The sequence below is a fragment of the Bradyrhizobium sp. USDA3516 genome (assembly GCF_057651995.1).
The window spans coordinates 338,694-393,692 of the sequence record NZ_JBYGYN010000006.1; the positions used below are offsets into that span (position 1 = coordinate 338,694).

56 protein-coding genes (2 of these 56 running past the window's edge) are annotated in these 54,999 nt (G+C 65.1%); 37 read left to right on the forward strand and 19 right to left on the reverse strand.

What is annotated here, in order from left to right; all coding sequences use genetic code 11:
• The 5 genes from AC24YW_RS21005 to AC24YW_RS21025 all read left to right on the forward strand — a co-directional run.
• Positions 1-555 carry the end of an adenylate/guanylate cyclase domain-containing protein gene (locus AC24YW_RS21005; protein ID WP_487484497.1) on the forward strand. The gene continues 1,182 nt to the left of window position 1, outside the view, so the window shows 555 of its 1,737 coding nt (coding positions 1,183-1,737); its start codon lies beyond the left edge, outside the window; it ends in the stop codon at positions 553-555.
• Between the two features lie 124 nt (positions 556-679).
• Positions 680-856 (forward strand): hypothetical protein, encoded by a 177-nt coding sequence (locus AC24YW_RS21010; protein ID WP_487484498.1) that lies wholly within the window; start codon positions 680-682, stop codon positions 854-856.
• Positions 857-1,006: 150 nt separating this feature from the next.
• A complete protein-coding gene (locus AC24YW_RS21015) occupies positions 1,007-1,219 on the forward strand; it encodes a hypothetical protein (protein WP_487484499.1) in 213 nt (70 codons plus the stop codon).
• A gap of 1,140 nt (positions 1,220-2,359) precedes the next feature.
• Positions 2,360-4,081: a dihydroxy-acid dehydratase gene (ilvD, locus tag AC24YW_RS21020; protein ID WP_487484500.1), complete on the forward strand. Its 1,722-nt coding sequence runs from the start codon at positions 2,360-2,362 to the stop codon at positions 4,079-4,081.
• Complete coding sequence (locus tag AC24YW_RS21025) at positions 4,068-4,895, forward strand: tetratricopeptide repeat protein (protein WP_487484501.1); 828 nt, start codon at positions 4,068-4,070, stop codon at positions 4,893-4,895. The genes ilvD and AC24YW_RS21025 overlap by 14 nt, the downstream gene beginning before the upstream one ends.
• A 123-nt stretch (positions 4,896-5,018) precedes the next feature.
• Here AC24YW_RS21025 and xth read toward each other — a convergent pair whose 3' ends face one another.
• Complete coding sequence (gene xth, locus AC24YW_RS21030; protein ID WP_487484502.1) at positions 5,019-5,816, reverse strand: exodeoxyribonuclease III; 798 nt, start codon at positions 5,814-5,816, stop codon at positions 5,019-5,021.
• A gap of 154 nt (positions 5,817-5,970) precedes the next feature.
• On the opposite strand from xth, the gene AC24YW_RS21035 reads away from it, so the two are divergent.
• Together AC24YW_RS21035 and AC24YW_RS21040 are read left to right on the forward strand one after the other, a co-directional pair.
• On the forward strand, positions 5,971-8,280 hold the full coding sequence (locus tag AC24YW_RS21035; protein ID WP_487484503.1) for a hybrid sensor histidine kinase/response regulator: 2,310 nt from the start codon (positions 5,971-5,973) through the stop codon (positions 8,278-8,280).
• Positions 8,281-8,325: 45 nt separating this feature from the next.
• The gene (locus AC24YW_RS21040; RefSeq protein ID WP_487484504.1) at positions 8,326-8,721 is read left to right on the forward strand and encodes a hypothetical protein; all 396 of its coding nucleotides are present in this window, start codon (positions 8,326-8,328) and stop codon (positions 8,719-8,721) included.
• 413 nt (positions 8,722-9,134) lie between these two features.
• On the opposite strand, the gene erpA is transcribed toward AC24YW_RS21040, so the two are convergent.
• Positions 9,135-9,464 carry an iron-sulfur cluster insertion protein ErpA gene (gene erpA, locus AC24YW_RS21045; RefSeq protein ID WP_025036472.1) on the reverse strand — a complete coding sequence of 110 codons (330 nt, stop codon included), beginning with the start codon at positions 9,462-9,464 and terminating at the stop codon, positions 9,135-9,137.
• A gap of 117 nt (positions 9,465-9,581) precedes the next feature.
• Here erpA and AC24YW_RS21050 point away from each other — a divergent pair, with 117 nt between their 5' ends.
• The 12 genes from AC24YW_RS21050 (at position 9,582) to surE (ending at position 21,592) form a co-directional block, all read left to right on the forward strand.
• Positions 9,582-10,790 (forward strand): deoxyguanosinetriphosphate triphosphohydrolase, encoded by a 1,209-nt coding sequence (locus tag AC24YW_RS21050; protein ID WP_487484505.1) that lies wholly within the window; start codon positions 9,582-9,584, stop codon positions 10,788-10,790.
• A 9-nt stretch (positions 10,791-10,799) separates the two neighbouring features.
• Entirely contained in the window at positions 10,800-12,590 is a 1,791-nt protein-coding gene (gene argS / locus AC24YW_RS21055; protein ID WP_487484506.1) for an arginine--tRNA ligase, read from the forward strand.
• Between the two features lie 140 nt (positions 12,591-12,730).
• Positions 12,731-14,281 (forward strand): SPOR domain-containing protein, encoded by a 1,551-nt coding sequence (locus AC24YW_RS21060; RefSeq protein WP_487484507.1) that lies wholly within the window; start codon positions 12,731-12,733, stop codon positions 14,279-14,281.
• A 46-nt stretch (positions 14,282-14,327) separates the two neighbouring features.
• Positions 14,328-15,356 carry a beta-N-acetylhexosaminidase gene (gene nagZ / locus AC24YW_RS21065; RefSeq protein ID WP_487484508.1) on the forward strand — a complete coding sequence of 343 codons (1,029 nt, stop codon included), beginning with the start codon at positions 14,328-14,330 and terminating at the stop codon, positions 15,354-15,356.
• A complete protein-coding gene (locus AC24YW_RS21070) occupies positions 15,353-16,192 on the forward strand; it encodes a segregation and condensation protein A (protein ID WP_036012765.1) in 840 nt (279 codons plus the stop codon). The genes nagZ and AC24YW_RS21070 overlap by 4 nt, the downstream gene beginning before the upstream one ends.
• 21 nt (positions 16,193-16,213) lie before the next feature.
• Positions 16,214-16,969 carry an SMC-Scp complex subunit ScpB gene (gene scpB, locus AC24YW_RS21075; protein ID WP_487484509.1) on the forward strand — a complete coding sequence of 252 codons (756 nt, stop codon included), beginning with the start codon at positions 16,214-16,216 and terminating at the stop codon, positions 16,967-16,969.
• 167 nt (positions 16,970-17,136) lie between these two features.
• Complete coding sequence (locus AC24YW_RS21080; RefSeq protein WP_212084662.1) at positions 17,137-17,373, forward strand: twin-arginine translocase TatA/TatE family subunit; 237 nt, start codon at positions 17,137-17,139, stop codon at positions 17,371-17,373.
• Between the two features lie 88 nt (positions 17,374-17,461).
• Positions 17,462-17,956 (forward strand): Sec-independent protein translocase protein TatB, encoded by a 495-nt coding sequence (gene tatB, locus AC24YW_RS21085; RefSeq protein ID WP_487484510.1) that lies wholly within the window; start codon positions 17,462-17,464, stop codon positions 17,954-17,956.
• Complete coding sequence (gene tatC, locus AC24YW_RS21090; protein ID WP_487484511.1) at positions 17,953-18,765, forward strand: twin-arginine translocase subunit TatC; 813 nt, start codon at positions 17,953-17,955, stop codon at positions 18,763-18,765. The genes tatB and tatC overlap by 4 nt, the downstream gene beginning before the upstream one ends.
• Positions 18,766-18,902: 137 nt before the next feature.
• Positions 18,903-20,234, forward strand: a complete 1,332-nt coding sequence (serS, locus tag AC24YW_RS21095; protein WP_487484512.1) for a serine--tRNA ligase — start codon at positions 18,903-18,905, stop codon at positions 20,232-20,234.
• Between the two features lie 119 nt (positions 20,235-20,353).
• On the forward strand, positions 20,354-20,716 hold the full coding sequence (locus AC24YW_RS21100; RefSeq protein ID WP_487484513.1) for a hypothetical protein: 363 nt from the start codon (positions 20,354-20,356) through the stop codon (positions 20,714-20,716).
• Between the two features lie 108 nt (positions 20,717-20,824).
• The gene (gene surE / locus AC24YW_RS21105; protein WP_487484514.1) at positions 20,825-21,592 is read left to right on the forward strand and encodes a 5'/3'-nucleotidase SurE; all 768 of its coding nucleotides are present in this window, start codon (positions 20,825-20,827) and stop codon (positions 21,590-21,592) included.
• Between the two features lie 2 nt (positions 21,593-21,594).
• On the opposite strand, the gene AC24YW_RS21110 is transcribed toward surE, so the two are convergent.
• Positions 21,595-21,966: a response regulator gene (locus tag AC24YW_RS21110; protein WP_487484515.1), complete on the reverse strand. Its 372-nt coding sequence runs from the start codon at positions 21,964-21,966 to the stop codon at positions 21,595-21,597.
• A gap of 228 nt (positions 21,967-22,194) precedes the next feature.
• On the opposite strand from AC24YW_RS21110, the gene AC24YW_RS21115 reads away from it, so the two are divergent.
• Both AC24YW_RS21115 and AC24YW_RS21120 read left to right on the forward strand, forming a co-directional pair.
• Entirely contained in the window at positions 22,195-22,845 is a 651-nt protein-coding gene (locus AC24YW_RS21115) for a protein-L-isoaspartate(D-aspartate) O-methyltransferase (protein ID WP_487484516.1), read from the forward strand.
• A 109-nt stretch (positions 22,846-22,954) separates the two neighbouring features.
• Positions 22,955-24,340, forward strand: coding sequence for a peptidoglycan DD-metalloendopeptidase family protein (locus AC24YW_RS21120; RefSeq protein ID WP_487484517.1), 1,386 nt, complete (start codon positions 22,955-22,957; stop codon positions 24,338-24,340).
• A 190-nt stretch (positions 24,341-24,530) separates the two neighbouring features.
• On the opposite strand, the gene AC24YW_RS21125 is transcribed toward AC24YW_RS21120, so the two are convergent.
• Positions 24,531-25,511 carry an ATP-binding protein gene (locus AC24YW_RS21125; RefSeq protein ID WP_487484518.1) on the reverse strand — a complete coding sequence of 327 codons (981 nt, stop codon included), beginning with the start codon at positions 25,509-25,511 and terminating at the stop codon, positions 24,531-24,533.
• A gap of 182 nt (positions 25,512-25,693) precedes the next feature.
• Here AC24YW_RS21125 and yajC point away from each other — a divergent pair, with 182 nt between their 5' ends.
• From yajC to AC24YW_RS21155, 6 genes are read left to right on the forward strand one after another with little or no spacing between them, the layout of a single operon-like run.
• Complete coding sequence (gene yajC / locus AC24YW_RS21130; RefSeq protein ID WP_025036456.1) at positions 25,694-26,062, forward strand: preprotein translocase subunit YajC; 369 nt, start codon at positions 25,694-25,696, stop codon at positions 26,060-26,062.
• 50 nt (positions 26,063-26,112) lie between these two features.
• Complete coding sequence (gene secD, locus AC24YW_RS21135; protein ID WP_487484519.1) at positions 26,113-27,717, forward strand: protein translocase subunit SecD; 1,605 nt, start codon at positions 26,113-26,115, stop codon at positions 27,715-27,717.
• 10 nt (positions 27,718-27,727) lie between these two features.
• Positions 27,728-28,747 (forward strand): protein translocase subunit SecF, encoded by a 1,020-nt coding sequence (gene secF / locus AC24YW_RS21140; protein WP_487484520.1) that lies wholly within the window; start codon positions 27,728-27,730, stop codon positions 28,745-28,747.
• 60 nt (positions 28,748-28,807) lie between these two features.
• The gene (locus tag AC24YW_RS21145) at positions 28,808-29,191 is read left to right on the forward strand and encodes an Mth938-like domain-containing protein (RefSeq protein ID WP_487484521.1); all 384 of its coding nucleotides are present in this window, start codon (positions 28,808-28,810) and stop codon (positions 29,189-29,191) included.
• Entirely contained in the window at positions 29,188-30,051 is an 864-nt protein-coding gene (locus AC24YW_RS21150; RefSeq protein ID WP_487484522.1) for a phytoene/squalene synthase family protein, read from the forward strand. Before AC24YW_RS21145 ends, AC24YW_RS21150 begins: the two co-directional genes overlap by 4 nt.
• Before the next feature lie 45 nt (positions 30,052-30,096).
• A complete protein-coding gene (locus AC24YW_RS21155) occupies positions 30,097-31,338 on the forward strand; it encodes a threonine ammonia-lyase (protein ID WP_487484523.1) in 1,242 nt (413 codons plus the stop codon).
• 5 nt (positions 31,339-31,343) lie between these two features.
• Here AC24YW_RS21155 and AC24YW_RS21160 read toward each other — a convergent pair whose 3' ends face one another.
• Positions 31,344-32,522, reverse strand: a complete 1,179-nt coding sequence (locus AC24YW_RS21160; protein WP_487484524.1) for an aminotransferase class V-fold PLP-dependent enzyme — start codon at positions 32,520-32,522, stop codon at positions 31,344-31,346.
• A gap of 148 nt (positions 32,523-32,670) precedes the next feature.
• Here AC24YW_RS21160 and AC24YW_RS21165 point away from each other — a divergent pair, with 148 nt between their 5' ends.
• Positions 32,671-33,144: a VOC family protein gene (locus AC24YW_RS21165; protein WP_008547150.1), complete on the forward strand. Its 474-nt coding sequence runs from the start codon at positions 32,671-32,673 to the stop codon at positions 33,142-33,144.
• A 12-nt stretch (positions 33,145-33,156) separates the two neighbouring features.
• Here the strand turns inward: AC24YW_RS21165 and AC24YW_RS21170 are convergent, their stop codons facing one another.
• The 6 genes from AC24YW_RS21170 to AC24YW_RS21195 form a co-directional block, all read right to left on the reverse strand.
• Positions 33,157-33,708, reverse strand: coding sequence for a CAP domain-containing protein (locus AC24YW_RS21170; RefSeq protein WP_487484525.1), 552 nt, complete (start codon positions 33,706-33,708; stop codon positions 33,157-33,159).
• Positions 33,709-33,802: 94 nt separating this feature from the next.
• On the reverse strand, positions 33,803-34,897 hold the full coding sequence (locus AC24YW_RS21175) for an AMP-binding enzyme (protein ID WP_487484526.1): 1,095 nt from the start codon (positions 34,895-34,897) through the stop codon (positions 33,803-33,805).
• Positions 34,898-34,904: 7 nt separating this feature from the next.
• Complete coding sequence (gene trmFO, locus AC24YW_RS21180) at positions 34,905-36,332, reverse strand: methylenetetrahydrofolate--tRNA-(uracil(54)-C(5))-methyltransferase (FADH(2)-oxidizing) TrmFO (RefSeq protein ID WP_487484527.1); 1,428 nt, start codon at positions 36,330-36,332, stop codon at positions 34,905-34,907.
• A 127-nt stretch (positions 36,333-36,459) separates the two neighbouring features.
• Positions 36,460-36,612: a DUF1127 domain-containing protein gene (locus AC24YW_RS21185; RefSeq protein WP_007590701.1), complete on the reverse strand. Its 153-nt coding sequence runs from the start codon at positions 36,610-36,612 to the stop codon at positions 36,460-36,462.
• Positions 36,613-37,079: 467 nt separating this feature from the next.
• Positions 37,080-37,904 (reverse strand): lytic murein transglycosylase, encoded by an 825-nt coding sequence (locus tag AC24YW_RS21190; RefSeq protein ID WP_487484528.1) that lies wholly within the window; start codon positions 37,902-37,904, stop codon positions 37,080-37,082.
• A 119-nt stretch (positions 37,905-38,023) separates the two neighbouring features.
• Complete coding sequence (locus AC24YW_RS21195) at positions 38,024-38,932, reverse strand: DUF2189 domain-containing protein (protein WP_487484529.1); 909 nt, start codon at positions 38,930-38,932, stop codon at positions 38,024-38,026.
• A gap of 337 nt (positions 38,933-39,269) precedes the next feature.
• On the opposite strand from AC24YW_RS21195, the gene AC24YW_RS21200 reads away from it, so the two are divergent.
• A complete protein-coding gene (locus AC24YW_RS21200; RefSeq protein ID WP_487484530.1) occupies positions 39,270-39,668 on the forward strand; it encodes a DUF3597 domain-containing protein in 399 nt (132 codons plus the stop codon).
• A 66-nt stretch (positions 39,669-39,734) separates the two neighbouring features.
• Here AC24YW_RS21200 and AC24YW_RS21205 read toward each other — a convergent pair whose 3' ends face one another.
• On the reverse strand, positions 39,735-40,010 hold the full coding sequence (locus AC24YW_RS21205) for a GNAT family N-acetyltransferase (protein ID WP_487484531.1): 276 nt from the start codon (positions 40,008-40,010) through the stop codon (positions 39,735-39,737).
• Between the two features lie 319 nt (positions 40,011-40,329).
• Between AC24YW_RS21205 and AC24YW_RS21210 the strand changes: the two genes are divergently transcribed.
• Positions 40,330-40,725, forward strand: coding sequence for an SPW repeat protein (locus tag AC24YW_RS21210; RefSeq protein WP_487484532.1), 396 nt, complete (start codon positions 40,330-40,332; stop codon positions 40,723-40,725).
• Positions 40,726-40,774: 49 nt separating this feature from the next.
• Here AC24YW_RS21210 and AC24YW_RS21215 read toward each other — a convergent pair whose 3' ends face one another.
• Both AC24YW_RS21215 and AC24YW_RS21220 read right to left on the reverse strand, forming a co-directional pair.
• Positions 40,775-41,050: a GNAT family N-acetyltransferase gene (locus tag AC24YW_RS21215; RefSeq protein ID WP_487484533.1), complete on the reverse strand. Its 276-nt coding sequence runs from the start codon at positions 41,048-41,050 to the stop codon at positions 40,775-40,777.
• An 82-nt stretch (positions 41,051-41,132) separates the two neighbouring features.
• The gene (locus AC24YW_RS21220; protein ID WP_487484534.1) at positions 41,133-41,588 is read right to left on the reverse strand and encodes a hypothetical protein; all 456 of its coding nucleotides are present in this window, start codon (positions 41,586-41,588) and stop codon (positions 41,133-41,135) included.
• Between AC24YW_RS21220 and AC24YW_RS21225 the strand changes: the two genes are divergently transcribed.
• The 6 genes from AC24YW_RS21225 to AC24YW_RS21250 all read left to right on the forward strand — a co-directional run bounded on the left by AC24YW_RS21225 (position 41,587) and on the right by AC24YW_RS21250 (position 47,967).
• Positions 41,587-42,084 (forward strand): hypothetical protein, encoded by a 498-nt coding sequence (locus tag AC24YW_RS21225; protein WP_487484535.1) that lies wholly within the window; start codon positions 41,587-41,589, stop codon positions 42,082-42,084. The two genes, AC24YW_RS21220 and AC24YW_RS21225, sit on opposite strands and share 2 nt — an antisense overlap.
• A 105-nt stretch (positions 42,085-42,189) precedes the next feature.
• The gene (locus AC24YW_RS21230; RefSeq protein ID WP_487484536.1) at positions 42,190-43,797 is read left to right on the forward strand and encodes an acyl-CoA synthetase; all 1,608 of its coding nucleotides are present in this window, start codon (positions 42,190-42,192) and stop codon (positions 43,795-43,797) included.
• 9 nt (positions 43,798-43,806) lie between these two features.
• Positions 43,807-44,667 (forward strand): PCC domain-containing protein, encoded by an 861-nt coding sequence (locus AC24YW_RS21235; RefSeq protein ID WP_487484537.1) that lies wholly within the window; start codon positions 43,807-43,809, stop codon positions 44,665-44,667.
• A 96-nt stretch (positions 44,668-44,763) separates the two neighbouring features.
• Complete coding sequence (locus tag AC24YW_RS21240) at positions 44,764-45,531, forward strand: AAA family ATPase (protein WP_487484538.1); 768 nt, start codon at positions 44,764-44,766, stop codon at positions 45,529-45,531.
• Positions 45,532-46,453: 922 nt separating this feature from the next.
• Positions 46,454-47,011, forward strand: a complete 558-nt coding sequence (locus AC24YW_RS21245) for an SRPBCC family protein (protein ID WP_487484539.1) — start codon at positions 46,454-46,456, stop codon at positions 47,009-47,011.
• A gap of 2 nt (positions 47,012-47,013) precedes the next feature.
• Entirely contained in the window at positions 47,014-47,967 is a 954-nt protein-coding gene (locus tag AC24YW_RS21250) for a YVTN family beta-propeller repeat protein (protein WP_487484540.1), read from the forward strand.
• A gap of 56 nt (positions 47,968-48,023) precedes the next feature.
• Here the strand turns inward: AC24YW_RS21250 and AC24YW_RS21255 are convergent, their stop codons facing one another.
• Both AC24YW_RS21255 and AC24YW_RS21260 read right to left on the reverse strand, forming a co-directional pair.
• Entirely contained in the window at positions 48,024-48,872 is an 849-nt protein-coding gene (locus AC24YW_RS21255) for a DUF3313 domain-containing protein (RefSeq protein ID WP_487484541.1), read from the reverse strand.
• Positions 48,869-49,900 carry an alpha/beta hydrolase family protein gene (locus tag AC24YW_RS21260; protein ID WP_487484542.1) on the reverse strand — a complete coding sequence of 344 codons (1,032 nt, stop codon included), beginning with the start codon at positions 49,898-49,900 and terminating at the stop codon, positions 48,869-48,871. Before AC24YW_RS21260 ends, AC24YW_RS21255 begins: the two co-directional genes overlap by 4 nt.
• A gap of 168 nt (positions 49,901-50,068) precedes the next feature.
• On the opposite strand from AC24YW_RS21260, the gene AC24YW_RS21265 reads away from it, so the two are divergent.
• Positions 50,069-50,713 (forward strand): TetR/AcrR family transcriptional regulator, encoded by a 645-nt coding sequence (locus tag AC24YW_RS21265; RefSeq protein ID WP_487484543.1) that lies wholly within the window; start codon positions 50,069-50,071, stop codon positions 50,711-50,713.
• Positions 50,714-50,765: 52 nt separating this feature from the next.
• On the opposite strand, the gene AC24YW_RS21270 is transcribed toward AC24YW_RS21265, so the two are convergent.
• The 3 genes from AC24YW_RS21270 to uvrA form a co-directional block, all read right to left on the reverse strand.
• Entirely contained in the window at positions 50,766-51,410 is a 645-nt protein-coding gene (locus AC24YW_RS21270; RefSeq protein WP_487484544.1) for an HAD hydrolase-like protein, read from the reverse strand.
• Between the two features lie 142 nt (positions 51,411-51,552).
• Entirely contained in the window at positions 51,553-52,356 is an 804-nt protein-coding gene (locus AC24YW_RS21275) for an HNH endonuclease (protein WP_487484545.1), read from the reverse strand.
• A gap of 21 nt (positions 52,357-52,377) precedes the next feature.
• Positions 52,378-54,999, reverse strand: partial view of an excinuclease ABC subunit UvrA gene (gene uvrA, locus AC24YW_RS21280; RefSeq protein ID WP_487484546.1) — the 3' portion only. The gene runs 360 nt beyond the window's last position; only the last 2,622 of its 2,982 coding nucleotides appear in the window; its start codon lies off the right edge, out of view — the gene reads right to left on this strand; its stop codon occupies positions 52,378-52,380.

Below are 54,999 nucleotides of genomic sequence, written 5' to 3' on the forward strand. Positions count from 1 at the left end.
CAGGTGCCCGCGCTGCAGAAGCAGCTGCCGGACCTGCTCGGCATCCGCGCCATGCCGGCGCCGTGCGATCTGCGCGTCGGCATCGCCACGGGCGAGGTCCTGACCGGCAGTATCGGTTCCGAGCTGATGATGAGCTTCACCGTGATGGGCGATGCCGTGAACCTCGCCTCGCGGCTGGAGGCCGTCAACAAGGTCTACGGCACCCGCATCCTGATCTCGCAGGCGACCGCGGACGGCATCGGGTCGCGCCTGGAATTGCGCGAGATCGATCGTCTGGCGGTCGCGGGCCAAAGCGCGCCGCAGGCGATCTTCGAGGTGATGGCGAGAGCGGGCGCGCTCAGCGATGCGCAAGTGAGCTTGCGCACGCATTATGCCGATGGTCTCGCCGCCTATCGTGCGCGGCGCTTCGACGAGGCCCGCGCCGCTTTCAACGCGGCGCTCGAGGCGGTCCCCGGCGACGGCCCCTCGCGCACGATGCTCGGCCGCATCGCTCAATTTGCGGCCAATCCGCCGGATCCCGATTGGGACGGCGTCTGGCGGCTGGAGCAGAAATAGGCGCGCCTTTGCGGTTGGGCACGCCGCGCCGGAAAAAAAGATGCTACTCCATAACGATGTTCGCCGTGACCTATTTCCCGGGCTTAGGTTGGATGTCCCTGAGGCGTCTGATGGGGACACGCCGATGACACATCTCGAAGACAGGCTGGAGCGGTTCGAGACGCTCACCGCCGAATGCGAGCTGATCGCCAAGCTCGCCACCGACAACAGCAAGCGCGAGTTCTATTTGAAGCTGGGGGAAGAGTACCGTCAGCTGGCCGTCGATATCCGGCAGGCGATCGCGATGACGGCTGCGGCCTGAGCCCGCTGAAATCCGTTCTTAACGTTTGGCGCGCATCCTTGGAGCAAGCGAGCGCCGCTGATCGGCGACGCCCGTGGTGGGAAGGCCGGGGTTCGCTGCAACGCAGCGCACCTCGTGATCGTGATTTGCCATGTCCGACAGGGCAATCCCATGCGCCTCGTTGCAGTGATCATATTCGCGCTCATGACGGCGGCCTGCAATCAGGAGCAGGACATCACCGGCTCGACGACGCCGGCCTGTGCGTTGCGCAACTCCAGCTACAATCCACGCGACATGAACCAGTGCGTCAGCGCCTGCAAAGCGTGCGACCGTGGCACGACGGTCACCTGCACGACCTCCTGCACCCTTAAGGGCGCTCGCTGAGCGGGATCGTCTTCTTCACAACGCCGTCGCCACCTTGCGTGGGGAACCGCAAGCGCTCACCCGCCAAGGCCGGCGGTGCTGGAGCACCGGAACGATTCACATGCATTGATCATTGAAGGAGAGGCGGCAGGACGCGGAGTCCAATGGAATGGGTATGCTCGATCCCGGTCGATTTCTGGTGTCGTGCTCGCATTGCGATGCCTGGCCGATGGCAGCCAATGTGAAACGGTCGAGCTGGTCGGCGTCCCCACACGAGGTCCGCTTCGTCTGCACGCGTTGCCGCCGCGAAGAAACGGCGATCGTTTCGGCCTCCGGCGAATTGACTCCCATCAGGCGCGTCGATGTCCCGCCACGTGACGTCGCTGTCGCCTGGGCCCAGGCGCAGCGCTCGCGCGGGCGGTCCTGATGTTCGGCGCCGCCGGGTCGTCGGAGCTCCAGGTGAGAGCTGCCGCCGTCGGCCGCTCGCCAGGCATCTTGCACTGTCCAGGATGATGCTGGCGCTCCAGCCGGGCGACCGGACCGCGGATGTGTCGTCGGGCCGTCAATCCGCTCGAGCTAACATATTCCGCTTTACAGAAATTCGGAAATATCGCATGTGCCGCCTATCCCGGCTCAGTCTCGAGGGCGATCATGCGGTCGTCATTGTCGCGAGCCGGGCTTGCGGTGGACAACACCTTCGGTTGTCATCGCCCGCGAAGGCAGGCGATTGAGCACTCCGAGTCGCCAGTGATTGAATCGAGGGGCCGCGGCGTATTGGATTCCCCGCCTGCCGGTTCGCTAGGGGGCGAGGGCGACTCACTTCCGGTGTGCGCCCGTCCGTCGTTCCCGAGCGGATGTTCTGTGCCTCCCCCAAGATTTCAATTGTGGCTTGTCATCTTCGGGACGGTATCTGCGTAAGCAAGCCCGTGTCTTCCCGGTAACGATTGTGCTGTGTGCGCAACACCCACCCCGGATTTAACCCTCATCACCGGCGGTTCGCATCACCGCCGCTTTTTGGCCACACCCGAACATGAATAAAATCGCTCTAATGTTTTAAGGGCAGTGGCGGTCTTAGAAGGCGACGAGAAAATCCCAAGGTCGATTCAAATCTTGGCTCTGATTTTTCGGGTCTGAAAGGGTTGGCCGGGGAAGCTGGTTGCGATGGGCGCGAAGATTGACAAGCAGAGCCTGCCGAGCCGTCACGTGACGGAAGGCCCTGCGCGCGCGCCGCATCGGTCCTATTTCTACGCCATGGGTCTGACCACCGAGCAGATCCACCAGCCCTTCGTGGGCGTCGCCTCATGCTGGAACGAAGCCGCTCCCTGCAACATCGCGCTGATGCGTCAGGCGCAGGCGGTGAAGAAGGGCGTCGCGTCCGCCGGCGGCACGCCGCGCGAATTCTGCACCATCACCGTGACCGACGGCATCGCGATGGGCCATGACGGCATGCGCTCCTCGCTGCCGTCGCGCGAATGCATCGCCGATTCGGTCGAACTGACCGTGCGCGGCCATGCCTATGACGCGCTCGTCGGGCTCGCCGGCTGCGACAAGTCGCTGCCGGGCATGATGATGGCGATGGTCCGCCTCAACGTGCCCTCGATTTTCATCTATGGCGGCTCGATCCTGCCCGGCAATTTCCGCGGGCAGCAGGTCACCGTGCAGGACATGTTCGAGGCGGTCGGCAAGCATTCGGTCGGCGCCATGTCGGACGAAGACCTCGACGAGATCGAGCGCGTGGCCTGTCCCTCCGCCGGCGCCTGCGGCGCGCAGTTCACCGCCAACACCATGGCGACCGTGTCCGAGGCGATCGGCCTCGCGCTGCCTTACTCGGCCGGTGCGCCGGCACCGTATGAAATCCGCGACGCCTTCTGCATGACTGCGGGCGAGAAGGTCATGGACCTGATCGCCCAGAACATCCGGCCGCGTGACATCGTCACCCGCAAGGCGCTGGAGAACGCGGCCGCCGTGGTCGCAGCGTCCGGCGGCTCGACCAATGCTGCGCTGCACCTGCCGGCGATCGCGCATGAATGCGGCATCAAGTTCGACCTGTTCGACGTCGCCGAAATCTTCAAAAAGACACCTTATGTCGCGGATTTGAAGCCGGGTGGCCGTTATGTCGCCAAAGACATGTTTGAAGTAGGTGGCATACCGCTTCTGATGAAGACGCTGCTCGACAACGGCTTCCTGCACGGTGATTGCCTTACCGTCACGGGCCGCACGATCGCCGAAAACCTCAAGAGCGTGAAATGGAATCCGCACCAGGACGTGGTGCACCCGGCAGACAAGCCCATCACCGTGACAGGCGGTGTGGTCGGTCTGAAGGGCAATTTGGCGCCAGAAGGTGCGATCGTGAAAGTCGCGGGAATGTCCAACCTCAGGTTCACCGGTCCGGCCAGGTGCTTCGACCGTGAGGAGGATGCGTTCGAGGCGGTCCAGAATCGCACCTACCGCGAAGGCGAAGTCATCGTGATCCGCTACGAGGGGCCGAAGGGCGGTCCCGGCATGCGGGAAATGCTCCAGACCACGGCAGCGCTGACCGGCCAGGGCATGGGCGGCAAGATCGCGCTCATCACCGACGGCCGCTTCTCCGGCGCCACCCGCGGCTTCTGCATCGGCCATGTCGGGCCGGAGGCGGCGGTCGGCGGCCCGATCGGGCTGCTCGAGGACGGCGACATCATCGAGATCGACGCGGTCAACGGGACCCTTAACGTAAAATTGAGCGACGCCGAGCTCGCCCAGCGCAGAACCAAATGGAGCGCTCGCGCGACTAACCACACGTCGGGTGCGCTCTGGAAATATGCTCAGCAGGTTGGACCGGCGGTCGGAGGGGCAGTGACCCATCCGGGCGGCGCGCACGAGAAACAGTGCTATGCGGACATTTAGGCGTACCACGGTTGCGTTTGTGTTGGGGGCGGCTGCGCTGGCCGCGCCGGCGTTCGCCTTCGACGGTGCGCCGGTCAACCCCAAGGACGCCACCATCCCGGTCGTGACGACCTTGCCCGGCGTTGCGGGGGCGGTCCGCACCAAGGTTCCGCCGCAGGTCGCAACCCAGGAAACCTCGCTCAGCGCCTTGCAATATGCCGCCGAGGGCGGTCACCCCATCGCGCAGTGGAAGCTCGGCCGCATGTACGCCAACGGCGACGGCGTCGCCCAGGACGATCTGCGTGCCTTCGAATATTTCAGCCGGATCGCCAATGCGCATGCCGAGGACAGCCCGTCGGCGCCGCAGGCGCAGATCGTGGCCAACGCCTTCGTCGCGCTCGGCCGCTACTATCTGGCCGGCATCCCGAATTCGAAGGTCAAGGCCGACCCGGACCGGGCCCGGGAGATGTTCTCCTATGCCGCATCCTATTTCGGCAATGCGGACGCGCAATACGACCTCGCCCGTCTGTACCTGAAGACCCCGGACGCCTCGCGCGAGGACTACCGCTATGGCGCGCGCTGGCTTGGCCTCGCCGCGCAGAAGGGCCAGCATCAGGCTCAGGCCTTGCTCGGCCAGATGCTGTTCAACGGCGACCGCCTGCCGCGGCAGGCCGCGCGCGGCCTGATGTGGCTGACGCTGGCGCGCGACAGCGCAAGTGCCGACGAGGTCTGGATCAAGGAAAGCTACAACCGCGCCTTCGCCAAGGCCTCCGACGACGACCGCGCCATGGCCCTGCAAATGCTGGAGCAATGGGTGCAGGGGCGTCGGGAATAGGCGCCTGACACCGTCATTCCGGGGCGGCTCGAAGAGCCGAACTCCGGTGCGCAACTGCGCACCTGAGAATCGCGAGATTCCGGGCTCGATGCTTCGCATCGCCCCGGAATGACGTCGCTAAGCCTAAGCCGCCTCCAGATCCAGATCCGCCCACACCGGCACGTGGTCCGAAGGCTTCTCCCAGCCGCGCACGTAGCTGTCGATGCCGACATTGGCGAGCCTGTCGCTGGCCTGCGGCGACAGCAGCAGGTGGTCGATCCGCAGCCCCTGGTTCTTCTGCCAGGCCCCGGCCTGGTAGTCCCAGAACGTGTAGAGCCCGCCCTCGTCGGTGACCGCGCGCAAGGCGTCGGTGAGGCCGAGGCCGAGCAGGGACTGGAAGCTCTCGCGCGTCTCGGTCTTGAACAGGGCGTCCTCGGTCCATGCGGCCGGATTGTGCACGTCGCGGGCATGCGGGATGACGTTGAAGTCGCCTGCCAGGATCAGCGGGACCTCCTCCCGAAGTCGCTCTTTCGAATAATCAAGAAGCCGCGACATCCATTTGAGCTTGTAGGGATATTTCTCGGTCCCGACCGGATTGCCATTGGGCAGATAGAGGCAGGCGATGCGCAGCACCCCTCGCTTCAGCGTCACCACGCCTTCGAGGAAGCGGGCATGGCTATCCTCGTCGTCGCCGGCAAGGCCCGACTTGGTCTCGTCGAACCGGAGCTTGGAGAGCAGGGCGACGCCGTTGAACGTCTTCTGCCCGTGCGTCACCACGTTGTAGCCGAGCGCCTCGATCTCCAGCCGCGGAAAGGCCTCGTCGACGCACTTGATCTCCTGCAGGCAGACGATGTCCGGCTGGCACTCCTTCAGCCAGGTCAGGAGCAGATCGATCCGCTGCCGGACCGAGTTCACGTTCCAGGTGGCTACTCTGATGGGCATTGGGAGGGCTCCGGGCAGGGGGTCTTGGTTAGAACAAAATGCAAACGCGCCCGTCAAGACGGCCGCAAAATCTCCCACAAAATTAACCCGGCTTAAGCAGGCCGCAGGCCATTGATCGTCAAGAGGTTCCGCGGATGGATGGCCGGACAAGGCGATGAAGCGAACTCAGTCGCGTGACGGCCTGATCGGCGCGTTCCTGTATTGGCTCGGTGGGTTCGAGATCGAGGACGGTCTGACTGCCGATCTCAGCGAGCGGGAGATCCGCCGCATCCGCGCCAAGCAGATCGACGCGGTGACCCAGCTGATCCCGGTGACGATGGCGGTGACGATGCTGAACGTCGCCATCGCGCTGATCCTGTTCTGGGGCAGGGGCTGGAACGACTTCCTCGCGATCTGGGGCCTGACGCTCGCCGCCACCGCCTCGCTCGCGGTGCGCGCATGGCACAAGGCGTACCAGAACCCGCCGCAGGAGGCTTCGCCCCGCGCGGCGCGGCAGACGCTGCGGCAGGCGTTTTTTCTCGCCGCGATCTGGGGCGCGCTTCCGCTCGCTCTGTTCAGCCGCATCGAGCCGACCAGCCAATTGCTCCTGGCCTGCCTGATGGTCGGCATGATGTCGGGCGGCGCCTTCACGCTCTCGACCTTCCCGCGCGCGGGCCTCGTCTATCTCGCCACCATGACGATCGCCTGCGCCGGCGCGCTGCTCCTGTGCGGCACCGGGCCATATCTGGTGACCGCGGTGTTCCTGCTGCTGTTCGCGTTCTTCATGGCGCGCAACATCGTCTCCCAGGGCAACCTCTTCCTCGGCAATCTCAAGGCCCGGCTCGAGCTCGAGCGGCAGACCGAGATCATCTCGCTGCTGCTGAAGGATTTTCAGGAGAACGCCAGCGACTGGCTGTGGCGGACCGATGCCGAGGGACGCCTCGTCGACGTGCCGCAACGCTTCGCCGACGTCGCGCAGCTGCCCCTTACGCTGCTGAAGGGATCGCATTTCGCCGATGTGCTCGACATGCTCTGCCCCGAGGACAAGAGCGCCGCCTATAACATCGTCGGCCTGATGGAGCAGGCCGAGCCGCTGCATGAGATGAACCTCAAGGTCGTCGCAGGCGGCGAGGCCCGGCTGTGGTCGCTGACGGCCAAGCCGGCCCATGACCGTGACGGTCATTTCCTCGGCTATCGCGGCTTCGGACGCGACGTCACCGAGCGCTGGCGTGCGGAAAAGGCCGAGGCCGAAAGCCGCGCCAAGTCCGACTTCCTGGCGGTGATGAGCCACGAGATCCGCACCCCCATGAACGGCGTGCTCGGGCTCGCCAGCATGCTGCTCGAAACCAATCTCGATCCGGAGCAGCGCGAGGCCGTCACCACGATCCGCGACTCCGGCGACAACCTCCAGCGCATCCTCAACGACATTCTCGACCTCTCCAAGCTCGAAGCCGGCCGCTTCCAGTTCGAGGCGATCGACTTCGCGCCGCAGGCGCTGGTCGAGACGGTCGCGGCCGTGGTGCGCGCGGGCGCCAGGAGCAGGGGGCTCGCGGTCAAGGTCGAGCTCGATCCAAACCTGCCGCCGACGCTTCGCGGCGACGTCGCGCGCATCCGCCAGGTGCTGCTCAATCTCGCCTCCAACGCGGTGAAGTTCACGGACGAAGGCGAGGTCACGATATCGGCGATTTGCCAGGCGCGGCGCGACCTGCTGGCGACGGTGGAATGGACGGTGACCGACAGCGGCATCGGCATCGCGCCCGACAAGCTCGCCCTGCTGTTCAGCGACTTCGCCCAGGCCGATGCCTCGATCAGCCGCCGCTTCGGCGGCACCGGCCTCGGCCTTGCGATCTCAAGGCGCATCATCGAGCAGATGGGCGGCACGATCGGCGTGACCTCGACGCCGGGCGAGGGCTCGACCTTCCGCTTCACGCTGGTGCTGCCCTGGAGCCAGGCGCTGGCGTCCGATCAGGCTGGCGGCCGCGACGAAGCCGATGATCTGAAAGCCCGGATCGCCGGCCTCGACCGGCCGCTGAAGGTGCTGGTCGCGGAGGATGATGCGGTCAACCGCATGGTCGTGAGCAAGATGCTGGGGGCTTTCGACGTCGAGCTGCGTGTCGTCACCGACGGGATCGAGGCGGTCGCGGCTGTGTCCGAGGGCGACTACGACCTGGTCCTGATGGATGTGCGCATGCCGGAGATGGACGGCCTTGCCGCAACCCGCGCGATCCGCGCGCAAGGCGGGCGTTTCGAAGCCTTGCCGATCATCGCGCTGACCGCCAATGCCTTCCCCGAGGACATCAGGATCTGCCGCGAAGCCGGCATGTCGGATTTCCTGGCAAAGCCGCTGCGCAAGCCGGAACTTGTCGGAGCGCTGCTACAGGCGCTGGACGGCCACGTCATGCCGGAGGACGCACCGCTGCAGCCGGTGCTGATGCCGGCCGAGGTGGCGTGGACGGACGAGGAAAGGCAGATAACAGGGGCTTGAAAGCGCTCCGGCGGGGACGAACCCTAGAGTTGACCGGCTGAAATATTGGAGGAGATTCTGAGCAAGGAATTCCAATTCAGGGCGCAGACCCTTTTTGACCCATCGGCGAAGGTCACTGAAAAAGAGGCACTGCACGATGCGCCCGGCGCTGCTGAAGCGGGTGCGAGGACCAGGAAGCTCGCTTTTTGGCTGAAGTCCGCAATGGTCAGCAGAGGGTTGGCGCTGAATGACCCGGAGCTCGATGAAGGCGGTTGGTTGTTCTCGATTCCGCAGGGTGGCGGCCCCTTCGTACTTTGCATCCTCGGGGCGAGTCCTGGCGATGAGACGCTGTTCGTATTGCTCGTGACGGGCATTGGTGGCGCGACCGAGCACGTTGTTACCGAAGTTATCGAACATATTCTCCGCAATGCGAGTGAGATCACGGAGTTGAAGGTCGATTGACTCGAAGAGCGCAGCATTTTTTTCGCGGTGCGCCGCTAAAGTTTCCATAGACGCGCGCGGCGATCACCTTCGGGCGCTCGACCGAGCCGGATTCCGGATGCGGTTTGACCGGCGCGAACAGATCGCGCTTGCCGGCATCGTGGCCGTGAGCCGCTGAACCGCTCGCTGGTCTTGGTACGTTGCCCACCGCAACGCACGCAACTTGGGTGAGGGGCCCAAGCAATGCGTCATCGGCGCATCGGAGGGCGACGTCAGTATGCGCTGAAAGCTCGGCCCCTCGAGACCTCGCGATTTTGACATCTTACCCCTGTTTTGCCCGACGGAGCAAGGCAGATTCGGGTAATCGAAAACAACTCAGTCCGAACAATCCCCTCGCTACTGTGCATGGGGTTGTTTTTCAGGTTTTGAATCGGTCAGATCGAGAAGCTCGTGCCACAGCCGCAGGACGCGGTGGCATTGGGATTGTTGACGCGGAACGAGGCGCCGATCAGGTCATCGACGAAATCGACCTGCGATCCCGCCAGGAAGGGCTGCGAGGCGGAATCGACCAGCACCACCGCATTGTCCTGCTCGATCACGAGATCGTCGTCGGTGCGGGCGCGGTCGATGTCGAACTTGTACTGGAAGCCGGAGCAGCCGCCGCCCTCGACCGAGATGCGCAGCATCGCGCCAGAACCTTCGCCCTTGAGGATCTCCCCAATCCGGCGTGCGGCCCGGTCGCTGATGGTCACGGCAGTCGTCATTGCTGGTCTCCGATAGTCCCGTTGTCCCGCGTCATACCCATTTCATTTGGTATCCCGCGCCCGACATAGTTAAGTGCCACCATACGCAGAATCAAATGGATAGGGACTAAATTCGCCGTGTCCGTCGGAATGGCAGCCCCCCGCGCGCGCTATGCCTGTGACCCCGATTGCAGCCGCGGCCGGCTGGTCGCCGAGCCCCCGAGCCGGACCCGCAGCCCGTTCCGGCGGGATTGCGACCGGGTGATCCATTCCACCGCCTTCCGCCGCCTCAAGTACAAGACCCAGGTGTTCGTGTTCCACGAGGGCGACCATTACCGCACCCGGCTGACCCATTCGCTGGAGGTGGCCCAGATCGCCCGGGCGCTGGCCCGGCAGCTTGGGCTCGACGAGGACCTCACTGAAACCCTCGCGCTCGCGCACGATCTCGGCCATCCCCCGTTCGGGCATGCCGGCGAGAGGGCCCTGGACGCCTGCCTGAAGGAGTTCGGCGGCTTCGACCACAACGCCCAGACGCTGCGCGTCGTGGCTTCGCTCGAGCACCGCTATCCCGAGTTCGACGGGCTCAACCTGACCTGGGAGTCGCTGGAGGGCATCGTCAAGCACAACGGGCCGCTGACCGATCGCAGCGGCGCCCCGGTCGGGCGCTACCGCGAGCACGGCGTTCCCGTCGGGATCGCCGACTACATCAAGTCCTACGATCTCGAACTGTGGAGCTTCGCCTCGCTGGAGGCGCAGGTCGCCGCGATCGCCGACGACATCGCCTATGATGCCCACGACATCGACGATGGCCTGCGCGCCGGCCTGTTCCAGCTCGACGATCTCAAGGTGATGCCGCTGACGGCGGAGATCATCGCCGAGACCTCGGCGCAATATCCCGATCTCGAAGACGTCCGGCGCGGCGCCGAGCTGGTGCGCGAGTTGATCTCGCACCTGATCGGCGCGGTGTTCGCGGAGGCCCAGAAGAACCTCGCGACGGTCAAGCCGCAATCGGCCCAGGACGTCCGGCAGCAGAGCCGGGCGCTGATCGCGTTCCCGGCCGAGGTTGCCGAGGAGGAGGCCGCCATCAAACGCTTCCTGTACCAGCACATGTACCGCCACGAGCGGGTGATGCGGGTGATGGGCGAGGCCGAGCAGATCCTGTTCGACCTGTTCGCAAAATACCTGAAATCCCCCGGCGAGCTGCCGCCGGAATGGCGGCTGGGGTCGGAGGCGGACGATGAGGGCGACCGGGCCCGCCGGATCGGCAATTTCATTGCCGGAATGACCGACCGCTTCGCCCTGACCGAGCACCAGCGGCTCTTTGACTCGACCCCGGATTTGCGTTAGGCGGCGGCCATGCCCCAGACATCCTCATCGCTGCATCTGTTCGCTGACGTGCTCGCACGCGTGCACGACGCCTGCCGCGCGCTCGCGGCGGAGTCCAGCTGGCCCGAGGGCATCGATTTCTCCCGCGTCGTGGTCGAGCCCCCGCGCGATGCCTCCCATGGCGACATGGCGACCAACGCCGCGATGGTGCTTGCGAAAGAGGCAAAGGCAAAGCCGCGCGATCTCGCCGAGCAGATCGCCGAACGGCTGCGCACGGATGCGCTGATCGCCAAGGTCGATGTCGCCGGCCCCGGCTTCATCAATCTGACCTTGAAGCCGGCCGCCTGGGCCGAGGCGCTGCGGACGGTGCTGCGCGAAGGCGCGGATTACGGCCGCATCCGGGGCGGCGCCAAGGTCAATGTCGAATACGTCTCGGCCAATCCGACCGGGCCGATGCATGTCGGCCATTGCCGCGGCGCCGTGTTCGGCGACGCGCTGGCGAGCCTGCTCCAGTTCGCCGGCCACGACGTCACGCGCGAATATTACATCAATGACGCCGGTGCCCAGGTCGACGTGCTCGCGCGCTCAGCCTTCCTGAGGTATCGCGAAGCGCTCGGCGAGGACATCGGCGCGATCCCGGAAGGGCTCTATCCCGGCGACTACCTCAGGCCGGTCGGGCAGGCGCTCGCGACGGAGCATGGCGACAAGCTGCTCGCGATGAGCGAGGCCCAGTGGCTACCGACCGTGCGCGCCAAGGCGATCGCGATGATGATGGACGAGATCAAGGACGATCTCGCCGCCCTCAACATCCGCCACGACGTGTTCTTCTCCGAGCGCTCCCTGATCGAGACCGGCAACAACAAGGTTGCCGAGACCATCGACTTCCTGAAGGCCAAGGGCGACATCTACGAAGGCCGCCTGCCGCCGCCGAAGGGCGCGCCGGTCGAGGATTGGGAAGACCGCGAGCAGCTGCTGTTCAGGGCGACCGCTTACGGCGACGACGTCGACCGTCCGCTGATTAAGTCGGACAATTCCTACACCTACTTCGCCTCCGACATCGCCTATCACAAGAATAAGTTCGACCGCGGCTTTGCCGAGATGATCGACGTCTGGGGCGCCGACCACGGCGGCTACATCAAGCGCATGCAGGCGGCGGTGAAAGCGACGACGTCGGGCAAGGGATCGCTCGACGTCAAGATCGTCCAGCTGGTGAAGCTCTTGCGCAACGGCGAGCCGGTGAAGATGTCCAAGCGGAGCGGGGACTTCGTCACCTTGCGTGAAGTGGTGGATGAAGTCGGCCAGGACGCCGTCCGCTTCATGATGCTGTACCGGAAGAACGACGCGGTGCTCGACTTCGACCTCGCCAAGGTCATGGAACAGTCGCGCGACAACCCGGTGTTCTACGTCCAGTACGGCCACGCTCGTGGCCACTCGATCTTTCGCAACGCGCGGGCGGAGGTGTTCCCGGAACTGCCGGAGGATACCGGCGCGCGCATCGCCTGGCTCGCTGAGTCGGCGGTGGAACGGCTGTCGGACCCGGTCGAGCTCGATCTTCTTAAGCAGCTCGCAATTTATCCGCGCATGCTGGAAGCCGCCGCCGCGGCCCATGAGCCGCACCGAATTGCCTTTTATCTCTATGATTTAGCCAGCGAATTTCATGCACTTTGGACGAGAGGGCGCGATTTGCCCTATTTACGCTTCATTATCAATAATGATGCAGATCTTACAAAGGCGCGATTGGCAATGGTCCAGGGCGTCGTCTCGGTCCTGGCATCGGGCCTCGCCATCCTCGGCGTCCATGCCCCGGACGAGATGCGGTAGTTTGGGGCGAACTACTTAAGGGGAATTCGGGGGTAACCGGCAGAAGCCGGATCGCTTAGACTTGGTTGAAAGCCTTGTGGGTCGAAAGCCGTGCCTTGGTCGAGGGGCGCGCGGCTTTCCCGAAGGGACGCATCATCACGATGGCCGAACGATATCAGGACAGACCGTTTCCTTCCGATGACTATGGTCGCGGCGGCGACCAGCATGGGAAGGCGGATAGCGATCCCTTGGCCGAGCTCGCCCGTCTGATCGGGCAGACCGATCCCTTCGCAGCGCAGTCGCGTCCGCCGGCGGCGCCCGCCCAGAGCTATCAGGACGACGATTACCGCCGGGGCGATGATCAGCAGGACTATGCCGAGGAGACACCGTCGCCGCCCTCGTGGATGCGGCGTGCCAACGTGCAACCGCAGCCGGCACCCGCGCCGGAGCCTGACTACCCGGTCACCGTAAGCCCAGTTCATCCGCTGCATCGCTACGCGGCCAGGCCTGCTGCGCCCGAGCCTGTCGTTCATCAGCCCCAGGCATATCAGAACACCTATCAAGATCAGGCCCATCCGGAGCAGGCCTATCAGCAGCATGGTCAGGCCTACCAGGAGCAGTCCTATCCGGAGCCGTATGCGCAGCCCGATCCGTCGCGCTACGACGATGCGCTCTATGGTCGACTGGAGACCGGCGAGCAGGACTATCAGCGCGAGCCGGCCTATCCCGACGACCCTTACGCCTACCAGAGCGACTATCCCGAGGACGAGGTCGAGCAGCCGAAGAAGCAGCGCGGCGGCATGATGACGGTCGCGGCGATCCTGGCGCTTGCCGTGGTCGGCACCGGAGCCGCGTTCGCCTACAAGACCTATATCGGCTCGCCTCGCAGCGGCGAGCCGCCGATCATCAAGGCCGACAACACGCCGACCAAGATCGTGCCGGCGCCGACTGACTCCGCGGCCAAGGTGCCGGACCGCATGGTCAGCGGTGACGGCACCGAAAAGATCGTGCCGCGCGAGGAGGCGCCCGTCGACGTCAACGCCAAGGCAGGCGGGCCGCGCGTGGTGTTCCCGCCGCTGAACCAGAATGCGAACCCGCCGTCGGTGGCGAGCGTGTCGCCGTCCAACGTGCCGCCGCCGAGCGCGGGGTCGAGCCCCAACCCCAGCAACGGCACCCTGCCGAACAATTCGCCGCGCCCGATCAGGACGGTGGCGGTGAAGGGTGACCAGACCGATAGCGCCGTGCCGCAATCGGCCGCTAAGCCGACGGCCGCGGCGCCGAAGCCTGTTGCCCCGCCCGTTGCGCCCGCCGCGCCGCGCAATCCGCCGACCTCGGCCAATGCCAGCGCCAACCAGCCGATGTCGCTGGCGCCGCAATCATCCCCCGCGGCCGAGCCGCCGCAGCGGATGGCTGCGACCAGCCCGACGCAGATCGCGCCGACCAGCAGCAGCAGCGGCGGCTACATCGTGCAAGTCTCCTCGCAGCAGAGCGAGGACAGCGCCGCCGCGTCCTATCGAGTGCTTCAGAGCAAGTATGGCAGCGTGCTCGGCTCGCGCTCCCCAGTGATCAAGCGGGTCGACCTGACCGACAAGGGCAAGGGCATCGTCTACCGCGCGTTCGCTGGTCCCTATGCGTCGGCCGAAGAAGCGACTCAGGCCTGCAACAGCCTGAAGGCCGCCGGCCTGCCGACCTGCTTCATCCAGAGGAATTAACCGCGGTTTCCTTGACCCCCTGACGGGGCAGGGTTAATCGGCCGTTATGAGCACGCGGGCCTTCATTACCGGCGTATCCGGAACGGAACTGACCGCCGCCGAGCGGGGGTTTATCCGTGCCGAACGCCCATGGGGCTTCATCCTGTTCAAGCGCAATGTCGCAACACCGGCACAAGTTGCTGCGTTGGTTGCGGAATTGCGCTCGGTGGCGAATGCTCCCGACGCGCCGGTCCTGATCGACCAGGAGGGTGGACGGGTGCAGCGGCTGGGACCGCCGCACTGGCCGGTTTATCCGCCGGGGGCCGTATTTGCGAATTTGTACGACACTGATTCGGCTCTCGGGCTCGCCGCGGCCCGCCTCAGCGCCCGGCTGATCGCGGCCGATCTTGCCGATCTCGGTATTACCGTGGATTGCCTGCCGTTGGCTGACGTGCCGGTGGCGGGCGCCGACGCGGTCATCGGCAACCGGGCCTACGGCACCGAGCCCAGCAAGGTCGCGGCGATTGCCCGCGCGGTCACCGAGGGCCTGGAGCAGGGCGGTGTGTTGCCCGTGCTCAAGCACATTCCCGGGCATGGCCGCGCCACCGCCGACACCCATTTCAAGCTACCGACCGTCGACACGGCCCGAGACGAGCTGGAGCGGACCGATTTCGCTGCCTTTAAGCCGCTCGCTGATCTGTCGATGGCCATGACTGCACATGTTGTGTTTAGCGCCTTCGACCCCGTCCATCCGGCGACGACATCTGCGACAATGATTGCTGACGTGATTCGCGGCGCAATCGGGTTCCAGGGTTTGTTAATGAGTGATGACGTGTCGATGAACGCGCTGTCGGGAAATATCGCCGAGCGGACTCGCGCTATCTTCGCGGGCGGCTGCGACGTGGCCCTGCATTGCAACGGCAACATCGAGGAGATGCGCGACGTCGCCGGGGAGACACCTGAACTGGCCGGCAGGGCGCTGGAGCGGGCGAACGCCGCGCTCGCCGCACGCAAGCCGCCGCAGCCGTTCGACCGCGTGGCCGCACGCGCCGAATTGGATGCATTGATCGCACGGGCAAACACGGCATCGGCATGACCGCAGAAATCCTATCGTTCGAAACCGGGCGGCCCGCAGAGCTCGCCGAGGGTGAGCCGGCGTTGGTGGTGGACGTCGAGGGCTATGAGGGCCCGCTCGACTTGTTGCTCGCGCTGGCGCGGCAGCAGAAGGTCGATCTCGCCAAGATTTCGATCCTCGCGCTCGCCGACCAGTACCTGCATTTCATCGAAGCCGCGCGAAAGATCCGGCTGGAGCTCGCCGCGGACTATCTGGTGATGGCGGCGTGGCTCGCCTTCCTGAAGTCGCGTCTGCTGCTGCCGGAGCCGCCGAGCGCGGAAGGCCCGAGCGCCGAGCAGATGGCGACGGCGCTCGCCAACCGGCTGCGCCGCCTGGAAGCCATTCGCGAAGCCGCCAACCGGCTGATGAACAGGCCGCAATTGCAGCGCGACATCTTCGCGCGAGGCGAGCCCGAGCACATCGCCGAGATCAAGCACCCGAAATATACCGCAACGCTCTATGACCTGCTCACCGCCTATGCCGCGCAGCGCCAGTCGCGCGTGCTGGCGAGCGTGCATCTGGCCAAGCGCACGGTGTGGTCGCTCGCCGAAGCCCGCGCCACGCTGGAGCGACTGGTCGGCAGCATCACCGAACAGGACGATTGGGGTGTTCTCGACGACTTCCTGATCCGGCATGTCGCCGACCCGACGCAGCGCGCAACGGTGTTCGCCTCGAGCTTTGCCGCCGCGCTCGAATTGGTGCGCGAAGGTCAGTTGGAGCTGAATCAGAAAGAGGCGTTTGCGCCGATCTATTTCCGGAAGGGGCGCCCAAAACCGGTCCCGGACGCAGCTCCTGCGCCTGATGCGCCGGTCGCTTAAGTGCAAGAAGGAGAATCTGCCATGGCAAGCCTGGCTGAAGTGCGGGTAGAAGAGGCCGAGCCGATGGAGAGCGAATCCCAGGCGCGCCCCGAGGAATTGCGGCTGTTGGAGGCGCTGCTGTTCGCCTCGAGTGAACCGCTGGACACCGCGACGCTGGCCAAGCGCATGCCCGAAGGCGTCGACGTCAAGGCTGCGCTCCAGCAGTTGCAGGCCGATTATGCTTCGCGCGGCGTCAATCTGGTCCGCGTCGCCAACAAATGGACGTTCCGCACCGCCGGCGATCTGGCCTGGTTGATGACGCGGGAGAGCACCGAGACCCGCCGCCTGTCGCGGGCCGCGATCGAGGTGCTGGCGATCATCGCCTATCACCAGCCCGTGACGCGGGCCGAGATCGAGGAGATCCGCGGCGTCATCACGTCGAAGGGGACGCTCGACGTGCTGCTGGAGACCGGATGGATCAAGCCGCGCGGCCGGCGCAAGACGCCGGGCCGGCCCTTGACCTTCGGAACCACCGAGGAGTTCCTGTCGCAGTTCACCCTGGAACAGCTCGGCGATCTGCCGGGCCTGGAAGAGCTCAAGGGCACGGGCCTGCTGGATTCGCGCCTGCCGACCGGGTTCAGCGTGCCGACGCCGTCGGATGATCCGGCCCTGCGGGAGGACGAGGATCCGCTGGAACCGGGCGATGACCTCGATCTCGCCCTTGCGCCTGCGGTCGAGCCCGAGAGCCCGCCGGAAGGCGGCAATGAGGGGAGCGGCGAGGGCGGCACCGAAGAGTGACGCCCCGGCGAATTACGGGCCCCTGCGACCAGTTAACACTAGCAAGATTGCGTAGCGCCGACAGCGAATTGGCGCTGCCTTGGTCCTTGTTTTTGAGCCCTGCCAAGCCTAGGTTTCGGTGAAGATCGGCCGGGTCCCCCGGCCATGCGCGTTTGGAGGGTTGCAGGATGGGTTCACTCAGCATTTGGCACTGGATCCTGGTGATCGCAGTGGTCCTGCTGCTGTTCGGCCGCGGCAAGATTTCGGATCTGATGGGCGACGTGGCGCAGGGCATCAAGGCGTTCAAGAAGGGCATGCAGGACGACGACAAGTCCGGTGACAAGCCCGAGCCGGCCAAGTCCATCGAGCACAATAACGCCGCGCCGACCGCGGCACGGTCCGACGTCGGCAGCAAGGCCGTCTGAGCCGAAAGAAGCACGCGAGACGCGGCCAGCGCCCCTATCCTGCGCGCGAGGGTTGGGCCGGCTGCGGCTGGCGTGAACGGAAGACCTCATGTTTGACATCGGGTGGAGTGAACTGGTCCTCATCGGGGTCGTGGCCCTGATCGCCATCGGCCCGAAAGAGCTGCCGGGCGTGCTGCGCATGGTCGGACAATGGATGGGCAAGGCGCGCAAGATGGCCGCCGAATTCCAGGGCCAGTTCCAGGAAGCGATGCGTGAGGCGGAGATGGCCGACCTCAAGAAGAGCTTCGACGAGGTCAAGGAAGCCGCCACGGGTTTCAATCCGATGACTTCGCTCCAGAAGGACGTCAGCGACGCGCTTCGCATCGATGCGCTGGACAAGCCGGCCGAGGCGCCGACCGCCACTGCCGTCGATCCGCCCGTCACGCCCACGACACCGGAGACCCCGACGCCTTCGACCTTCATGGAAGCCGAAGCGCATGCGGCCGCCAACGAGCCGCTTGCGATCACCCGTGAGGTCGAGCCGGCAAAGGTTGCGCAGGACACCGCGCCATCCGAGGCGATCAAGGACGCCAAAGCGTCATGACCGACGCCGATATCGAGGCCAGCAAAGCCCCGCTGATGGACCATTTGATCGAGCTGCGCTCGCGGCTGATCAAGGCGCTGCTCGGCTTTGGCATTGCTTTCATCTTCTGCTTCTTCTTCGCCAAGCAGATCTACAACGTGCTGGTCTGGCCGTTCGTGTGGATCGCGGGCCCCGAGAACTCGAAATTCATCTACACGGCGCTGCTCGAATATTTCATCACCCAGCTCAAGCTCGCGCTGTTCGGTGCCGGCTTCATCTCGTTCCCGATCGTGGCGACGCAGATCTACAAGTTCGTCGCGCCCGGGCTCTACAAGCACGAGAAGCAGGCCTTCCTGCCGTATCTGGTCGCAACCCCGTTCTTCTTCGTGCTCGGCGCGGCGCTGGTCTATTTCGTCGTGCTGCCGATGCTGGTGCGCTTCTCGCTCGGCATGCAGCAGGCCGGCGGCGACGAGACCGCGCAGATCCAGCTGTTGCCCAAGGTCGGCGAATATCTGTCGCTGATGATGTCGCTGATCTTCGCCTTCGGCATCGCCTTCCAGTTGCCGGTGATCCTGACGCTGCTCGGGCGGATCGGCATCGTCAGCTCGACGATGCTGCGCGAGAAGCGCCGCTACTTCATCGTCCTCGCCTTCGTGATCGCAGCCGTGCTGACGCCGCCCGACGTGCTCAGCCAGTGCTCGCTCGCGATCCCCCTGATGGCGCTGTACGAGGGCTCGATCATCGCGGTTGGGATGGTGGAGAGGAAGGCGGCGGCTTCGTCGCAAGCTACCGGCACCGACGTGTCGACGCCCGCCAATCCGGCGGAGTAGGGCACTTTCGCACTATCATGTCGCTGTCCAGCCCATGATTCGTCATGCCCGGGCTTGACCCGGGCATCCACGACTTGATCTAAGGCGGCAGATACGTGGATGGCCGGGACAAGCCCGGCCATGACGGGAAGACAGCCATGCACGACATCAAAGCGATCCGCGACAATCCGCAAGCCTTCGACGCCGGCCTCGCGAGGCGTGGTCTGAAGCCGATGTCGGCCTCGCTGCTCGCGATCGACGAGAAGCGGCGTGCGGCGATCCTGGCGTCCGAGCAGGCGCAGGCGCGGCGCAATGCAGCTTCGAAGGAAATCGGCGATGCCAAGAAGGCCAAGGACGAGGCGCGCGCAGCCAAGCTGATGGCCGAGGTCGCCGAGCTCAAGACCACGATGCCGGAGCTCGAAGCGGCTGCGAAAGCCGCCGACGACGAGCTGAACAAAGAGCTGGCCGCGATCCCGAACATCCCGTTCGATGACGTGCCCGAGGGCGTCGACGAGCACGGCAACGTTCAGCATCACGTGTTCGGCAACAAGCGCAATTATGGCTTTGCGCCGAAGCTGCATGACGATCTCGGCACCGCGCTCGGCTACATGGATTTCGAAGCGGCGGCAAAGCTCTCCGGCGCGCGTTTCGTCGTGCTGAAGAAGGGGCTGGCGCGGCTCGAACGTGCCATCGGCCAGTTCATGCTCGATCTGCACACCACCGAGCACGGCTACACCGAGATCAACCCGCCGCTCTTGGTGCGCAACGAGGTGATGTTCGGCACCGGACAACTGCCGAAATTCGAGGACGATCAATTCTGGGCGATCAAGGGCGAGCTGCTCGCCGCGCCGAACCATGAGCGGCTGAAGACCGAGCGCCTCGGTCTGATCCCCACCGCCGAAGTGTCGCTCACCAATCTCGCGCGCGAGTCGATCCTCGACGAGAAGCAGTTGCCGATGCGGCTGACCGCGCTGACGCCATGCTTCCGCGCCGAGGCGGGTGCGGCCGGGCGCGACACCCGCGGCATGATCCGCCAGCACCAGTTCACCAAGGTCGAGCTGGTCTCGATCACGACGCCGGAAGTGAGCAAGGATGAGCTGGAGCGGATGCTGTCCTGTGCCGAGCAGGTGCTGCAGAAGCTCGACCTGCATTACCGTGTGATGACGCTCTGCGCAGGAGATATGGGCTTCTCGGCGCAAAAAACCTACGACATCGAGGTCTGGATGCCCGGGCAGGGCGATGGCGGCATGTTCCGCGAGATCTCGAGCTGCTCGGTCTGCGGCGACTTCCAGGCACGGCGGATGGATGCGCGCTCGCGTGGGCCCGACGGCAAGCCGCGCTTCGTGCACACGCTGAACGGCTCCGGCACCGCAGTCGGCCGCGCGCTGATCGCCGTGATGGAAACCTATCAGCAGGAGGACGGCTCGATCGCGGTTCCGGACGTGCTGCAGCCCTATATGGGTGGGCTGAAGGTGATCGCACGCGACTAAGCGTTGTCCCGCGACGTGGGCGCCGGTTCGCATCCGAAAACGTGGGATGACGAGAATCGCGTTGCGAAGATCGGGCGGCTCGCTATCCTGCCGGCCCGTCCACGCGAACCTATCCGTTCATGGCCTTGCACCGCGACATCTTCTGGGTCGGAAGACAATGGGCGGTGACGGGGGCCGGAATCCAGGCCATCGACCAGCGCCTCCGCGGCGTTCTCGACATCGAGGTCGCGCGGCTCTGGGACGACGATCTCGTGCAGAGCCGGCGGGCCAAGCCCGGGGTCAACACTGCGGATTTCGACAAAGCGCTGAGCTTGGCACGCGAACGCTTTCCGCAGGAGCCGACGTCCGACCCGTTCGTCGCGCAGCTGATGGAGCTCGGCGTCATCGAGGCTTCCGTCGTGAACCCGGTCGTGCCGGCGATGCAATTGCGTGCGGAAGGCCGGCTTGCGCGCTTCCTGCCGCAATGGCGCGTTCGCCGCTAGCGGGATCAACCGGGGAACCAGCCGCCGGACCGCAATCGTCCGGTTTGCCTGATCGGCCCTGGCCGGATAAGACGGCTCAGACCCTATTTCAGGAATCGAACCTTCCGCATGCGCATCCTCTGCACCAATGACGACGGCATCCATGCTCCCGGCCTCGAGGTCGTGGAGGAGATCGCGCGCGCTTTATCCGACGATGTCTGGGTGGTGGCGCCCGAGCTCGACCAATCCGGCGTGTCGCACTCGCTATCGCTGAACGATCCCTTGCGTCTGCGCGAGGTCGGCCCGCGGCACTTCGCCGTGCGCGGCACGCCGACCGACTGCGTCATCATGGGGGCACGCCATATCCTGGGTGCCAAGCTGCCCGATGTCGTCCTCTCCGGCGTCAACAAGGGCCGCAACGTCGCCGAAGACGTGGTCTATTCCGGCACCATTGCCGGCGCATTGGAAGGCACCATCCTGGGGTTGCCGTCATTCGCATTGTCGCAGGAGTTCAGCGTCGAGACGCGCGAACGGCCGCCGTGGGACACGGCGCGCAAATTCGGGCCCGATATCGTGCGCAAGGTGATCGCCGCCGGCGTTCCGAAGGACACCGTCATCAACATCAACTTCCCGTCCTGCGCGCCGGAGGAGGTGCTGGGCATTCGCGTCACGCGGCAAGGCAAGCGCAATCTCGGCTTCCTCAGGATCGACGAGCGCAGGGACGGCCGCGGCAATCCCTATTTCTGGATCGGCTTCGAACGGACCGCGATGCTCGACACGCCCGCCGATGGCACCGATCTCGCGGCGCTGCGTGAGCGCTACGTCTCGGTCACCCCGCTCAGGCTCGACCGCACCGACGAGGCGTTTTCGGAAGCGCTGGGCCTCGCGCTGGAATAAGGTTAGCCGCGGCGAAGCACGGCCTCGATGGTCTTGCCGAGCGCGTCGAGCTGAAACGGCTTCTGCAGCGCCGGCCGGTCGCGATATTGCTCGGGCAGGCCGGAGGAGCCGTAACCGGTGGCGAAGATGAACGGGCAGCCCTTGGCCATGATGACATCGGCGACCGGCGAAATGACCTTGCCGTTGACGTTGACGTCGAGAATGGCGAGATCGAACTCGGTGGATTGCGCGAGCCGCATGGCTTCCGCGATGTCGCCCGCTTCGGCGGCAACCTTGTAGCCGAGCTCCTCCAGCATGTCCGCGACCATCATTCTGATCATGACCTCGTCCTCGACGAGGAAAACAGAGCGGCCCGAAAGCCCTGTCGCAGTCATGGTTGAGTCCTTGCCCATTCTCGCGAACGTTCGCAGATAACGATAGGCGACGCAATGCGCGTTTCGGCGAACGCAAATCCCGCAAATGGCTTAGCGCTTTGAAAGCCTTGTTGTGGTCAAATGCTGCACTGAAACCTATCATGAGTTCCTGAGCCGGAACAAGATTCCCGTCTCGGGTTCTTGCGGTGCAGTGCCGCGCTCCGCCGGACGAGATGAGCAATAGCAGCAATGACGCCCCACCAGCACCCGCCGGAAAAGATGATGTTTCAGCTCACGCTGAGGCGTCGGGGCATCAGCGATCAGGCCGTGCTGCGGACCATGGAAGAGGTGCCGCGCGAGCTTTTCGTCGACGAGGCCGATCGCGAGGGCGCCTATCGTGACAGCGCGCTGCCGATTGCCTGCGGGCAGACCATCAGCCAGCCCTTCGTCGTTGCCTACATGACCGAGCAACTCCAGCTCCAGAAGCAGCACCGGGTGCTCGAAATTGGCACCGGCTCCGGCTACCAGGCCGCCGTGCTGTCGCGGCTCGCCGGCCAGGTGCTGACCGTCGAGCGCTATCGCAAGCTCGCCGACACGGCACGCGCCCGGTTTGAGAAGCTCGATTGTCACAATGTCGAGGTGATGCTCGGTGACGGTCTCAATCTGCCTCCCAACATCGGCCCGTTCGACCGCATCATCGTCACCGCGGCGATGGAGCAGATACCGGAGAACCTGGTCGAGCGGCTGGAGGTTGGGGGCATCCTGATCGCCCCGGTCGGCCCGCATCAGGGCGTGCAGACGCTGACCCGCCTGGCCCGCAGCGAAACCGGAATCGAGCGCAAGGAACTCGTTGAGGTCCGCTTCGTGCCGGCACTGCCCGGGGTGGCGCGGGAGCTGTAGAATCCCGGATCGGCAGTGCCGCCAACATCTTATTGTGAGGGTTAAGCCGTTATTTACTCGCCGCGTGTTTACTTAAAACACCAGTTCTGTTGCGTACGAGTGAGTAACCATGTCCGCTGTCGCCGAGTTGCTTTACTCGCGCCGCGTGCCGCAGGTCGCGGTGCTGGCGCTGATTTCCTTCAGCTTTGCAGGGTGCAGCGCCGACATGTCGTCGCGGCTGTCCCAGACCAACTTCTCCAATCCTTTCGCCTCCGAGCAGACCGGTTCGGTGCAGCAGGCGCCGCCGCCGCAGCGTGAGCTGCCGCAATATGCGCGGCCGCAGACGCAGCCCGGTTACTACCAATCGCAGGCTTTGCCTCCGCCCGCGGTATCTGCCCCGCAATCCTATCCCGTTGCCTCCGGGGGCGGGGTGTCGGGCGGCGGACGCGGCGTCAGCTCATATGCGCCTCCGGCGCAACCGCACCTGGAGACCACGGCGACCGTCCCGCCGCGGTCGGTCGCGGCCGCCCAGCCGGCCGGCGGGACCAAGATCATCGTCGGCACCAGCGACACCCTCGACGTGCTCGCCAAGCGTTATCGCGTCACGCCGCAGGCGATCCTTGCCGCCAACGGCTACAAGGGTCCGCGGGCGCTCTCGCCCGGCCAGCAATTGATCATTCGGTCTCCGGCGACGGCAGCTGCACCGGCGCCTGCGATGGCCCCTGTCGCGGCAGCGCCTGCGGCGAAGCCGGTTGCTGTCGTCGCGGCACCGCCGAGCACGCACTTCGTCAATCGTGGCGACACGCTCGCCAGCATCGCGCGCAAGAACCACATATCGGCGGCAGAGCTCGCCCGTGCCAACGGCCTCGATCCGTCGGCAAAGCTCAAGCTGGGCACCAAGCTGACGGTGCCCGGCGCCAAGACCGCCGCCGTTGCGGCGCCGGTTGCTGCGGCTCCGGTCGCGGCTGCACCGGTGGCCGGAACGCTCCAGCCCGTCGCGGCTGCTCCGGCGCCTGCGACCAAGGTGGCTACTGCCGCCGCACCCGTGCAGAGTGCGCGGCTCGCCCAGGCCACGAGCAATGTCGAAGAGAAGCCCGCCGAGACGACGGCGAAGGCTGCGGAGGCCACCGGCGCGCTGCCAACCTTCCGCTGGCCCGTCCGCGGCAAGGTGGTCACGAGCTACGGTGCCAAGACCAATGGCAAGTCCAACGACGGCATCAACCTCGCGGTGCCCGAGGGGACGCCGGTCAAGGCGGCCGAAGATGGCGTCGTCGCCTATTCCGGCAACGAGCTGAAGGGTTACGGCAATCTGGTTCTGGTTCGGCACTCCAACGGCTACGTCACCGCATATGCCCATGCGAGTGAGCTGTTGGTGAAGCGCGGCGATACCATCAAGCGCGGCCAGGTCATTGCCAAGTCGGGTCAATCCGGGGAGGTGGCGTCGCCGCAGCTCCACTTTGAGATCCGCAAGGGATCGAGCCCGGTTGACCCGCTTCAATTCCTGAACGGGGCGTGAGGCGCGCCGCTTCGGTCGGGCACCCCTTCGTCAATACACGCTGTCATCGTCCGCCTTGTGCGCACTCGCGCACTGGGGCGGACGATCCAGTATTCCGGAAGCACCGGTTGTTGAGCCGATTGGCCGCGGCGTACTGGATTCCCCGCCTTCGGGGGGAATGACAGTTGAGGGTGGGTGAAAGCCAGCCTTACTACGCTGTCAGCTTCACACCCAGTCGTCCCGCCAGCTCCTGCACGAACTGCCAGGCGACGCGGCCCGAGCGCGAGCCGCGCGTCGTGGACCATTCGAGTGCCTCGCGCTCGAGCGCCTCGTCGTCGATCGCGATGCCGAAATGGCTGCAATAGCCGCGCACCATGGCGAGATATTCGTCCTGGCTGCAGCGGTGGAAGCCGAGCCAGAGGCCGAAGCGATCCGACAGCGAGACCTTCTCCTCGACTGCTTCGCCCGGATTGATCGCGGTCGAGCGCTCGTTCTCGATCATCTCGCGCGCCAGCAGATGGCGCCGGTTGGAGGTGGCGTAGAGAATGACGTTCTCGGGCCGGCCCTCGATACCGCCTTCGAGCACCGCCTTGAGCGACTTGTAGGAGGCATCGTTGCCGTCGAAGGAGAGATCGTCGCAGAACACGATGAAGCGGAAGGAGGAGGCCCGCAGCTGCTCCATCAGGGCCGGCAGGCTCTCGATGTCCTCGCGGTGGATCTCGATCAGCTTGAGCTTGTCGGACGGTTTGCGCTCCGCGTTGATGCTGGCATGCGCCGCCTTCACCAGGGACGACTTGCCCATGCCGCGTGCGCCCCAGAGCAGGGCGTTGTTGGCCGGCAGGCCATTGGCGAAGCGCTCGGTGTTCTCCATCAGGATGTCGCGCATCCGGTCGACGCCCTTGAGCAGGAACAGCTCGACGCGGCTCACGCGCGGCACCGCCGAGAGGCGCCCGTCGGGATGCCAGACATAGGCATCCGCCCGCTTGAACGACTCGGCCTCGACCGCCGGCTTGCCCTGCGCGGAGAGGTGCGCCGCAATGGTCTCCAGGGCGCGGACGATGCGCTCCTGGGCGAGGTCTGGGCCTGCCTTGATGACCGCCGCCGTGGGGCGTTTTGCCGCGACGCGGCTGGGCTTGTTGGCAGGGGTGCGGGGGCCTTTGCCGGCCGGGCTTTTGCTATGGTTTTTGGGCATGTCCGAAGTTCCTGAGAACGCAGCCTTATCGGGCCTCACGGGCCGCCGCAAGGTGGCCCAAAAGGGCGGTCTGGCAGCGTTGCAATTGGGGCAATGGCCGCTATAGTCCGCGCGAATTTGACCGAACCGGTCGCCTTCGAGGGCCTGACCGGCTGTCCCCCGTTCTCACGAGGATCGTCCGAATGCTGATTACCCCTGCGTATGCCCAGGCCGCGGCCGCTGGCGACACCAACAGCATGTTGATGTCGCTGCTGCCGTTCGCCCTGATCTTCGTGATCATGTACTTCCTGATTCTGCGCCCGCAGCAGAAGAAGGTCCGCGACCACGCCGAGCTCGTGAAGAACATCCGCCGCGGCGACACTGTGGTGACCTCGGGCGGCCTCGTCGGCAAGGTCACCAAGGTGGTCGACGACGACCAGATCGAGTTCGAGATTTCCGACGGCGTGCGCGTAAGGCAGATGCGCCAGATGATTTCGGGCGTTCGCGCCAAGGGCGAGCCGGCCAAGGAAAGCGCCAAAGAGAGCGCCAAGGACGACACCGCGGCGAAGTGAACGCTTCACCGCGAGTCCCTTCAAGTCTCCTGATCTGACAGGTCCAGTCGATGTTGTATTTCACGCGGTGGAAGGCGCTCGGGATTATCCTGACGGCGCTGATCGTGTGCCTCTGCGCGGTCCCGAACTTCTTCCCCGAGGCCCAGGTCAAGACCTGGCCGGCCTGGGCGCAGCGCCGTCTCGTGCTCGGACTCGACCTCCAGGGCGGCTCCTATCTGCTGCTCGAGGTCGATTCCAACTACGTGAAGAAGGAACGGCTCGATCAGATCCGCGACGAGGTTCGCCGGACGTTGCGCGACGCCAAGATCGGCTTCACCGGCGGCGTCACCGTGCGCAATGACGCGGTCGAGGTTCGCATCACCAAGGAAACCGACGTGCAGCCGGCGCTCGCCAAGCTGCGCGAGCTGTCCCAGCCACTCGGCGGATTGATGGGCTCCAGCGGTCAGCGCGACCTCGAGGTGGCCGATGCGGCCGGCGGTGTGATCCGCCTGAGCGTTCCGCAGCCGGCGATACTCGATCGCCTGCGAAAGACCATCGAGCAGTCGATCCAGATCGTCGAGCGCCGCGTCAACGAGCTCGGTACCGTCGAGCCCGTGATCCAGCGCCAGGGCAACGACCGCATCCTGGTGCAGGTCCCCGGCCTTCAGGATCCGACCCGCCTGAAGGAGCTGCTGGGCAAGACCGCGAAGATGGAATTCCGCATGGTCGACAGCTCCGTGCCGCCGGATCAGGCGCAAGCGGGCAGGTTGCCGCCGGAATCCGAGCTGCTCATGAGCGCGTCGCCGCCGCCCACGCCCTACGTGATCAAGAAGCAGGTGCTGGTTGCCGGCGGCGATTTGACCGACGCCCAGGCGACCTTCGACCAGCGCACCGGCGAGCCGGTCGTCAGCTTCAAGTTCAACACGTCGGGCGCCCGCAAGTTCTCGCAGGCCACGACCGAGAACGTCGGACTGCCTTTCGCGATCGTGCTCGACAACAAGGTGATCTCGGCACCGGTCATCCGCGAGCCCATCACTGGCGGCCAGGGCCAGATCTCCGGCAATTTCACCGTGCAATCGGCCAACGACCTCGCAATTCTCCTGCGTGCCGGCGCGCTGCCGGCGCCGCTCACGGTGGTCGAGGAGCGCACCGTCGGTCCCGGCCTCGGCCAGGACTCGATCGAAAAGGGCGAGCTTGCGGCCTATGTCGGCTCGATTCTCGTCATCATCTTCATGCTCGTGACCTACCGCCTGTTCGGCGTGTTCGCCAATATCGCGGTGGCCATCAACGTCGCCATGATCTTCGGCCTGCTGTCGCTGCTCAATGCCACGCTGACGCTGCCCGGCATCGCCGGCATCGTGCTCACAGTCGGCATCGCCGTCGATTCCAACGTGCTGATCTACGAGCGCATCCGCGAGGAGCTGCGCAGCGGCCGCAACGCGATCTCGGCCATCGACGCCGGCTTCAAGCGGGCGCTCGCCACCATCCTCGATTCCAACATCACCACCTTCATTGCCGCCGCGGTGCTGTTCTACATCGGCACCGGTCCGGTGCGCGGCTTCGCCGTGACGCTCGGCATCGGCATCATCACCACGGTGTTCACCGCCTTCACCCTGACCCGGCTGATCGTGGCGTGGTGGGTGCGGTGGAAGCGGCCGCAGAGCGTGCCGATCTAGGAGCCTGATCGTGACTCAGACCGTTCTCATCGGGCTCGGCGTTCTCATCGCCATCCTCACCGTGGTCGCGGCCCTCGGCCTGCTGCCGTCGCTGCGCATCGTCCCGGACGATACGCATTTCGACTTCACGCGTTTCCGTCGCATCAGCTTTCCGATCTCGGCCGCGCTGTCGATCGTCGCGATCGTGCTGTTCTTCACCCACGGCCTGAACCTCGGTATCGACTTCAAGGGCGGCACGCTGCTCGAGGTGAAGGCGAAGTCCGGCACCGCCGACATCGCGGCGATGCGTACCTCGCTCGACGGCCTCGGCCTCGGCGAGGTCCAGCTGCAACAGTTCGGCGGTCCCGAGAACGTCCTGATCCGCGTTGCCGAGCAGCCGGGCGGCGACGCCGCCCAGCAGGCAGCCCTGCAGAAGCTTCGTGGCGCGCTTGGCGACAGCGTCGACATTCAGCGCACCGAAGTGCTCGGTCCGCGCGTCGCCGGCGAGCTCCTGGCCTACGGCATGCTCGGCCTGATGCTCGCGATCGTTGGGATCCTGATCTATCTCTGGTTCCGGTTCGAATGGCAGTTCGCGCTCGGCGCCATGATCGCCAACGTGCACGACATCGTGCTCACGATCGGCTTCATGTCGATCAGCCAGGTGGATTTCGACCTGACCAGCATCGCAGCGCTGCTGACGATTCTGGGCTATTCGCTCAACGACACCGTCGTCATTTACGACCGCATCCGTGAAATGCTGCGGCGCTACAAGAAGATGCCGATGCCGCAGCTGCTGAATGAATCCATCAACTCGACGCTGTCACGCTCGATCATCACCCACGTCACGGTGACGCTGGCGTTGCTCGCGCTGCTCTTGTTCGGCGGCCATGCCATCCACAGCTTCACCGCGGTGATGATGTTCGGCGTTGTGCTGGTCGGCACCTACACCTCGATCTTCATTGCAGCCCCGATCCTGATCTATCTCGGTGTCGGCGAGCATCGCGAGGATGCGCCCGACACGGCGACGCCAGCGAAGAAAAGCAAGGCATGATCCGAACCTCATGCCCTCGCAGGCGTTTGCGAGGGCAGTAAGCCCATTCGGACGAGGCTCATGGCCGGCGATCTCAACGCTCCGCATTTCCCGCGCTCGGCGCCGATCGATGCCTATGGCAAGGGCGGCTTCGCCTTTGCCGGCATGTCCCATCGCGGCTCGCTGCTCTGCCTGCCCGACGCGATCTGGGCCTGGGATGTGGTCGATCCGGCCAAGATCGACCGCTACTCGCTGGATCGGGTGTTCACGGCCGCCAACAGCATCGACACACTCCTGGTCGGCACCGGAACGGGGCTGTGGCTGCCGCCGCCGGAGCTGCGCCAGGCGCTCAAGGCGGTGAGGGTGGTGCTGGACACGATGCAGACCGGCCCGGCCGTACGCACCTACAACATCATGATCGGCGAACGGCGGCGGGTTGCCGCCGCGCTGATCGCCGTGCCATGAGCAACGCGCCGCCGCCGCCCGACTCCGTTGCTTTTTGCGCCGATCTCGTGCGCAGTCATGATTTTCCGCGCTACGCCGCGACCCTGTTCGCGCCGGCCGCCGAGCGCCGCGCTTTGCTGGCGCTCTATGCCTTCAACGTCGAGATCGTCCGCGTTCGCGACCAGGTGAGCCAACCCTTGCCCGGCGAGATCCGCCTGCAATGGTGGACCGACATGCTTTCGGGCCATGTCCATGGCAGCGCCGAGGGCAATCCGGTGGCGGCCGAGCTGCTTCGCGCGATCCGCGATTTCGACCTGCCGGTCGAGCCGCTGTCGCGGCTTGCCGAGGAGCACCAGTTCGATCTCTACAACGACCCGATGCCGACCATGGCAGCGCTGGAAGGTTACCTCGCGGCGACCTCATCGGCGCTGTTCGCCCTGGCAGCGCAGGTCTTGGGACCGTCGTCGGAGGCGGCCGAGCATCTCGCCCGCCATGCCGGGCTGGCGCAGGGTATCGTGCAGGTCATCGCCAATCTGCCGCGCGATGCCGCGCACCGGCAATTGTTCGTGCCGCAGCAGGTGCTCGAGAAGCACGATTGCAGCATGGAGGATGTCTTCGCCGGCAAGGAGACACCCAATCTCCATGCGGTGCTGGAGCAGCTCGCGGGTGAAGCCCGGCAGCATGTGAGCGCGGCCTCATCGCTGCTGGCGCAGGTGGCGCCGCCGGTGCGGCCGGCGTTTCTGCCGCTGCGCCAGGCGCAGGCCGATCTCGAGCGCTTGTCGCACCCGGGACGCAATCCGTTTACGTTGCAGCCGACCTCGCGGCTGCGCACGCTCTGGACGCTGTGGCGCGCCTCGCGATCGCGTGAATTTACCAAATAGACGCCGGCTTATCGCCTGGCCCGGCCAAATGCTCTATGCTGTCCTATGGCTGACATATCCCAAAGCTCGTTCGATCTCGGCGGCCTTCCGGTCGCACCTGAAGACATTCACGCCGCCGCCAAGACTATCAAAGGCGCCGTCGTCGAGACGCCTTGTAGCCATAGCCGCACGCTGAGCAGCATCTGCGGCTGCGACATCTGGCTGAAATTCGAGAACCTCCAGTTCACCTCCTCGTTCAAGGAGCGCGGTGCGCTCAACCGGCTCACCGCGCTGACGGCGGAGGAGCGCGCGCGGGGCGTGATCGCGATGTCCGCGGGCAACCACGCGCAAGGCGTTGCCTACCACGCCAGGCGGCTCGGCATTCCCGCCACCATCGTGATGCCGATCGGCACGCCCATGGTGAAGATCGAGAACACCAGGCATCACGGCGCCGAGGTTGTGGTCACCGGCGCGACATTGGAAGAGGCGGCCGCCTTTGCGCGAAGCCACGGCGAAGCGCACCACATGGTCTTCGTCCATCCTTACGACGATCCGCTCGTCATCGCCGGGCAGGGCACGATCGGGCTGGAAGTGCTGCAGGCGGTCCCGGAGCTCGACACGCTCGTCGTCCCGATCGGCGGCGGCGGTCTGATCAGCGGGATTGCCATTGCCGCGAAGTCGATCAAGCCGTCGCTGCGGATATTGGGCGTCGAGGCCTGGCTGTATCCCTCGATGTACAACGCCATCCACGACGGCAATCTGCCGGCGCGCGGCGACACGCTCGCCGAGGGCATCGCGGTGAAATCACCGGGCAAGATCACCACCGAGATCGTCCGCCGCCTCGTCGACGACATTGCGCTCGTCAACGAAGCCGAGCTCGAGCGCGCAGTCGCGACCCTGATCTCGATCGAGAAGACGGTCGTCGAGGGCGCCGGCGCCGCCGGCCTCGCGGCGCTGATGTCCGATCCGTCCCGCTTTGCCGGCGAGAAGGTCGGCCTCGTGCTGAGCGGAGGCAATATCGACACGCGGCTGATCGCCTCCGTGCTCACCCGCGAGCTGGCGCGCGAGGGACGGCTGACGCAATTGTCGCTCGATATCCCGGACAGGCCCGGGCAGCTCGCCGCGGTCGCGGCGTTGCTGGCCGAGGCGGGTGCGAACATCATCGAGGTCTCGCACCAGCGGACCTTCTCCGACCTGCCGGCCAAGGCGACGCTTCTGCAGCTCGTCATCGAGACACGCGATGCCGCCCATCTCGACGAGGTGATGGCGAGGCTCAACGCATCCGGACTGAGCGCGCGCTGCACCTGAGCGCGCTAACGTGACGCCAAATCCGCGACGTGGTCGATCAGCCGGTCGATCTCGGCTTCGGTGTTGTAGTAGTGGGGGGAAGCCCGCACGAGATGGGGCAGCGCACGGATCTCGGCATCGATGCGCGTGCTCGACGGGTCCGAAGCGCCGATCGTGATGCCCGCCGCCGCGGCGCTGCTGACAATGGCCTCCGCCTCGTATCCATCCAAGGTGAAGCTGACGATGGCGCCAGGCGAGCGGCCGAGGTCGCGCATGGTGATGCCGCCAATGGAGGCGAGCCCGCTGCGAAGGCGGCCTGCTAGCAGCCGGCAGCGCTCCTCGATGGCGTCCATGCCGATGTCGAGCGCATAATCGATGGCAGCACCGAGCCCAAGGCGGGCCGCGTAATTGTTCTCCCAGGTCTCGAAGCGGCGGGCATCGTCGCGGAGCCGATACTCATCGCGCGAGACCCAGGGCGCTGCAAAATGGTCGATCATCGGTGGCTCGAGCTGCTGCAGCAGTGCCCCGCGCACATAGAGAAAGCCGGTACCACGCGGCCCCCGCAGGAATTTGCGTCCCGTGGCTGACAGCATGTCGCAGCCGATGGCTTTGACGTCGACCGCCATCTGCCCGACCGCCTGGCAGGCGTCGAGCAGATAGGGAATGCCATGTGCCCGCGCGATCCTGCCGATGGCCGCTGCAGGATTGACCAGCCCGCCATTGGTCGGAACCCAGGTGACGGCGATCAGCTTCACGCGTTCGTCGATCATGCGTTCGAGTGCGCCGACATCGAACTCGCCCGTCGCATCGCTCGGCACCACATCGATGACCGCGCCTGTGCGTTTGGCGACCTGAAGAAACGCAACGTAATTGGCGGCGTACTCCGCTTCGGCCGTCAGGATCCGGTCGCCCTCTCGAAATGGAAGCGAATAGAACGCCATCTGCCAGGCAACCGTCGCGTTCTCGACCAGGGCGATTTCATCCGGTGATGCGTTCAGGAGCCGGGCCACTGAGCCGTAAACGGCTTCGAGCCGATCTGACGCGCGATCGGCTGCGGCATAGCCGCCGATCTCGCTCTCGAGATCGATATGTCCCTTCATCGCCGCGACGACGGGCGCGGGCATGAGAGCCGCACCGGCATTGTGGAGATACGCGAGCCGGGAGGCAGCAGGCGTGTCGGCACGAATCTGATTGATGTCGATCACGTCAGAGCCTCCATCGTCAGGTTCCTGGTAGACACAATGACGCACGTGAGCAAGCTCGGGCAATCGACTGTTCCAGCTGGAGCATGCGGATCGGGATGCCTATGCTGATCGGAAGCGCAATCTGGCACGGAACCACGGGGAATACCCAATGGCAAAGAACACGATCTGCCTCTGGTACGACAAGGATGCTGAAGCCGCGGCCCGCTTCTATGCCGAGACGTTTCCCGACAGCGCGGTGAGTGCGGTCCATCGCGCGCCCAGCGACTATCCGTCTGGCAAGGCAGGCGATGTCCTGACCGTCGAGTTCACGGTAGCCGGCGTTGCCTGTCTCGGCCTCAATGGCGGACCCGTCTTCAAGCACAACGAGGCCTTCTCGTTCCAGATCGCCACCGACGATCAGGCGGAGACCGACCGCTACTGGAACGCCATCGTCGGCAATGGCGGGCAGGAGAGTGCGTGCGGCTGGTGCAAGGACAGATGGGGCGTCTCCTGGCAGATCACGCCGCGGGTGCTGACTGAGGCGTTGGCCGCCGGTGGCACGGAGGCCAAGCGCGCCTTCGATGCGATGATGGGGATGACGAAGATCGACGTCGCCGCGATCGAGGCCGCGCGCCGCGGCTGAGACGGTCGCGCCTCAGATGCAGAGGCCGAGCAGCTTGACGTGACAATTGCTGGTCTTCGGCTTGCTTGCGGGCGCGGGCTCGCGCTTCACGGCAACGACGGGCTCCTTGTCCTTTTTCTTGCCTTTGCCCTTCTCGTAGTCGCCCGCGATGACCATGGCCCAATAGGTGCGCTTGCCACTCGCATTCTTGGCGCTGGCAATGCCGACGCGCGAGGCGTTGTGCAGCAACAGGTTCTTGCGGTGCCCGGAGGAGTCGATCCACTGGCCCAGCGTCTTCTCGAAGCTGTCGTAGCCGTAGGCGATGTTCTCGGCGGCGCGGCCCGCGCGGGCCGGTGCGACGCGGCGGTTGAACGGGCCGAGCGCGTCGTGGCTGAGATCATCCTTCGCCGCCATCGCGCGCGCCTGATCCATGGCGATGCGATCGAGGGTGGCGTCGCGGACGACGCGGGCCTCCCCATGCTTGAGACGGAAGCTGGAGATCAGCTCCGCCGATGAGTCGGCCAGCGCGGGCGCGCCTGCCAGCAGCACAAGGCCAGCGATCGTTCCGCCAACCATACGATGCATCATGGTCTCCCGAGCGCCCATAATCTCTGCCAATCCTGCGCGATCCAGCGCTTCTCGATCGCCATTGTGGAGGCTTCAAGGCGCAGATTCCGCGTTAGCTCGTTGGGAGCTTCGCCTCGAAATTGAAGCGGTCGCGCAGGTTCTTGCGCTGTTCCAGGATGTCCTTCAGAAAGGCGCGGTCCTGATCGTTCTTCATCATCGGCTCGATCAGGTCGAGTTGGTTCATGGCGACCAGTTGCAGGACCTCGGTGCGCGGCTTGCCGCTGCTGTTGCGTGGCAGGGCGTGCACGACCTGGATGTGCTCGGGCGGCTTCGGTCCCTTGGCGGCGGCAAGCTCGCTGCGGAGCTGGCCCTCGAGCGCAGCCTGATCGGATTCGACGAACGCGTACAGCCCGACCCCGGAGCGGCGGTCAGCAAAGGCGACGATGGCGGCGTCGCGCACGGCGGGATTGCGGCGGATCAGCTCGGCCAGCACCGGCGCGTCGTTGACGAGCCGGCGCCCGCCGCCCTCGCGGTCGGTGAAATTGAACAGGCCGCGGGTGATGGCGCGATAGACCTTCTTGCCGGTGGCGAGCCACAGGCTCGCGGCGAACGACTTCCTCGCCAGGATCTTTCGCTCGCGCGGCGTCAGCGCCTCCGGCGCGTAGGAGCGCTTGTGCTTGAGCAGATGCCGGAGGTCTTCATAGGCGAGGATGCGATAGAGCCGGCCGCGGCGCTTGAAGCACGCGGCGAGCTGGAAGTCGGTCACATAGGCGCGGCCGTCGCGGCCGACCAGCCAGTTCTGCTCCTTGGCGAGATCGTTGTGGCAGATGCCGGCGCGGCGCAGTCGGCGCAGTGCGGCCTTGGCCGAACGGAAATAGGCGAGATCGCCATGAGGCTTTGCCAGATGCAGCGCGACGCCGTCGACGAAGCCCCGCACCAGGGCGCGGCGCCCGGCCCATAGCAGCTCGGGACCGACGTCGAGGCCTTTGGCGCGCACCAGGGCCTGCTTCTCGCGGGCGAACAGGTGGCGCGCCAGCAGAAACGACCACCACGGCACCTCGTCGAGCCGGCGCAGCACCGCGTCGATCTCGCCGCCTTCGTTGCGGAAACGGCCGCGCTCGACGGCCGAGAATACATCGCGCTTGAGCAGGACGCCTTCGGTCCAGCGCGCCGACAGCTCTGCGGCGTCGTCTTTGGGCAAGCTCATCGCAATCTCACGCGGCGGCGGCAATGCGCAGGTGATCGGCGATCCAGCGGTCGAGATCGGCGAGCGCCCGTGCGCTCAGCGCCTGCTTCTTGGCCACGGTCTTCTCGTTGCCGCGCAGTCGCGTGCCGTCGGGCTTCTTCGTTGGCAGGCTCGCGAGCGGCGGGAACAGGCCGAAATTGACGTTCATAGGCTGGAACGAGCGCGTGCCCGGCTCGATGGTCTCGATATGGCCGCCCGTGATGTGACCGAGCAGCGATCCCAGTGCGGTCGTCGCCGGCGGGCTGACAAGCGTCTCGCCGCGCGCGTCCGCGGCTGCATAGAGACCCGCGATCAAGCCGACACTGGCGGATTCCACATAGCCCTCGCAGCCCGTCATCTGGCCGGCGAAGCGCAACCGCGTCTGTGCGCGCAGCCGCAGCTGGCCGTCGAGCAGCTTCGGCGAGTTCAGGAAGGTGTTGCGGTGCAGGCCGCCGAGGCGGGCGAACTCGGCGTTTTCCAGACCCGGAATGGTACGGAAGATGCGCTGCTGCTCGCCATACTTCAGCTTCGTCTGGAAGCCGACGATGTTGTAGAGAGTGCCGAGCTTGTTGTCCTGGCGCAACTGAACGATCGCGTAGGGTTTCGTGGTGGGATCGTGTGGATTGGTGAGGCCGACCGGCTTCATGGGACCATGGCGCAGCGTCTCGGAGCCACGTTCAGCCATCACCTCGATCGGCAGGCAGCCATCGAAATAGGGCGTGTTGGTCTCCCATTCCTTGAACTCGGTCTTCTCGCCGGCGATCAGCGCGGCGACGAAGCCCTCATACTGCTCCTTGGTCATGGGGCAGTTGATGTAGTCGGCACCGTTGCCGCCGGGGCCGACCTTGTCGTAGCGCGATTGGAACCAGGCTACCGACATGTCGATGGATTCGCGGTGCACGATCGGCGCGATGGCGTCGAAGAAGGCGAGGGCGTTCTCGTCGGTCAGCTCGCGGATGGCGTCGGCCAGCGGCGCGGAGGTGAGGGGGCCGGTGGCGACGATGACGTTGCTCCACGCGGCCGGCGGCAAGCCTGCGATCTCTCCGCGCGCGATCTCGATCAGCGGATGATCGTTCAGCGCCTTGGTGACGGCCGCCGAGAAGCCGTCGCGATCGACCGCGAGTGCGCCGCCGGCGGGCACCTGGTTGGCGTCGGCCGCGCGCATGATCAGCGAGCCGAGGCGGCGCATCTCCGCATGCAGCAAGCCGACGGCGTTGTTGGCGGCGTCATCCGAGCGGAACGAGTTGGAACAGACGAGCTCGGCGAGCCCGTCGGTGCGGTGCGCCTCGGTCATTCGGGTCGGCCGCATCTCGTGCAGCATCACGGGCACGCCGGACTTCGCAACCTGCCAGGCAGCTTCCGAGCCGGCGAGGCCGGCACCGATCACGTGGACGATGTTGGATTGGGGTCCTGTCATGGGGCGGACAGGTAGCGCTTTTCGGCGGAGAGTGGAATCGCCGAGATCGAGTTTTCGGCCACCAGATGCGACAACGCCCGCACGAGGCGGGCGCTATCGGTCCGTTCCGATGAAGGGCTGAACGATATCAGCCCTGATACTGGCCGGCGGCAACGCGCGGGATGTCCGAGCGATCAAGGCCGATATCGGCCAGTTCGCGATCACTGAGCTGGGACAGCTCGGCAACATTGCGCTGATAGTCCCGGAAGGCCTGGATCATGCGGATGAGCGAGAGCAGCATTGGTAGTCTCCTGTAGTTCGATTCAGCCTTTGCTTGAGGCCTTATCGTTGAAATGAATATAGGTGAGAGTGGTGCAGTGCGAAAGTTCCGATGTTGCGATGCAGCTAAGCGTAGGGTGCATAGCGCGCGTAACGGATGATTAACTGGAAGGCGCTCCCGCCAAGAGTTTGGCCAAGGCCGTCTGGAATTGGGTATAAGTACCCGTGAAATAACGGGTTTATGTTACAAATTGATCTGGGTCATTGCGGGAATAAGCTGCCCGTAACCGGCCAGTAGGTGCAATTCGGCAGCTTCTAGACTCAAGTCGTGCCTGCCCGATTCGCATAGGACGCGCTGCGATTATGTGAATATGGATTCATTTGAAATCCATTTGAGCACCGAGAATGTGCCCCGTGAGAGGTGCCGGCGCGTCGGTACAGGGTGAGGCAGGCTCGCCGGGTTTCGCGATTCGGCGCGCTGATTGAGATCTAAGGGGCGCGCGCGAGCTGGGCGGCAAAATAGGCCACGGTCTTGGAGTAGACCTCGCTCTTGTTCCACTGCTTGAGGACCTCAAAATTCGGACTGCCCGGCTGCCAGTCCTTGCCCCTCTGCCAGCCATAGCCGACCAGATAATTGGCCGTTGAGGCGAGCACGTCGGACACGTTATGCAGAAGATCGCGCTTGCCGTTGCCGTCGAAGTCGATGGCGTATTTCATCCAGGATGACGGCATGAATTGGGTCTGGCCGAGCTCCCCGGCCCAGGCGCCTTTCATGTCGGCGGGCGCAAGATCACCGCGCTGGACGATGCGCAGCGCATCCAGCAGCTCGGCGCGAAACTGCTCGGAGCGACGGCAATCGTAAGCGAGCGTTGCAAGCGAGCGGATGGTTGCGAATTTGCCGGTGTTGACGCCGAAATCCGTCTCCAGGCCCCAGATCGCGACCAGAACTTCGCCCGGCACGCCATAGGCCTGCTCGATGCGCGACAGCACCGAGCCGTATTGCTTCATCCTGTTGGAACCGCGCTCCAAGCGCGGCGGCACCATGCGGCCGGAGAACTCCTCAAAGCTCTGGGTGAAGACCTTTTGCGAACGGTCGCGGTTGAGCACGCTCTGGTCGAGCGTGACACCGGCAAGCCCGGCGGTGATGGTCTGCTGCGAGATGCCCTTCGCCGCAGCGTCGGCTTTGAAATCAGCCAGCCAGGCGTCGAAATTGCCCGTGTCGCAGGCAACCGCGGCAGGCGCTGGCTGGACTGAGAGAAGGGACGCGGAGACGGCCAAGGCTGCGATAGCAAGACGAGAAATCGTCGGAGTCATCAGATGAAATGGATTTCCGTGAATTGACCTGACCGGCAGCATAATCTCGACTGTAACCGCGGCCAAAGCAAGGCGTGCAGCCCTGTCCGAACCGGCCAGGGCCGCACGTCACGAGATCGTCAGACGTCCGTCCGATTCCGCCACGGGAACAGGTTGGCCGGGAAGTCGGCGGCCGGCTTGCGCGGCCGATGCGGCGGAGGCGGCACCGAACGTGCGCCCGGATCGGACGCGATCACCTTGCGGTAAAGGTGCCACGTCGCGTGCCCGAGCAGCGGGACCACAATGGCGAGGCCGAGGAAGGCCGGCAGCGTGCCGAGCGCGAGCAGCACCGCCACGATCAGGCCCCAGGCCGCCATCGGCACCGGGTTTTTCGCGACGACGCGCAGCGAGGTGCTCATCGCCTCGAACGCACCGGCGTGGCGGTCCAGCATCAGGGGGAACGACACGGCACTGAGACATAGCGCGGCGAGCGCGAACAGGAATCCGGTGCCGCAGCCAACCACGATCAGCCACCAGCCTTGCTGCGTCGTCAACACACGTTCGATGAAGTGCGAGAATCCGGTGACGCCCTCGTAGCCGAACGCCGCGACATAGATCGCCTGTGCGGTCGCCACCCAGGTGACGAACAGGGCGAGCAGCAAGGTGCCGAGGCCGAGCATCGCGCCGAACGACGGCGAGCGCAGGACCTCCATGGCATCCCAGGCGCTGGCCGGCTCATAGCGCTCGCGCCGGCTGGAAAGCTCGTAGAGCCCGAGCGCGGCGAATGGCCCGATCAGGGCGAAGCCCGCGGCGAGCGGAAACAGCAGCGGCAGTACCGAATAGCCCATCACCACGCGGGCGATGACGAGGCCGAGCACCGGGTAGATCACGCAGAGGATGATGGCGTGGCTCGGAATGGCCTTGAAATCCTCCCAGCCGCGCCTGAGCGAGTCGTGCAGATCGGACAATTGAATGGTTCGGATCACCGGTCCAGCCGCATCCGTAGGCTGGGCCATCGTGGGGACATTGCCCTGGTAGAGTGTGGCCATGGTCGCTAGCTCCCTTGCCAAGCGGCTGCGTCCGGCGCCGGCAAACGGCGCAAGCGGCCGCCCAACTCTTGAAATCCCGCGATCCCGACCAGACGCGAATTCCGGATGGCATCGCGAGCTGAACGGCAAGCATACTCCCAAGTCCGGGTCCTGTCCCTCACGCTTGGGTGAAATTCGATGCCGCGGCGCAACCAATGCGGCGTCATTCTGTCGTCATTTCGCCGCAGATAAGCTGATGCTGCTATTCGCTCGCGGGACTTCGCGGGCGCGACGCACCAACTTCGTCTATAAGTGCCACGCAAGGCCCTTCCAACGGATTCCTTTTCGGGGAGCAGACATGAGCATTTTCGGGAAAATCATCAGCGCGATCTTCGGCGGCCAGCCGGCCTCCGCTGCGCCGGCCGGTGGCGCCGCTTCGCCGGGCGCGCCCGCAGGGTCGGCAAGTCCTTCGGCGCCGGCCGCCGCGCCCATGGCCACGGTCGACGTGGCGGCGATCGTCGACAAGGCGGCTGCCGCGCACAAGGGCGAGAAGCTGGAATGGCGCACCTCCATCGTCGACCTCATGAAGGCGCTCGATATCGATTCCAGCCTCGCTGCGCGCAAGGATCTCGCCAAGGAGCTGGGCTACAGCGGCGACATGAACGACTCGGCGAGCATGAACGTCTGGCTGCACAAGCAGGTGATGTCCAAGCTCGCCGCCAACGGCGGCAAGCTGCCGCCGGAGATCAAGCACTGACCCGCCGCACCGACCCGCCTTGGGGTCGTGCCGCAGGGGCCCGCGATCGCGCGGGCCCTTTTGCATTCAGGCGACCAGATCCGCATCCTCCGGATGCCGGTCGAGATAGTCGACGACGAAGCCGCAGCCGGCGATCACCTTCTTGCCGTCGCGCCGGATCAGGTCGAGCGCGCCCTTGACCAGCTCGGAGCCGATGCCGCGCCCGCGCAACGCGCGCGGCGTCTCGGTGTGGGTGATGATCACGGCCGACGGCGTCAGCCGGTAATTGGCGAAGGCGATGTCGTTGCCGACATCGAGCTCGAAGCGGCTCCTGTCCTTGTTGTCGCGTACCAAAGCCGCCATGCGGGATCCCTCCGAACTGCAGATGCCTCCTGATCTAGGAGACTGACATAGCCCTTGCCAAGGTGAGACCAGGGAGATTGGCGCAGACGAGATATCTGCAAACGCGCGCCGCCCTGACCGCACTGCGGTATGGCCATGGCGCTCGGCGAGCAGGTCCCACGGCTCCGCAAATAATCTCCGATACCGCCCTTGCAAGCCGCACTTCGGTTCCCACGTCCTGGAGAGGACATACGCCCGAATGCGGCCGGCAGGGTCGCTAGACATTCGGAGTGTCATCATCGCCAGCCGCAGACGTATGCCTCTTTTGCAGGAGGTTGCGATGTCGGACTCTGGTTTTTTGAATACTCATCGAACATGGGAAGACTGGTGCGGGATGCTGCTGGGCGCGGTGATCGTGGCCTCGCCGTGGTTCCCGGTCCAGGATGAAGCGATCGCCGGTCACCAGACGGTCATCCTGAATACCGTTGCGATCGGTCTGGTCGTATTTGGCATCAGCCAGCTCGAATACGTCGCCTTGCAGCGCTGGCAGGAGGTGACGACGATCCTGGTCGGACTGTGGCTGATCTCCTCGCCATACGTGATCGGCTATTCCGGTGAGGGATTTCTCCGCATCTATCACACGAGCCTCGGTGCGGTGGTGGTGCTGCTCGGCATTCTCCAGCTATGGCAGGACTGGGATAGGAGTGACCAGGACTTGCTCAAGCACGGACAATAGGCCGAAAGTTACTGCAGGCCCGCCGGCCACGAGCGGCGGGCCTGTGCACTCACCGTGTCACGAGATCCGCATAGTCCGGGTGCTTGTCGATCCACGCCTTCACGAATGGGCATTGCGGGATCAGCTTGAAGCCGTCGGCGCGGACCTGGTCGAGCGCGCCTTGCACCAGCTTCGAGCCGATGCCCTTGCCGCCAAGCTCCTTCGGCACGTCGGTATGTTCAAAGACGATGACATCGCCGTCGAGCCGGTAGTGCTCGGTCGCAAGATGACCTTCCACGTCGAGCTCATAGCGGTGATGGGCCTTATTGTTGATGACGTCGCTCATATCGTTGCCTTGCAGCTGCCAGCCTCGCGCACGATGGTAACGCACGGCCCCTCGGCGGGTTTCCGCCCCAAAGCTGTTCGGTTCAATCGGTCGCTTTGGCCAGCCTGGAATCCTCGGCCTGTGGCTGTGGGCGGAGGCAGCCCTGGCAGATGAACAGCGAGCGGTTGACCCTGGCGTCCTGCTCGGCCTCGATGCCGTCCTGTGCCTGCCACCATTCCTTCGAATAAGGGGCAAGGCCGGCCTGAGATCGGTTGCGCTCGGCTGCCGCGGCGGCGCGCGCCGCACGCGAGGCCGAACGGGGCTGATTGGGATTCTCGCCGGCGCCATCCCAGGCATAGCGCGCAGGCTTGAAGGCTGGTTCGGACGCAAGATGCGCTTGCTGAGTCGCGACACATCCGGCAAGCGCCAGGGACAACAGGAGGAAGGCAGGCGCTTTGACCATGATGGAGTACTCTGTACGCGACAACAGATCAACGTTGCGCCGATCATGTTTAAATTTCCCTGAACGACTGTGGCTGCGCCGACGACAAACGCGCATGCGTTATCTCATGCTCATGCTCGCTCTGTTCGCCTCGGCTGCGCGTGCCGACGACGCAAAGCCGTTCAATCCGGCCGACTATCCGCCCGGCGTGCAGAAGGCGGTCCGCTTCGCCAATGAGGAATGCACGAACCAGGAGGGCGGCGCGGTGACCTTCGCGCCCAACACGGTGCGCAAGATCGACCTGACTGGTGACGGTCGCGAGGACTACATCGTCGATTTCCAGGACACCAAATGCGGCGATCGCGAGACCACCTATTGCGGAACCGGCGGCTGCGTCATGAAGATCCTGGTGACGCTGGCCGATGGCAGCGTGCGCGAGGTGTTCGACGGCTACGTCCTCCGTTACAAGATCATGGCCCCACCGGTGAAGCGCGGCGCCGCGCGCGCTGTCCGCTTCGATCTGCATGGCAGCTTCTGCGGCGGCTTTGGTCCGCAACCCTGCTCGAAGACCAAGGCTATCACGGCGACGCCGTTTGCGTTCAAGCAGCCCTAGGGCAGGCCCGCGGCAACCGGCCTTGCGGGGTCGCTGGCGTTGGCGATAAATGGGCCGCAATGAACGGACGGCTTGCGTGCCGCCCGTCCTCGAAGAGGAAGCCCGATGCAGCCCCTGCGCATGTCCCGCCGCGTCATGAATCTCGCCCATATGCTGACCCAGAATGCGCGGCGGCATGGCGCGCGTCGCGGTTTCGTCTGGGGGGATAAGTCCTGGACCTGGCGCCAGATCGATGCGCAGGTCTCGGCCCTGGCCGCGGCACTCGCCGCGCGGGGTATTGTCAAGGGCGACCGCATCCTGGTCCATTCCAAGAATGGCGACGAGATGTTTTTCTCGATGTTCGCCGCGTTTCGCCTCGGCGCGGTCTGGGTGCCCACCAATTTCCGTCTGATGCCGGACGAGGTCAGTTATCTCGCGCAGGCCTCCGGCGCCAAGGGGTTTCTGTGCCATGTCGATTTCCCCGAGCATGCCGCGGCGGTGAAGAGCGGTGCGCTGGAGTTCACCTGGAGCATCGACGGCAAGGCTGCCTTCGGCGAGCGCTCGGTGGCCGATGCCATCGCTTCGCAGGCTGGCGCAGCCGTGGAGAACATCGCCGTCGAGCACGACGATCCCTGCTGGTTCTTCTTCACCTCCGGCACCACGGGACGCTCCAAGGCGGCCGTGCTCACCCACGGCCAGATGGGATTCGTCGTCACCAATCATCTCGCCGATCTGACGCCCGGCACGACCGAGCAGGATGCCTCGCTGGTGGTGGCGCCATTGTCGCACGGCGCCGGCGTGCACCAGCTGATGCAGACCGCGCGCGGCGCGCGCACCGTGCTGCTGCCGAGCGAGAAATTCGACATCAACGAGGCGTTCCGCCTGATCGAGGCGCATCGCGTCAGCAATCTCTTTACGGTGCCGACCATCCTGAAGATGATGGTCGAGCATCCCGCCGCCGAAAAATTCGACCATTCCTCGCTGCGCTACGTCATCTATGCCGGCGCGCCGATGTATCGCGAGGACCAGAAGGCGGCGCTGAGGAAGCTCGGCAAGGTGATCGTGCAGTATTTCGGCCTCGGCGAGGTTACCGGCAACATCACCGTGCTGCCGGCGGCACTGCACGATCCGGAGGACGGCCCGCACGCCAAGATCGGCACCTGCGGCTTCGAGCGTACCGGCATGCAGGTGTCGATCCAGGACGACGAGGGCCGCGAGCTCAAGGCCAACCAGAGCGGCGAGATCTGCGTGATCGGGCCTGCGGTGTTCGCCGGCTACTACGACAACCCCGAAGCCAATGCGAAGGCGTTCCGCAACGGCTGGTTCCGCACCGGCGACCTCGGCCACATGGACGAGGAGGGTTTTGTGTACATCACGGGACGCGCCTCCGACATGTACATCTCCGGCGGCTCCAATATCTATCCGCGCGAGATCGAGGAGAAGATCCTGACCCATCCCGGGATTGGCGAGGTCGCCGTGCTCGGCGTGCCCGACGCGACCTGGGGCGAGGTCGGCGTCGCCGTCTGCGTCGTCCGTGAAGGCGCGAAGGCGGTGACCGAAGCCGAGATGGCGGCGTTCCTGTCGCCGAAAGTGCCGCGCTACAAGATGCCGAAGCGCTTCTTCTTCTGGGATGCGCTGCCGAAATCGGGTTACGGCAAGGTGCCGAAGCGCATGGTGCGCGACGAGCTCGAGGCGCGCGGGCTGCTCGACCTCGACAAGGCGAAGACGGGCTGAGCGTACGAGATGCGGAGCATCAAGCAGCCGGGCCCGCCGCTCCCCGAGCGCATTCAATGGGTGGAGGCGAGGGGACGTGCTTTCACGTTCGCGCTTCAGGCCGGTGTGCCGCTGCTGGAGGCAGCGCGGCGCGGCTTTGCCGCGGAGGGCTTCGCCGGCGGCGTACTGAGTTTTCGCCGCGGCGCGCTGGGTCCGTTCGCCTATGTCATGCCGGCGCTGTCGAAGACCGGCGAGAACGCGGCGTTCTACAGCGATACGTTCCGGCCCGCCGGCGTGACGCGCCCAAGGCTCGGCAGCATGACGCTCGGCATGCGCGACGGCGCGCCGTTCTTTCATTGCCACGGACTGTGGACGGAGGCTGACGGCAAGACGAGCGGGGGCCACATGATGCCGGACGAGACCGTCGTCGCCGAGCCGTTCGAGGTCGGGGCGTTCGGTCTCGATGGTGCGATGTTCACGGCCGAGCCCGATCCGGAGACTAATTTCAAGCTGTTCGGACCGGTCGCGGCCGCGCGCACCGGCGCGCGAACGACGAGCCGCGCCTTCGCGCTCCGCCTGCGCCCGAACCAGGATCTTGCGGGCGGCCTCGAGGCGTTCTGCCGCGCGCACGGCATTGCGCGTGCGAAGATTCATGGCGGCGTCGGCTCGACCATCGGCGCTCGCTTCACCCATGGCGGCGTGACTGAGCCGTTTGCGACGGAGCTGGCGATCACGGCAGGGACAATCGCGCCCGGCATATCCGGCGCGCTGGAAGCTGCGCTCGATGTTGCCCTGATCGACTACACCGGCGGCATCGCCGAGGGCCGCCTGATCCGTGGCGACAATCCGGTGCTGATGACGATGGAGCTGGTGCTGGAGGCAGAGGACTAGCTCGCGAGCCGTGACGTGGTGGGCGCAAGATCGCGCTTTTGCAATCCAATCGTTCCTGTTATGTTCCATCTCAGGTGCGAGCAGCGGCAGGAAGCCATGGCACGAAGAGGCAATCGAACGATCAACCTGCCAGCGCCGTACCTGAAGCGGGTATGGCTCGACCCGTCGCAGGTTCGCGATCGCGAGGCCTATCCGTTTTGCTTGCCCATCTTTCCTGATGATTTCGAACTCAGCTTCGATGCCCCCATCACGATCATCGTTGGAGAGAACGGCACCGGGAAGTCGACGATCCTCGAAGGCATCGCAGCGCTCGCCGGCTACGACGATGCCGGGGGCGGGAAGGGCTACAGGCCGGTCGATCATTCCGAGGCGCGCGAGGAGATGGGCGGCCAACTCTCCACCGCGCTGCGCGCAAGCTGGCTGCCGAAGATTACGAACGGTTGGTTCTTTCGTGCGGAGAGCTTTTTCTCGGTCGCGCGATATCTGGACAAGGCCGCGCGCGACGCCGGCCAGGTCGGCCCCGATTTCCTGTCGCACTCACACGGCGAAGGTTTTCTGCGCTTCTTCGAGGAACGTTGCCAGCGCCAGGGCATCTTCATCTTCGACGAGCCGGAATCGGCGCTGTCGCCGGCGCGTCAGATCGAGTTCCTGAAGCTGCTGCGGCGCATGGACGAGTCCCGCATCTGCCAGGTCATCATGGCAACGCATTCGCCGGTGCTGATGGCCTATCCCAACGCGCGGCTGCTGCGGCTCGGCAAATACGGCCTGGAGCCTGTCACGGTGGAGCAGACCGATCATTACCGGCTGATGTGCGAGTTTTGCGCCGATCCGCGCGGGTTCGTGGAGGCGACGTTGGGGGAGTAGGGGCACACCCGACGCCCGCACGCGTGTCCCGGACAAGCTGCAACGCGTGAGCGTTGCGGCGCAGAGCCGGGATCCAGGAACTCGCGCGTCGGCTGCCGCGTGGGCCCCGGCTCAGCAGCGCATCGCCGAAGGGGCGCTGCGCTGCGTCCGGGGCACGAAACCGGTGTTCATCTGTAGACTCGAATCTAGATGTCACGCATGGATTCGCGTTCTCGCGGCACATCGTGCCCGAGCTTTGCGTTGATCGCCGCCCCCAGAAGTGCCGAGGGCGCAGGGAAGGCCGGGTGCCGGCTGGCACCCGCGGTCCACTGTGCGAAGCGTGTGCTTGAAAAAGCTGCACAGCGGCATACAGGTGAAGCCAAACATCCGGCCTTCCCTGCGCAGTGGTTTGACGGCTTATGTCGCGCTCTCCTCGGGGAGCGATGCACTATTGCCCCCGTCGCCTTGCGGATGACTGGCGCGTGAGCCCGGTCGGGCTGCATGCACCACCGCAAGCCTTGGCGCACAGACCCCGGGCGCCAGGACCACACGATTTTGCCGTACGCGAGGCCGCGCCCGTCGTGTGCGCGCCTCGCTCGCTCACGGAGTGACCCGCCCTGCAAACCGCCTGCGCGCGACGCTGCCTGCGTCCACCACATTCCCAACCCGCGTTCGTGACGATCGCGATGCGCCCCTCGGCCCGGGTTGGGGTGCGCAGAAGATGCTATAATTCCGAATTCGAGTAAAGCGAATTATTTCGCGACCGGTCCGTTGACCACGGCGTGGGTGTTTTGCCCGTCGGGCCCCGCAACGGATTGTGTGGTGGCCTGCAAGATCCCCGCCACATGCGTGCCACGAACAGGTCTCCCCGCCGTCCAAAAATGCGCTACGATGATCCCAGCGCGCCTCAAGCCGCGCAGATTCAAGGGTGAGGAAACACGAGATGAAGACGAGAAGCGGACCGGCGATCGCCGGGGTGGCGGCGCTGGCGGGGATGGCTCTGATGACCGCCTTCGAGCCGGTCCGAGCCCACGGACCGACGCGGCAGAAGGTGCGGGAATCCATCGAGATCAACGCGGCCCCGGCCAAGGTCTGGGCCGCAATCTCCAATTTCCAGGACATGAGCTGGCTCCAGCCGGTCACCAAGACCGAAGGCGAGAAGGGCAACGAGATCGGCGCGACGCGAAAACTCACCTTGACGGGCGGCGCGACGGTCGACGAGGAGCTCTACAAATACGAGCCCGACATGCAGAGCTATTCGTACCGGATCACCAAAGTGGACGTAAAGGTGCTGCCGGTGACCAATTATTCTTCGACCCTGACCGTCTCGCCCGCACCCGACGGCAAGGCCAAGCTGGAATGGGCCGGCGCTTTCTATCGCGGCTATCCCAACAACGATCCGCCGCCGGAGCTGAGCGACGAGGCCGCGATCAAGGCGGTGAGCGGGCTCTACAAGGCCGGGCTCGAGGCCCTCAAGAAGAAGATCGAGAGCGGTAGCTGACCGTGCGGGCGCTGGTTCTGGCGGCGCTCGCCGCCAGCCTTTGGCATGCGGGCCTCGGCAGCGTAGTCGCCGAGGAGGCGTTCGTCACCAACCAGCTCAGCGACGATCTGATGGTCGTGGACCTCGCCACCGCGCGCGCGGTTGCGACGATCCCGATCGGCGGCAGGCCGGCGGGAATCGCCGTCAGCGCGGACGGGCGCTTTGCCTATGTCACGAGCCCGGATGCCAAGGCGGTGACGGTGGTCGACGCTGCCACGCGGCAGATCGCCGGCCGCGTCGAGGTTGGCGGCGGGCCGCTCGGCATTGCCGTGGCGCCCGACGGCAAGGCGGTCTATGTCGCCGATTGGTACGCGGCTGCGGTGCGGGCGATCGATACGGCCTCGCGCAGCGTTGTCGCCAGCATCGCGGTCGGCGCCTCGCCGTCGGGCCTTGCGGTGACGCCCGACGGCAAGCTGCTGATCTCTGCTGACCGCGACGACGACAGCGTCTCGGTGGTGGACACGGCGACGCGCCAGCGCAAGGCCGTGATCAAGGTCGGCACTCGTCCATTCGGCGTCACCATCGATGCCGACGGCAAGCGCGCCTACACCGCCAATGTCGGCTCCGACGACGTCTCCGTGATCGACATCGCTGAGGGGCGCGAGATCGGCCGTGTGAAGGTCGGCATGCGGCCTTATGCGGTGGCGCTGACTTTGGGGCGCGGCTTCGTCACCGACCAATATGGTGGCACCGTCAGCGTGTTCGATCTGGCGAGCCTGAAGCCGATCAAGCGCATCAATGTCGGCGACTATCCCGAAGGCATCGCGGCAACCGCCGACGGCAAGCGCGTCGTCGTCGCCTGCTGGGAGAGCAACACGCTTGGCATCATCGATGCGGCCGAGCTCAAGGTCATCGGCGAGATCAGAACCGGCGATGGCCCACGGGCGTTCGGGGCGTTCCTGCGCAGGACGGAGTAGTCTGCCGGATGAGGGGCGGCTTCCTGCCGCTGGCCGAACTCAACGGTCCGTAGGGTTCAGTTGACGTTCTGTGTTTCCAGCATCGTGTTGTCCGGCGCACCTCGGTCGGTCCAGTCCGGCGGCAAGCCGATTCTTTCCCCGGCCAGTCCCGCCAGTCCCGGTGCCCGGCCGAATGCTTCGCAGATCGCTTCCTTGGGCGCACCACCGAGAGAGGCGCTCAATCTGTCGACGGAGGGCGGCGCGGGGACCTTCCCGAACGGACTCTCCGCGGCAACGAGAAATCTCCCGAAATCGCTTCCGAAACTCTCGGCCAGGTCATAAGCATCGCCATCGCTCGATACACGCGGAGCGCTGGTGAAGGAGTTCGCTCCGCGCGCCCAGATCATGGCGGCCTGTTGCTTGCCGCTGGGGTCTCGGGCCTCGGCCTCGACGGACAGGCTTCCAAGTCCGATCGGGAGCCGCGGCACCGGAATGGGCACGCCGGGAGCAACGATGGACGGTACGACGCTCGCCACCTTGGAGACGCCGGCTGCCGCCGCATCCGTCGGCGCAATCTGTGTGATGACGGCGCGAACATTCAAGTCCGCCGCCTCCGTCGCGGCTACAATCCGGAAACGCTCGCTCAGTGCCAGACACATCGCCCTGTTGACCGCATTATTGATCAGCCGGCGTTGCTGCGACGTGAACGGCTGGTTGGCCGCGGTCGCCGTGAACGCGGTCGGCTCGATGCGGGCGGTCTTCGCGGCGAGAACATCAGCCTTGCTGATCCGGAGCTGCGACTTGGTCAAGAGACCATCGGAGGGCGTGAGATTGTCGTAGGAGGCAAGCGATCCCGCGCGTTCCAGCGGGGCCGCCGCGCAACCGGCGGCCACCGAGCTCAAGGCCGCCATGGCAAGCCATCTCATGGCGAGGGAACGAGACCGGTCGCCGCTCCCTGGGCCACGCGCCGGGACTGCGCGACGGGCAGGGGCGAAGGTGCCGCGCCCGGCGCCGAGGCCAGGATGGGCTGCCAGGTCACGTTCCAGCGCGCCAGCGTTGCGCCGTTGCCATCGAAGACCAGGTCGAGAAACGCCAGGGTGAGCTCGGCCGTCGCGAGCTTCACCTTCGGGTTGAGTGCGGGACCGCCGGTGAAGGAGCGATCGGTGAAGATGCTATGCGAGCCGCCTTCGAACACGGCCAACAGCTTGCGCGGTGTGGCCATGGCGTTGAACACCTCGAGACGGTCGGCAGCCGGTGAGTAGTAGCCCGGGATCTGGATGACGTCTTTCGTCGCCGTCACGTGCAGGGTTGGAACGGTGATCCTGCTCAACACCGAGGCAAGATCGGGTTCGCCATAGAATGGAGGGGCCGAGATGACGATGGCGGCGCCAAAGCGCGGATCGCGCGCCTCGACCCACCTGCCGTCGCGCATCACGCGGGCGCCGACGGCAACGAGTGCCGTGTTCGCCCCATAGGAATGCCCCGCCGCCATGATGCGCCGGCGGTCGATCTGGGTGCCCTGGGGACTCGACAGCATGCGATCCAGCGCGAAGCGCAGATCCACGGCTCGCGCCAGCGCTTCGCTTTCGTGAGCGGCGCGCTGCAGGCGGTCCACGACCGCGAGGGGGTTGCCCGCCCAGAGCGAGGAATCGCTGCCGGCATGCTGGACATGCAAGCTGGCGATGCCGCGGGCCGACCAATATCGCCCCAGATAGCTGTAGCCCCGACGAGAGCCGCCGAGCCCATGGGAGAACACGATGAGCGGCACGCGCGATCCCGGCGCAACATCCATCGGCCAGTGCAGGCGCGCCGGAACGGGCCGCGAACGCGCCGGATCGACCCAGTCGAAGTCGATGACCGCAGGGGGAGCGGACTGCGCCCGGGCTGGAGGCGCGGCGAGCGTGGCCGTGACGGCGACCGCCAGCAGCGCGGCACCGAAGCGCCGCCGGGTCAAGCTTGTCTGTCCGCTTGCGTTGACGGCGGATCGAACGTGCCGAGGGGAAGTGTCGCCGTTCAACCCGTTCACCATGAAGGCCCCTTGCATGAAGTCGCACCGAGTGTCATCGATACATTGCACTTAGTGTAATTTTGCAAACTAGTCGATTTCATGGCAGAACGGGTCATGAAAAGTTCATCCCGAAAGGAGGAAGGCCTGCGCGAACGGAAGCGGCGCGAAACGTTGCATCGTATTGCCGAGCAAGGCCTGAAATTGTTTCTGACCAAGGGCTATGACGCCACCACGCTCGACGCGATCGCGGAGGCGGCGGGGATCTCGCGGCGGACGTTTTTCTACTACTTCAAGTCCAAAGAAGAGATTCTCCTGGCGTGGCAGGACGGCGGCTTCAACGAGACTTTGCGTGCCGCCCTGCTCGAGCAATCGACCAGGCAGTCGCCACTCGATGCGGTCAAGAACGCCTTGGAGGAGCTGACGGCCCGCTTTCAGGTCGATTACAAGCAAACCAAGGTGGTCGAACGCCTGATGTCCGCGAACGAGTCGCTTCGCATCCGGCAGCAGGCAAAGTACGTCGAGAAGGAAGCAGCCGTGTTCGAGGCGCTCTCCCAGATGTGGCCGCAGCCGCATCGGCAGGCGGCGCTGCGCGTGGTCGCCATGATGTCGGTCGGAGCGCTGCGTCTTGCGATCGACAATTGGAATCGCGACCAGGGCAAGCGGCCTTTGGCTGTCCACGTGAAGGAGGCGTTTGCCTGCCTGGGCCGGGAAATCGGAGCGGCGTCCTCGCGTAAGGCTGTCGGCCGAGCCGGGGAGTGAGGTGAGAGGCGGGTGACGCTGTCGGTGGAGAAGCCCGACGGCCGCACGGCAGCTAGGCCCGTATCGGTGCCGTGAGGCCGATCAGCGCCGGCGCGATGTCGCTGATGTGCTCGAACACATGGTCGGGCCGAAGCGCCCGCAGCGCCACTGGGGCATAGCCCCAGCACACCGCGCCGCAGGCGATCCCGACCGCCCGCGCCGCGTCGATGTCACGAACCTCGTCGCCGATCGAAATCACCTTGGCCGGCGCGACGCCGGCACGGCGGATGACCCGGCGGAATTTTGCGGCCTTGCCGAACAGCGAGGCAGCGCAGTCGAAATGCGCGAACAACGCCGCGGCAGGGCCAAGCTTCTCGCGCGCATTGGTTTCGCTGTCGGAGGTCACCAGCGCGAGCTGCACGCCGTTATCAGTCAGCGTTCGCAGCATGGCCTCGACGCCGGCGAACAGCGGAATTTCAGCTGCCGCCTCCGCCTTCAGCCGCCGCGCATGCCGCGCGATCGCCGGCAGTTTCCACAAAGGCACTTCGAGGTGGCTGAGGATCTCGCGGCTCGAGGCACGGCGCAGCTCTTCGATCTCCGCATCCTTTACGCGGCGAAAGCCGAAGCGGTCGGCGACATCGTTGATGGTGCGCAAGAACCAGGGGAAGCTGTCGGCCAGCGTGCCGTCGAGGTCGAAGATGGCGAGGGTGTAGGGCATGAGGCCGGGTTTTGAGCTCGCTGACAAGCGTGAGGTCGCGTGCTAATATTCGTGGAGTTCGAGGAATACGTTATTCGCCGCTGGTGAGCGTGATGTGCGAATGCTCTAAGTTTGCGTGCAGTGCCAATTCTCAGACAGCGGCTTATGTGTGGGTCTTTCGTGTTCGGTTTCCCCGCCTCTTTGTAGGGGAAAGCTCTTGCTTGGCCAGGCCGAGAAATCCAGCCTTCCGATAGTTCGCTACAGAGCGGAAAAATTCTAGTTGGTCATAGCTGTTTTGATCGCTTGCCTTTTCAGAGATATACGAAAACAAACGAGGATCGTGATGAGGATCTAAACCAGCATGGCAGGTGTGACATAGAGTTATCAGGTTCTTTGGATCCGTGACCCCGCCCTTTTCCCACGGGCGTATATGATGAACATGCAAGACTACATCCGTATTGTCGTCCGGACGACGTCCGCAGATTCTGCATCTCCGTCCATCTCGGTCGAATATTCGCATTCGTAGCTTTGGTGTAGGCGCGCGTCGGAACGCGGTAGCATCGAACATTTCGGGCCCTTGAAACCCGAAAGGGCCGTGGGCAATTGTTGGATGAGGACGCAACTGATTCGGAAATATCCGCTCTGCAAGCTTGTGCTCCACAAGCGCGTTTCCGCCCGCCACCAGGAAGATAGTCAAGTCGTCAACTGTGTGAACGTAGCAATACGGCAGCTCTAAAGTTTTCCAGATGTCGGCAAAAGTTGCGTAGACAAGACGGCTTCTTCGAATCTCATGTCGGCGATCGTCTGTCCACCCCACCCATTCAGTCTGAGTGCCAAAGACTACGTTCAAGTTGTCGTCAGCTGTCAGCGTAATCGCATGATACAGGCAATCTGAATTGGAAGACGGCTCTTGCATTGACGCAAGACGCTCGTCGAGATCGACCTGTTTAGCCGCTCCGTCGTTCATGAAAGCCCTGCAATAGAGATTCTACTCCGCCGCCTCGCTCGCCGCGCGCCTCCGCTTCGGCTTCCGCGCCTTCTCCAGCACCGGAGCCAGGAATTTCCCCGTATAGCTCCGCGGCGCCTTGGCGATGTCCTCCGGCGGGCCCCAGGCGACGATCTCGCCGCCGCCGTCGCCGCCTTCGGGGCCGAGGTCGATGACCCAGTCGGCGGTCTTGATGACTTCGAGATTGTGCTCGATGACGACGACCGTGTTGCCTTGCGCGACCAGCTCGTGCAGCACCTCCAGCAGCTTCTTGACGTCGTGGAAGTGCAGGCCGGTGGTGGGCTCGTCCAGGATGTAGAGCGTGCGGCCGGTGGCGCGTTTTGACAATTCCTTGGCGAGCTTGACGCGCTGGGCTTCGCCGCCCGAGAGCGTCGTCGCTTGTTGGCCGACATGGATGTAATCGAGGCCGACGCGGTGCAGGGTCTGGAAGGTCTCGCGCACGCGCGGCACCGCCTTGAAGAACTCGGCGGCTTCCTCGACGGTCATGTCGAGCACGTCGGCGATGCTCTTGCCCTTGAACAGCACCTCCAGCGTCTCGCGGTTGTAGCGCTTGCCCTTGCAGACGTCGCAGGTGACGTAGACGTCCGGCAAAAAGTGCATCTCGATCTTGATGACGCCGTCGCCCTGGCAGGCCTCGCAGCGGCCGCCCTTGACGTTGAAGGAGAAGCGGCCGGGCTCGTAGCCGCGCGCCTTGGCTTCGGGCAGGCCGGCGAACCATTCGCGGATCGGCGTGAAGGCGCCGGTATAGGTCGCCGGGTTCGAGCGCGGGGTGCGGCCGATCGGCGACTGGTCGATGTCGATGATCTTGTCGATGTGCTCGAGACCCTCGATGCGGTCGTGCGGGGCGGCGCCCTCGCTGGCATTGTTGAGCTTGCGCGCGATGGCGCGGTAGAGCGTGTCGATCAAGAGCGTCGACTTGCCGCCGCCGGAGACGCCGGTGACGCAGGTGAACAGGCCGAGCGGAATCTCCGCCGTGACGTTCTTGAGGTTATTGCCGCGCGCGTTCACCACCTTGATGGTGCGGCGATGGTTCGGCGGGCGCCGTTCCGGCACCTCGACCTCGAGCTCGCCGGTCAGGTACTTGCCGGTCAGCGATTTCGGGTTGCGCATGATCTCGGCGGGCGTGCCTTCGGCGACGATGTTGCCGCCATGCATGCCGGCGCCGGGGCCGATGTCGAGCACGTAGTCGGCGAGGCGGATGGCATCCTCGTCATGCTCGACCACGACCACGGTGTTGCCGAGGTCGCGAAGTCTCTTGAGGGTGTCGAGCAGGCGGGCGTTGTCGCGCTGGTGCAGGCCGATCGAAGGCTCGTCCAGCACGTAGAGCACGCCCGTCAGCCCCGAGCCGATTTGCGAGGCGAGGCGAATGCGCTGGCTCTCGCCGCCGGACAGCGTGCCGGAGGAGCGGGACAGCGTCAGATAGTTGAGGCCGACGTCGAGCAGGAAGGTGAGGCGCTCGCGGATCTCTTTCAGGATACGACCCGCAATCTCGTTCTGCTGGGCGTTCAGCGCCTCCGGCACGGTCTCGAACCATGCGCCGGCGCCCTTCACGGACAGCTCCGAGATTTCGCCGATGTGCTTGCCGCCGACCTTGACGGAGAGCGCCTCGGGCTTGAGTCGAAAGCCCTTGCAGCCCTCGCAGGGGACGTCGTGGAAATACTTCGCCAGCTCTTCGCGCGCCCATTCGCTCTCGGTCTCGCGATAGCGGCGGTTGATGTTGGTGATGACGCCTTCGAACGGCTTCTTGGTGTCGTAGGAGCGCACCCCGTCCTCGTAGGAGAACTTGATCTCGTCCTCGCCCGAGCCGTAGAGGATCGCGTTCTGCGTCTTCTTCGGCAAGTCCTTCCACTTGGTGTCGAGCGTGAACTTGTAGTGCTTGCCGAGCGCGGTCAGCGTCTGCACGTAATAGGGCGATGACGACTTGGCCCAGGGCGCGATCGCGCCCTTGCGCAGCGTCAGGTCCTTCTCGGGGATGACGAGGTCCTCGTCGACATGCTGCTCGACACCGAGGCCGCCGCAGGCGGGGCAGGCGCCGTAGGGATTGTTGAAAGAGAACAGGCGCGGCTCGATCTCGGGGATGGTGAAGCCGGAGACCGGGCAGGCGAACTTTTCCGAGAACAGGATGCGCTCGGGCCCGCTCTTGTCGTGGATTTTTGCCGTTTTCTTCTTTTCCTCCGCAGGCGCAGAAGCCGCGGGCGCATCGGCGAACTCGACGACGGCGAGGCCTTCGGCGAGCTTCAGCGCGGTCTCGAAGCTCTCGGCGAGGCGCTGGCCGATGTCGGCACGCACCACGATGCGGTCGACGACCACGTCGATGTCGTGCGGAAATTTTTTGTCGAGGCTGGGCGCTTCCGCCAGCTCATGGAAGGTGCCGTCGATCTTGACGCGCTGAAAGCCCTTCTTGAGCCATTCGGCGAGCTCCTTCCTGTACTCGCCCTTGCGGCCGCGCACGACGGGGGCGAGCAGATAGAGGCGGGTGCCCTCGGGCAGCGCCAGCACGCGGTCGACCATCTGCGAGACGGTCTGGCTCTCGATCGGCAGGCCCGTGGCCGGCGAATAGGGCACGCCGACGCGAGCCCACAAGAGGCGCATGTAGTCGTAGAT

What these genes read in the sequence shown, in the direction of transcription:
- AC24YW_RS21035 (WP_487484503.1), top strand. Translation starts at nt 5,971, where the DNA reads ATGAAGCGAACTCAGTCGCGTGACGGCCTGATCGGCGCGTTCCTGTAT.
- AC24YW_RS21225 (WP_487484535.1), top strand. Translation starts at nt 41,587, where the DNA reads ATGCGTTATCTCATGCTCATGCTCGCTCTGTTCGCCTCGGCTGCGCGT.
- AC24YW_RS21165 (WP_008547150.1), top strand. Translation starts at nt 32,671, where the DNA reads ATGGCAAAGAACACGATCTGCCTCTGGTACGACAAGGATGCTGAAGCC.
- tatB (WP_487484510.1), top strand. Translation starts at nt 17,462, where the DNA reads ATGTTTGACATCGGGTGGAGTGAACTGGTCCTCATCGGGGTCGTGGCC.
- AC24YW_RS21155 (WP_487484523.1), top strand. Translation starts at nt 30,097, where the DNA reads ATGGCTGACATATCCCAAAGCTCGTTCGATCTCGGCGGCCTTCCGGTC.
- AC24YW_RS21200 (WP_487484530.1), top strand. Translation starts at nt 39,270, where the DNA reads ATGAGCATTTTCGGGAAAATCATCAGCGCGATCTTCGGCGGCCAGCCG.
- erpA (WP_025036472.1), bottom strand. Translation starts at nt 9,464, where the DNA reads ATGACGACTGCCGTGACCATCAGCGACCGGGCCGCACGCCGGATTGGG.
- AC24YW_RS21170 (WP_487484525.1), bottom strand. Translation starts at nt 33,708, where the DNA reads ATGCATCGTATGGTTGGCGGAACGATCGCTGGCCTTGTGCTGCTGGCA.
- AC24YW_RS21190 (WP_487484528.1), bottom strand. Translation starts at nt 37,904, where the DNA reads ATGACTCCGACGATTTCTCGTCTTGCTATCGCAGCCTTGGCCGTCTCC.
- AC24YW_RS21270 (WP_487484544.1), bottom strand. Translation starts at nt 51,410, where the DNA reads ATGCCCTACACCCTCGCCATCTTCGACCTCGACGGCACGCTGGCCGAC.
- AC24YW_RS21210 (WP_487484532.1), top strand. Translation starts at nt 40,330, where the DNA reads ATGTCGGACTCTGGTTTTTTGAATACTCATCGAACATGGGAAGACTGG.
- AC24YW_RS21235 (WP_487484537.1), top strand. Translation starts at nt 43,807, where the DNA reads ATGCGGAGCATCAAGCAGCCGGGCCCGCCGCTCCCCGAGCGCATTCAA.
- AC24YW_RS21120 (WP_487484517.1), top strand. Translation starts at nt 22,955, where the DNA reads ATGTCCGCTGTCGCCGAGTTGCTTTACTCGCGCCGCGTGCCGCAGGTC.
- ilvD (WP_487484500.1), top strand. Translation starts at nt 2,360, where the DNA reads ATGGGCGCGAAGATTGACAAGCAGAGCCTGCCGAGCCGTCACGTGACG.
- AC24YW_RS21145 (WP_487484521.1), top strand. Translation starts at nt 28,808, where the DNA reads ATGGCCGGCGATCTCAACGCTCCGCATTTCCCGCGCTCGGCGCCGATC.
- nagZ (WP_487484508.1), top strand. Translation starts at nt 14,328, where the DNA reads ATGAGCACGCGGGCCTTCATTACCGGCGTATCCGGAACGGAACTGACC.
- trmFO (WP_487484527.1), bottom strand. Translation starts at nt 36,332, where the DNA reads ATGACAGGACCCCAATCCAACATCGTCCACGTGATCGGTGCCGGCCTC.
- AC24YW_RS21125 (WP_487484518.1), bottom strand. Translation starts at nt 25,511, where the DNA reads ATGCCCAAAAACCATAGCAAAAGCCCGGCCGGCAAAGGCCCCCGCACC.
- AC24YW_RS21100 (WP_487484513.1), top strand. Translation starts at nt 20,354, where the DNA reads ATGGCCTTGCACCGCGACATCTTCTGGGTCGGAAGACAATGGGCGGTG.
- AC24YW_RS21070 (WP_036012765.1), top strand. Translation starts at nt 15,353, where the DNA reads ATGACCGCAGAAATCCTATCGTTCGAAACCGGGCGGCCCGCAGAGCTC.
- AC24YW_RS21110 (WP_487484515.1), bottom strand. Translation starts at nt 21,966, where the DNA reads ATGACTGCGACAGGGCTTTCGGGCCGCTCTGTTTTCCTCGTCGAGGAC.
- AC24YW_RS21175 (WP_487484526.1), bottom strand. Translation starts at nt 34,897, where the DNA reads ATGAGCTTGCCCAAAGACGACGCCGCAGAGCTGTCGGCGCGCTGGACC.
- AC24YW_RS21185 (WP_007590701.1), bottom strand. Translation starts at nt 36,612, where the DNA reads ATGCTGCTCTCGCTCATCCGCATGATCCAGGCCTTCCGGGACTATCAG.
- tatC (WP_487484511.1), top strand. Translation starts at nt 17,953, where the DNA reads ATGACCGACGCCGATATCGAGGCCAGCAAAGCCCCGCTGATGGACCAT.
- AC24YW_RS21215 (WP_487484533.1), bottom strand. Translation starts at nt 41,050, where the DNA reads ATGAGCGACGTCATCAACAATAAGGCCCATCACCGCTATGAGCTCGAC.
- AC24YW_RS21240 (WP_487484538.1), top strand. Translation starts at nt 44,764, where the DNA reads ATGGCACGAAGAGGCAATCGAACGATCAACCTGCCAGCGCCGTACCTG.
- AC24YW_RS21115 (WP_487484516.1), top strand. Translation starts at nt 22,195, where the DNA reads ATGACGCCCCACCAGCACCCGCCGGAAAAGATGATGTTTCAGCTCACG.
- AC24YW_RS21025 (WP_487484501.1), top strand. Translation starts at nt 4,068, where the DNA reads ATGCGGACATTTAGGCGTACCACGGTTGCGTTTGTGTTGGGGGCGGCT.
- yajC (WP_025036456.1), top strand. Translation starts at nt 25,694, where the DNA reads ATGCTGATTACCCCTGCGTATGCCCAGGCCGCGGCCGCTGGCGACACC.
- AC24YW_RS21015 (WP_487484499.1), top strand. Translation starts at nt 1,007, where the DNA reads ATGCGCCTCGTTGCAGTGATCATATTCGCGCTCATGACGGCGGCCTGC.
- surE (WP_487484514.1), top strand. Translation starts at nt 20,825, where the DNA reads ATGCGCATCCTCTGCACCAATGACGACGGCATCCATGCTCCCGGCCTC.
- AC24YW_RS21255 (WP_487484541.1), bottom strand. Translation starts at nt 48,872, where the DNA reads ATGAGATGGCTTGCCATGGCGGCCTTGAGCTCGGTGGCCGCCGGTTGC.
- AC24YW_RS21205 (WP_487484531.1), bottom strand. Translation starts at nt 40,010, where the DNA reads ATGGCGGCTTTGGTACGCGACAACAAGGACAGGAGCCGCTTCGAGCTC.
- xth (WP_487484502.1), bottom strand. Translation starts at nt 5,816, where the DNA reads ATGCCCATCAGAGTAGCCACCTGGAACGTGAACTCGGTCCGGCAGCGG.
- AC24YW_RS21275 (WP_487484545.1), bottom strand. Translation starts at nt 52,356, where the DNA reads ATGAACGACGGAGCGGCTAAACAGGTCGATCTCGACGAGCGTCTTGCG.
- AC24YW_RS21150 (WP_487484522.1), top strand. Translation starts at nt 29,188, where the DNA reads ATGAGCAACGCGCCGCCGCCGCCCGACTCCGTTGCTTTTTGCGCCGAT.
- AC24YW_RS21195 (WP_487484529.1), bottom strand. Translation starts at nt 38,932, where the DNA reads ATGGCCACACTCTACCAGGGCAATGTCCCCACGATGGCCCAGCCTACG.
- AC24YW_RS21220 (WP_487484534.1), bottom strand. Translation starts at nt 41,588, where the DNA reads ATGCGCGTTTGTCGTCGGCGCAGCCACAGTCGTTCAGGGAAATTTAAA.
- scpB (WP_487484509.1), top strand. Translation starts at nt 16,214, where the DNA reads ATGGCAAGCCTGGCTGAAGTGCGGGTAGAAGAGGCCGAGCCGATGGAG.
- AC24YW_RS21060 (WP_487484507.1), top strand. Translation starts at nt 12,731, where the DNA reads ATGGCCGAACGATATCAGGACAGACCGTTTCCTTCCGATGACTATGGT.
- AC24YW_RS21010 (WP_487484498.1), top strand. Translation starts at nt 680, where the DNA reads ATGACACATCTCGAAGACAGGCTGGAGCGGTTCGAGACGCTCACCGCC.
- serS (WP_487484512.1), top strand. Translation starts at nt 18,903, where the DNA reads ATGCACGACATCAAAGCGATCCGCGACAATCCGCAAGCCTTCGACGCC.
- AC24YW_RS21230 (WP_487484536.1), top strand. Translation starts at nt 42,190, where the DNA reads ATGCAGCCCCTGCGCATGTCCCGCCGCGTCATGAATCTCGCCCATATG.
- AC24YW_RS21265 (WP_487484543.1), top strand. Translation starts at nt 50,069, where the DNA reads ATGAAAAGTTCATCCCGAAAGGAGGAAGGCCTGCGCGAACGGAAGCGG.
- argS (WP_487484506.1), top strand. Translation starts at nt 10,800, where the DNA reads ATGCCCCAGACATCCTCATCGCTGCATCTGTTCGCTGACGTGCTCGCA.
- AC24YW_RS21080 (WP_212084662.1), top strand. Translation starts at nt 17,137, where the DNA reads ATGGGTTCACTCAGCATTTGGCACTGGATCCTGGTGATCGCAGTGGTC.
- secD (WP_487484519.1), top strand. Translation starts at nt 26,113, where the DNA reads ATGTTGTATTTCACGCGGTGGAAGGCGCTCGGGATTATCCTGACGGCG.
- AC24YW_RS21245 (WP_487484539.1), top strand. Translation starts at nt 46,454, where the DNA reads ATGAAGACGAGAAGCGGACCGGCGATCGCCGGGGTGGCGGCGCTGGCG.